The organism is Bacillus sp. V5-8f (assembly GCF_002863565.1).
In the GTDB taxonomy this organism is placed as follows: Bacteria; Bacillota; Bacilli; order Bacillales; family DSM-1321; genus Peribacillus.
The window spans coordinates 403,701-461,371 of sequence record NZ_PGUW01000005.1; the positions used below are offsets into that span (position 1 = coordinate 403,701).

Here is a 57,671-nt window from a genome sequence, read left to right on the forward strand (position 1 = left end):
ATTTACAAACGAAACAGCTTCAATATTTCTAAGTCCTGCATCAATTAATTTCTTGATCAATTCTACTTTTATCTCAGTTGAAACAATTTTCCCTTCATTTTGCAATCCATCTCGCGGGCCTACCTCACATATTTCTATCATTAGGCTTCCTCCTTTGTTAAAAACTGAAATTCTATGCTATCCAGGTGTTTAAATACATGGTCTCTCCCCTGGTAAATATGTTCCTGGAGAGCGATCCGGGCTCTTTCAGCATCCTTGCTCTTAATTGCTTCCAGCACAGCATTATGCGTTTCATGGGAGCGTCTTATTTGCGAAGGTTTATACCAATAAAAGGAACGAAATATTAGTGGCACTACAACCACTTTGGAAATGTGATAGGAAATCTGTTGATTTTTCGAAGCGGCAACAATTGATTCATGGAAATCCTGATTGACAGTAACGATTTCATCGATGCTATCGCTATTAGAATTAAGATATCTGTCAATGGTCTGGCCATAACGCTGGTTCGCTTCTTCCATCCTCTGCATATCCTCATCAGTCCGGTGGATGGCAGCCTGGCTTGCAGCATAACCCTCTAAAAGCGATCTGATATCATAAATTTGGCGAATATCTTCTTTGGTAAACTGACGCACAATGACACCTCGTTTTAAAGGTGTTATGAGGTCTTCTGCCTCCAGCTGTTTAATGGCTTCTCTAATTGGTGTCCTGCTTATTCCTAATTCCTTAGCGAGGAATTCCTCGGTTAACCTAAATCCAGGTTCAAATCTCCCATGGATAATCGATTCTTTTATGAATTTATAGGGATCCATATTTAACACCTCTACCTTGATTGTATACAATAGTATTTTGAATTGCAATAATATTAAAAATCCTATGTGATTTTAGCGAATTCCAGATAAAAAATCTTTAATTTTTGTAAAAAGAAAAGTTTTGTTTGATTTATTGTATACAAAGTGATAATTTATTACTATAAAATTCTGAAAATTCAACCTATAATATTACTCTATAATTGAAAGGAAGGATAAATATGAATAAGGAACAAAAAGGACAACTTCCTTTAGAAGGAGTACGTGCCATTGAATTAGGAACTCTTTTAGCTGGCCCTTTCTCAGGCAGGCTTCTTGCTGATTTTGGCGCTGAGGTTATAAAGGTGGAGCCGCCAAATATAGCAGACCCTATGAGAAATTGGGGAAAGGCAAAAGAAGGTGTCGGGCTTTGGTGGCCAATTCAATCCAGGAATAAGAAGTCGATTACACTAAATTTACGCCTTGAAGAAGGACAAAATATTTTAAAAGAATTGATAAAAGATGCAGATATTCTAATTGAAAACTTCCGGCCGGGAACAATGGAAAAATGGAACCTTTCTTATGAAACGTTGGCAGAAATTAATCCAAAGCTAATAATGGTGAGGACTTCAGGATTTGGCCAGACTGGACCTTACAAGCATCGTGCCGGATTTGGCAGCGTTGGTGAAGCAATGGGTGGCATCCGGTATGTTACTGGCTTCGAGGATCGCCCGCCATCAAGAATCGGAGTTTCCCTAGGTGATACCCTAGCTGCCCTCTTTGCAACGATTGGATGTTTGGTGGCACTGCATGAAAGAGAAAAGTCGGGAATAGGACAAGTGGTAGACACTGCTCTTTATGAGTCCGTTTTCTCGGTTATGGAAAGCCTGGTTCCCGATTATCTCCTCGCAGGTTATATTAGAGAAAGAATGGGAAATATCCTGCCTGGTGTAGCGCCTTCTAATATTTATTATACAAATGACGGAATATATATCGTGATTGGAGCAAATGCTGATGGTGTATTTAGAAGACTATGTGAAGCGATGGAACAGCCTGAATTAGCAGACGATCCCCGTTTTGCGACCCACCATGCCAGAGCAGCAAATATGAAGATGCTGGATGCGATGATTGAAGAATGGACTAAAACTCTTCCAGCCAAACAAGCCTTGGAGCGATTAGAAGAAAAGGGTGTACCCTCAGGCCTCATCTATTCGGCTAAAGATATTGTGGAAGATCCGCATTATAAAGAACGCGAAATGATCATTTCAGTAGAACACCCGGAGCTAGGCGAGTTTCCAATGCCTGGCGTTGTGCCAAAGCTAAGCCGAACCCCTGGAAAAGTAAAACATGTCGGGCCTGAGAAAATGGGTAAACACAATGACGAAATATACAAACAATTACTAGGATTTGATGATCAAAAAATGCATAACCTTAAGGAAAACAATGTTATATAAAAGTGGTGGTGGTTCCATCTTTGTTACTTACTGAAGGTTCCAAGCACCAAGCATAAGCCAGTTATTAGAGTCCTTAACTATTGGGTTTGCAGGAACCGCCTGTAAATTTAATGTTAAGGATTTACTATTTCTACTAAATAAGATTATTTATATAGTGGATGATTGTTTAGATTTAATGAATGCTCCGTTACCTGAGATCTATATGAGAGAATAGCAAACAGAGACGAATTCGTCCTGTCATCTCTTTTCCATTAAAAGATTACCCCATCTGTAACGATAGTCCACCATCGCTAATCATTCACCGAAATTCAGCCGATTTGTTGCAGCATTCATCCAAACGGATTGGAATCCAGCTAATACTAGAATTTACTGATATATTCGGCGTTTGGCTGATATATCTGGAATTTGCTGATATATCCCAAATTCGCCTGATATATTGGGTACTGGGCTTTCTAATGGAAGTTTAATAGAAAAAAACCTTAACGGCAAGCCGTTAAGGTTAAGCGTTCTCATTATTAGTTACTGCCAAAATCGAGGATCATAATTACTGCTTCAAAAATACTTGAGTAGGGTGTCCTAATTTACACTAGCCGTCCTGTTGACAACCTCTTTGCCTTCTGCTTGCTTTTCTTCTTCCGGCAGCTTCATAAATTTCATCAATATAGCACCGCTAAAGTAAAGGATTGAGAATACCCATGCTAGTCCTTCTGCTCCAATACTGTTGATAAACAAACCAACGAGTGCTGGTGCAATAAAGTAAGACATGCCTGCACCAAAGCTAACGATTGCCATGGCAGAACCTTTTTGTTCTGGCGCCAGAGCAGCTACAAGGGCAGAAAGCGGGACGAATCCGCAAAGCACAATTCCAAAGATAATTGCCACTAAGATCATAGCCCAGAAATTATGGCCAACAACGTGTGGTGTATAAAACAGAACGAGTGTCATGATACCGCAGCCAACACTGCCAAGCCACATGACCGTCTTGCGCCACCCGAACCATTTGTCACTGATGTATGGAATGATCAGATTAAAAACGATGTTCGCAAACCAAAAGGTTCCCCAGATGGTCAGCCATTCCCCGGTTGAATATTTATATTCAGAAGCTAAATAAATCGGGAAGAAGATCGGAAGGGCCCCTACACCGACTGAATTGATGATACGGACCAGCCCGCCAATTGCCACTTTCGGTTTTTCGATACAAATTGTAAATCCGCTTAATAGGCTTTTTAGTTTTTCCTTTGCGTCACCCTTATCCTCACTGACCTTTTCATTGCCGACCACTAAAAGTCCAACAATTCCACCAACCAGTACCCAGGCAACAGCACTCCATAAAAGTCCCATGTACCCAATCTTATCAGTCATAAAAGCCGGGAAATAACTTCCCACCACATATAGTCCGCCGCTCCATGCAGCCCAGAACAGGCCCACTGCTGTAGCCAAAATACGCTGAGGGCTGCGATATGTCACCCAGACTAAAAACGAATAACAAAAGAAAGGATAGCCAATCCCGCGCAGCGCATAGGTTGGCAGCATCGCGGCAAAATTATGCTGCTTTAATCCCAGTTCAATGAAAAGGATCTGGCCTACAAGCCAGGTGATGAGACCTATAAGCATAACCTTTCTTGGTCCCCATATTTCTGTAAGTACTCCTGAAAAATAAGCAGCGATCGCTAATACTGCTCCATATGCCGTAAAAAGAGTTGCTGCCTGTTGGACCGTCAATCCCTGTTCAATTAAATATGGAGATAGCCACGCGTGTTCGAGTCCATCACCCGCCATAAAGATGAGCATTGCAACAAAGCCCCAAATCATTTTACCGGGCAGGCCGGCCTTGCCCTGCTGCTGTTCTGTAATCGCATTCATTTTAGTCACCTCGGAATCTTATGTTTACTTCTCTTGATGCATTGTTAGTCCATGTAAGTTAAGGATGGTACCATCCAGTGATTCGATACAGGTACCTGTTTAAAGTACCTGTATCGAATCACCGAAGTGTGTTATGCCCACCACATTTCGGTTAGCTGCTCTTTAAACAGTGCTCCCTTTAACAAAGAAATAGCCTTTCCCAATCCTTCATCAATGGAAGCCAGCATATCTTCATGCTCAATAGAAATAACATAGTCATAGCCGACAGCACGAAGAGTGCTCACGATGTCTTTCCAGGTCTTTTCATCTTGGCCATAACCTACTGACCTAAACGTCCAGGAACGATTTAATACATCACTGTAATGTTTAGTGTCCAATACGCCATTCACACTAATATTCGCCTTGTCCAAATACGTATCTTTCGCATGGAAATGGAAGATTGCTTCCTCTTTTCCTAGAGCTTTAATGGCTTCCACAGGATTGATTCCTTGCCATAACAGGTGGCTCGGATCAAAATTTGCACCAATGGATGGTCCTGCATGTTCTCTCAATTTTAATAACGTTTCAGGGTTATATACGACAAAGCCTGGATGCATTTCAAAGGCAATTTGCTTAATCCCATGCTGTTCTGCATACTTTGCCTCTTCCTTCCAGTATGGAATGACGACCTCATTCCATTGCCAATCCAAAACCTCTGTATATTCAGGAGGCCAAGAGCAAGTCACCCAGTTTGGAAACTTCGCATGGGCATGATCTCCCGGGCATCCTGAAAACCCATTTATAACCGGGATTTCCAAGCGTTCCGCCAGCAATACAGTCTTCCGCCAGGTTTCATGTGCCGCTTCGGCCACCTTTTTATCCGGATGAAGCGGATTGCCATGATTGCTTAGCCCGCTTATGATCATTCCCCTGCTTTCAACGGCTTTTTTGAAGGCCTTTAATTTTTCCGGGCTTTCCAAAAGCTCGTCAGGATTACAATGGCTGTTTCCTGGATAATTACCAGTACCAAGTTCTACTGCTTCAACACCCATTCCAGCTAGTTTATCTAACATTTCTTCAAAAGGCAGATTTTGATAAAGAACCGTAAAAACCCCTAATTTCATGATTACCCCTCCTGGTGTCTCCGAACTTTGACCCATTTTTGTTGTTCGTGGCTTTCTAAGATGGCATCTGTAATGCACATGGATACATGCCCATCGGCAAAAGTAGCAAAATTCGCCTCATCATGTTCGGGATCTTTGCCATCGCGAATGAATGAGTAGAAATTTAACATGACATTTTTCAAGGCATCAGGCCATCCTTCATTGTGTCCCCCCGGATGGTGGATTGCACTTTGTGCTTCAGGCAAGAATAATGCTGGATCAGCAAGAAGGGTTTCATTTGGTTTATCACGATGTCCGATCCATAGTTGAGCTGGTTCCTCCTGATTCCAGAAAGCCGAGCTTTTGCTTCCATTGATTTCAAAGCTTAGTCTGTTTTTGCGTCCAGCACTTACCTGGGAAACCGTAAACACACCTCTTGAGCCATCTTCAAAACGGACAAGAACCGATGCATAATCTTCTGTGTTAATCTCAACATCTTCATATTTCATGGCCTCGTCTTTTTGAGCACCAAACGTCGATACATTTGATTTTGGTTTCTTTCTCACTGGAAGGACTGTCACTAAATCAGCGAAAACTTCGACAATTTTTTTGCCAGTTACATATTGGACCGTGTCACACCAGTGTGAACCGATATCCGCAATTGCGCGTGATTTTCCACCTGCTTCAGGAGCCAACCGCCAGTTAAAGTCAGTCTCATATAAAAGCCAATCCTGTAAATAACTGCCGTGCACCAGATTTACCTTCCCTAGCTGATCATGCTTGACCATAGCGGTTAACTGTTTGACAATCGGGTATTGGCGGTAATTAAAATTTACGCCATGCACAACCTTGTGTTCCTTTGCTAATGCAAGGAGCTCTGCAGATTCTTCACTGGACACAGCCAGCGGTTTTTCAGACAGCACATGCTTTCCGGCTAAAATGGCTTCTTTATTGATCTCAAAATGAAGGTTATTCGGTGTACAATTGTGCACCACTTGTATTTCATCATCCTGAAGCATCTCGCGATAATCAGCATAGGCTTTAGGAATGCCCAGTTCAGCTGCCTTTTCTTTAGCAGCCTCCAGGCTGGACGCTGCCAGCCCGACAACTTCCACAAATCCAAGCCTTCTTATGGCTTCAATATGGGTAGGCCCTATAAAACCGGTTCCAATTACACCAACTTTAATTTTTTCCATGGTCCTTGTCCTCCTTAATTAAACGACGGTTTTGTTATTTAACAAAGATGTTATTAGCCGCAGGAGCTTTTTTAATAAAGGCTGCCGCAACAGGGCAGCAGCCGTTAGAATAATAAACGTTAACGGATTATTTTTTTTCTAAATCGTTAATATTTACCCATTGGCCTTTTTCGGCTGATTCAAGAATCGCATCAGCAATAAGCTCAATACGGTATCCGTCATTAAAGTTTGGTGAAAATTGTGTTTCTTCTTCTGCGATTGCTTTAAAGAAGTCATGCGTTTCAATTATTTTTGTTTCTCCATATCCGATACCTAATGCAGGGATTGGCCATAAAGCTTCTCCGTATGGAGTAGCAGGACCTGTATAAACGGTTCTGAAGCCCTTCGCATCACTTGGATCATCCGCAAAGCTTACTTGCAGTTCATCACGGCGCTCATAGTTGAAGTATAAGGATCCTTTTTCACCATGGATTTCAAAAGTCAGGAAGTTATTGCGTCCCCAGGCATTACGTGTTGCTTCGATGGATCCGATGGCACCGTTTTCAAACTTGACCATTGTAATGAACTCATCATCTACATCGACTTTGCCTTTCGGTACATCCACTTCACTGCTTTTCACCGTACCGAGCTTATCAATGCCGCCTGTTTGTAATGGTCTTTCCGGAATCCAAGTTCTAGTCATGGCATTTACATCTGAAATTTCACCAACCAGGTAGCGTGCAAAATCTACAACGTGTGTTCCGATATCGCCTAGTGCGCCTGAACCTGCAATTTTCTTTTGAAAACGCCAAGATAACGGTGAATTTGGATCAGCAGACCAATCTTGCAGATATGTTCCACGGAAGCTGAGGATTTTTCCGATTCTTCCTTCTTCAATGTATTTTTTCGCGAGTGCAACAGCAGGAGTTCTTCTGTAGTTGAAAGCAACCGCATGTTTAACGCCTGCAGCCTTAACTGCCTCTAACATTTCTTTCGCTTCGGCAGCGCCCAGTGCCAACGGCTTTTCAGAAATGATGTGCTTGCCTGCTTTTGCCGCAGCAATCGCAATCTCGGCATGGGTATTGTTTGGAGTTACAATATCAATAACATCGATTTCAGGATTGTTTACTACCTCTCTCCAATCAGTGGAGTAATGTTCAAATCCCAATCTTGCCGCTGCATCCTTGGCTAATTCTTCTTTTACATCCACTACTGTGTGGCGGTGCGGGATAGCAGGAGCAGGCCAAAAGAACATTGGCATTGCTGCGTATGCAAGTGAGTGTGCCTTTCCCATGAATCCTCCGCCAATCATACCTACGTTTAATTTTTTCATTTTCGATATCCCCCTCAAATTGAATGGATGTTCAAAGTGTTTTTTAATCGCTTACAAAACTAGTAAGCTTTATTTCTCATATTTTAAACCGCTTCTAAATTCTTTAAATTATTTCTCAAATTTTAATAAAAACTTACGGCTAATTTCTGCACCTTTTTTAGGATCTGCATAGCTGTCAAGTTCCACAGTGATCCAATCATCATAATTGTTTTCGTTTAACAGCCTTACCATTTCATCGAATTTTTGGTGCCCTTCACCTAATGGCAAGAATTCACCATTTGCAAAGTCCTTAAAGTGGATATATTTAATCCGGTCTGCGTACTTTTTAACAACCTCTACAGGATCTCCGCCACCTGCTTCGATATGAGCCGTATCCGGGCATAAATTAATAGTTGTCAAAGCCATAAGCTTGTCCAGTTGGTCCGGAGCTTCCACATTCGTACCTAAATGCGGATGATAGCTTGGAATGAGATTATTTTTTTCTGCAATCGCTGCCACTTTATCGAGGGCGTTGGCTAAATCAGCGTAATCGCTTTCTTTAATGCCATTGGCACGTACTGCCCCTCCGCCAATAACCAGGTGTCTCGCGCCTAATTCAGAAGCTAGAGCCGCCACTTCTTCAATTTTTTGCAATTCTTCTACTAAAACGTCTGGGTAGATGAAATTCCCCCCGGTGTAAACACCGATGAACTCTAAAGAATATTGCTCAAGCAAAGATTTAAATTCTTCTTTTCTATCTTTGTATTGCATCAAGTTTCCATCGAATAGTTCAAACCCTGTGTACCCTGCTTCTGAGATATCTTTTAAGGCTTCTTCTGTTGAGCCATTCGCAAGATAATAAAGATCCTTTATTGAAGTTACCCCGGCTGGATGCCCTACAACACCGCCCCAAGTATTGGTTTGATAGCCAAATTTCATTGTTCTGCTCCTCCGTTTCCTTCCTGGTGTAAGTACAAGATGTCTTTATTTGGTGTTTTTTGGTTAAAACACCTCATGTTAGTGTAATCGATTACACAAAATTTGCAACTTTATTTGCTAATTACCCAATTTAGAAAGCTTTTAATCTTCTGTTTACTGTAATCGATTACATTGAAGAATAAAAAAACTCTTATTATTAGGTTGTTTTTATTCTCTTAACTACGATATTAGTGTAATCGATTACATTTTTAATTTCAACTATTTTTAACTATTTTATTTAATTTGTTTCATAATTTCGTTCATAGCAGTAAAGAAACTTAATCCTTTGCATTGGCATCCTACTATTGGGCGTGTTGGATCTCCGGTTCAAACGCAAGCTAGAATTCCCCTGCACTCAAAGTCCCTACCATTGCAGGTTTTTGTATCCTACACGGTGTACATATGGCAATAACTCCTCGATTCTATTAAGCTTATAGACCATGAACATGGTTTTCTGTCAAACTCCCCCATTTCGAAAAATAACCCGGGCAGTACCTTACTAAATACATGACAAAATAGGACTTTCTGTTATAAAAGGACATAAAAAGGCAAAGAAATCACTGGGAAGGTTTACTTTTTAAATGAAGGCTATTCCCTTTTTTTAAAAATTCCTAACTTGGCACAAATTATAAGTTTTATATGTAAACTTCACATAAAAACCAGTTGACATTATTTTTACCATTCTATTATGCTGAATATATAAAAAACTTCTTAAAGGAGACATCTTCATGAAACGCAAAATGAAAACAATTGAACTAACACTGGTTGCCGTGTTTGTGGCTTTAATGGCTATCGGTGCCAATACATCGTTCCTGGTAGTTGGCGGCGTTCCAATTACTTTACAAACCTTCTTTGCCATTTTGGCCGGTGCCATTCTTGGAAGCAGGCTTGGTGCCATCGCAATGGTGGTATACGCGTTGGTCGGAATGGTCGGTGCTCCTGTATTCGCCCAATTTACCGGCGGGATCTCGATTCTTGTAAAACCGACTTTCGGCTTTATCATTTCTTTCATTTTCGTAGCATACATCGTTGGAAAAATGGTTGAAAGAAACCGAAGCTTGCCTAGCTATGTAATTGCTGCTCTAGTAGGGATGGCAGTGAACTACCTATTCGGAACGAACTGGATGTACTTTGCTTATGATTTATGGGCGGGTGCGCCAGAAGGATTCTCTTATAAAATGGCCTGGTTGTGGATGGTTGCCCCGCTTCCAAAGGATATCATCCTATCTATAGCCGCAGCATTTTTTGCCCATCGCATGGAGAGAACGGTATTGTCGAGAAGTAATTTCAGGAATGTGAAAAAAGCCGCTTAAAAAAGAAGGGAGCAATTGAAATGGGAGATTGGAAACAGCTTGCAGGTAAAGTTTTGGATGGCTACGAACTGACCGATGAAGAGGCTTTATCGATTTTGGAAAGCCCTGATGAACAGCTTTTAGAGCTGCTTCAGGGTGCCTATACGATACGTCGCCATTATTATGGCAACAAGGTAAAATTAAATATGATTATTAACACAAAATCCGGCCTGTGCCCGGAAAACTGCGGTTACTGCTCCCAATCAAGTGTATCGACAGCACCGATCGAAAAATACCGCATGGTTGACAAGGATTCGATTTTAAAAGGCGCAGAACAGGCCTATAACCTTGACGTAGGTACCTATTGTATCGTCGCCAGCGGAAGAGGTCCTAGCAATAAAGACGTCGACACCGTTGTTTCAGCAGTAGAGGAAATAAAGGAGAAATACAACCTGAAGGTTTGTGCTTGCCTGGGACTTTTAAAGCCTGAACAGGCTGCCAGGCTAAAAGAGGCCGGGGTTGACCGCTATAACCATAATATCAACACTTCTGAAAGTCACCATGAATCCATTACAACCTCCCATACATACCAAGACAGGGTAAACACCGTAGAGCTTATTAAAAAAGCTGGGATCTCTCCTTGTTCGGGTGTTATTGTAGGCATGAGAGAAACCAAACAAGATGTCATTGATATGGCAAGAAGTTTGCGTGCACTCGATGCCGACTCCATCCCTGTTAACTTCTTGCACGCAATTGACGGAACTCCTCTTGAAGGAACCGATGAGCTTGAACCTAAATACTGTCTAAAGGTACTCTGCCTAATGCGCTACATCAACCCGACAAAGGAGATTCGTATTTCTGGAGGAAGAGAAGTGAACCTTAGAAGCCTGCAGCCGCTGGGACTTTATCCGGCGAACTCCATCTTTGTAGGCAACTACCTGACAACTGCCGGACAAGAGAGCACGGCTGACCATCAAATGCTTAAGGATTTAGGGTTTGAGATTGATTTCGTGAAGCATGATACAACCGCTGTTTTGAGCTAACAGATATAAGGCTGTCGAAGAAATTTCGACAGCCTTTCCTATTGCTTACATCTTAGCTTTTGCCAGCGCAGGCTGCAGCTCCTATATATTCTGAGATAACACTTGAGCGGAAAAAGAGAATTCTTCCATCGTTGCTAGGGATTCCTGGCTTGTGAAAGGATTGCAAGTAATTTATTTAGCATTCTATTAGTTGCAATCTCTAAATAACAGATTACATCCCCTGATTTATTAACTTTTGTTTCTTTACTATTTGGTCTCCTCCCGCAACCCTGTTCACGCCTTTGAAACAGTTTGGAGCGGGCAAGAAACCATTCCATTAATAAGGTAGAATCGGAAGCGGTAATTCTTGGTACCATTACCAACACAATCGAAGAGCCCATCTGCTCGGTTGTTTCCCGGGAAACTATATGCATCACTTCTTTTTACCGCCCAGCAGTGCTGGCCGCTTTTGAAGCAGGTTTATTTTAAAAAAAAATGTGCAAACACTTTTATAATGGGAACTGATACATATTTTTCCTAAAGTTTTCTAACTCTAATCGGACTCACCATTAAAAGAGCAAGGAAGATTGTAATATAGGCATTGCTGTATTGAAACGCACCCATTAATGCCATAATCAGACCAGCCAGGGTAATCGGGATACCGACAAAGTAACCAACGGTAGGATTCGCGTTAAATCTGGCTAATCTAAGTGCCCCCATTGTTGGATAAATCATGAAAGCAAATGACGTTACCCATGAATGTGGTGTTAATGTATAAAATATCAATATAGGGGCAACACCAAAGCTGATAATATCCGCTAAAGAATCCAGTCCTACCCCCAACTCGCTACTCACTTTCAGCCTTCTTGCGATACGTCCATCAAACAAATCTAAAAATGCGGCCAGGAAAATTAGTAATGCCGCTAGCCGCAAATAGCCGTTCATGTTTGCGGTGATCGAGAAAATGCCGCATAATAAATTTCCTAAGGTAAATAAGTTCGGGATTGTTTTGACGATTGGATTTGACACAATAGGCCGCCTTTCCACTATAGAAGGAAACTAATATTTTTTTAGGTTTCCTACTAATGCCCTTAATATACGCAGATTTCTATTGGACCGATGCACTATACATATTGTAATGAACGTCTCAGATCCAATACGACACTTCAAAATCTTGGATATATAACGACAGCTTGGCGAAGTCTATAAAATATGAGTCAAACCTCGGATATATGAGCCAATCCCCTAGTATATCAGCCAAATCCCAAACTATATCAACCAACATGCCCCGAAGGACATTTAACTTCCCTGATTCCGAGTTTTTGTCCTTCATGTCCGCAATGCACCTGAAATATATTAGCCAAACCTCAGATATATCAACGAAATTAAAAAGGGGCTAACTCCGTTTAAAAACAAAGCTAACCCCACAACAAAAAAATTTCTCACAATATTAATTTATTGCTGACGCCTCAAATAATTCAACCTTTATCGGTTCACTCAAGACATTCGGTACTTCCTTGGAAAACTGTTTAAAATGGGCTGTGTCTTCGTGCTCTTTAATTGCAGCGCCGTCCTTCCACTTCTCTAAAAACACAAATGAGTTTGGCTGCCGGGGATCTTCATAGAATTGATAGCTGATATTGCCCTCTTCAGCTTGCGAAAGCGCGGTCACTTCTTTAGCTATATCAAGAAATTCCTGGCGTTTGTTAGAATCTACTTTCAAAAATGCATGGATAATAATCATGGATAATACCCCCTGGAATAATTTTATCTTTTATACCTGTGCTGCTAATTCTTTCATATGTTTAATGGATTGTTCCGTAAAATCATCAAAAATATTGCTTTCTCCATGAAGCCCCGATGCTACATATGGATTTGAAACGGCTGGCAAAAATTCCATTGTGATATAACCATTATAATTTTTTTCTTTTAGGAAAGAAATGACCGGTTTAAAGTCAGTTTGGCCCAGTCCTGCTGCTTCTCTTGTATTATCTGCAATATGAACATGCCCCAAATGAGGAAGAATTTTCGTTAAAATCTCAATATTATCGCGTTCTTCTATGCTCATATGGAATAGGTCGGCCATCATCTTTACACTCTCATGGTTGATTTCCTCAACGAACCGCAACGCTAAATTTAAATTGTTCACAAGATAGGTCTCATAACGATTTAGCGCTTCAATCACAAGGGTGATGTTTTGTTCTTTTGCATATGGTGCAACTTCCTTCACACTTGAAAGTGCATGATTCCACTCTTGCTCTACACTAGTTTCCGGACTTAGTTTACCTACACAAGTTGGAACCACAATGACTGTGGAAGCATTGAGATTTTTGGCTAAATCGATACATTTTTTTACATACTGTATAGCATTCTCTCTAATTTTCTCATTTGATGAGGAAAGATCTCTTTCCGGACTATATATTCCACAGATTGAACTACATACCAAGCCATACTCGCTTAACAGTTTCTTCGTTTCAGTTAAATCTATGGAATCTGGTTCACCAGCTAATTCCACCCCCTGGTAACCATACTTTTTTAATCTAATCAAACTATCTTCTAAAGATTCATCACCGAAAATCCACTGTGTTACGCTATATTTAAACATAGAAATCACTCCTTATGGTGAACCTATTATTATATAACCTGTGTACCAAAGGGAAAAAGCGGAACGATTCATTCCGCTATCCCGCCTTTCGGTTTCTCTATTACCCTTTAATTTTCGCGATAATTTTGATTGTGCCTTTATTTTTATCGGCCTCTAAAATACCATCCTCTAACTGATCCAGCGTGATCGTTTTACTGATGATATCACTAGGGTTAAACCTTTTAGATGAAATAAGCTGAATCGCTTTTACCCATGTGCCATAAGTACCTGCATAGGAACCAACGATTGTTAATTCCTTGCTATAAATTTCAAAAGGTTTAATTTCCAATGTATGATCTGCAGGAGCAGCACCATATGCAACAAGAGTTCCGCCTCTTCTAACCATTTCGAAGGCTTGTTTGTATGTTGGCATTGCACCTACTACTTCAAATACGACATCAGCGCCTCTTCCTTCAGTCAAATTCAATACCTCTTGAACAGGATCTTTTTCTGAGGCATCAATTACAAAATCTACTCCTAAATCCTTGGCCTTTTGAAGACGTGTTTTATTCATTTCTGAAAGAATTACCCTGCTTGCGCCATTTAACTTAGCCATAATGGCATGAGCCAATCCCATTGGGCCAGCACCTATGATCGCAACAGTATCTCCCATCTTAACATTTGCACGCTCTTGGCCCCTGATTACGCAGGCGAGGGGTTCAATGTAAGCTCCTTCTTCCCAGGTCATGCCTTCTGGCAATTTATAAATATTGTTTTCTGGCGCTTTAACATACTCTGCAAAAGCTCCATTAATATGAACGCCAAGCTGGGTAATGTTCTCGCAGAAAAGCTTTTGTCCGGTACGGCAATAGTAGCAGTTGCCACAGCTTATATTAATATCAGCTGTGACACGGTCACCAACAGCTACACTAGTAACCGCAGAGCCTACCATTACTACTTCCCCTGCAAACTCATGTCCCTGAATTAATGGCATCGGAGCTGGAAAGTGTCCGTTATAAATATGTGGATCGGTTCCACAAATCCCACAAGCTTTAACCTGAATCAAAACTTCATTTTCCTTAATTTCCGGCACGGGGACATTCTCAATTCGCAGGTCCTTTGCGGCATGTGTAACCGCAGCTTTCATTTCTTTTTTATCAAAAGTTCCTAGGTTATTGTCCAATACTGCATTATTAGTGTTCTGTGTCATCATGCTTCCTCCTTAAATAAGTTCTTTAGGAAAACGATTGATTCTTCAGTGTATTGATCATAGAACTCTTCACATCTAATCCCATTGAATGGATCAGCAAATGCAGGCAATAGCTCCATTGTTAAGTATCCGCTGTAGTTAATATCTTTTAAAGCCTTAGCTATTGGCTTGAAATCAATATGTCCTCTTCCTGGAGCCGCTCTATTGCTATCTGCTATATGTAGATGGTAAAGCTTATCACCCGCCAAACGGATTGCATCAGCAATGTCTACCTCTTCTATATTCATATGATACGTATCGCCCATACACCCTACGCTTAGTAAGTCAATGCGGTTTACCAGATCAAGAGACTGTTCCATTCTATTAATTAAATAATTCTCGTAACGATTCCATGGTTCGACTGTTATTCTTACACCGTGTTCCCCTGCATATAAGCCCGCTTCTTTAATACCTTCTACCGCCCAAGCAAGCTCTGTTTCCCGGTCAGCTTCCTGGTGTATTTTCATGCAAGCAGTCGGTGTTAGCGAAATCCCGCCTGCACCAATGGATGATGCGAAATCAACACAGCTTTTAAGATAGTCAACGGCATTCCTTCTGATATTTTTATCACTAGATACGACATCTCGTTCCGTATTATAAATGGCACAAATAGTTGAGGCAGCGATATTATGCTTGCTGAGCAGTTCCTTAATCAGACCGGCATCCTGTTTTTCCGGCTCCCCGACAAATTCTACTCCGTCATAACCGAACCGTGCTAGACGTGCAATGCTTGTTTCAATATCTTCTCCTGCGTATACAAGTGTATTGTAACTATACTTAATCATGACATTCGCTCCTTTTTCGGGAATTGGACGGCAAATGACATCGTGCATCCATTTGCCGTCTTGTAATGTGTAATCGATTACAAAACTCTCTAACAAATTGATCCATTTATCATGGGCAACTAAAAAACTAACTCAGAAACTATTACTCTGCTGCTTTCTGGATGACTTCCGGCGCTTCCTGGCGATAAGCCATTTTCCAAGCGTCCAATACATTGTCCTTTGTTACACTTAAGCCTGGCACTGCAACAAATGGAGGAACTTCTTTACCTAGAAGCGAGTAACCAGCTAGTATTCCTTGTGCAATCCCTTGTTCGTATGGAAGTTGGGCGCCAAGACCCTTAACATTTCCACCTGAAGCAATTTCTAAAGCAACATTTGTACCTAAATCAACCGTAGTAATGACCAGATCCTCGTTACCAGCAGTACGCGCTGCAGATAAAACACCTTCAGCCGGCACATCCCAAATCGCAAAAATGCCATCTAAATCTTTGTGTCTGGCTAACATACCTGAAGCAACTTTTTCTGCGTCGTTTGGTGTAGTGATACCGCCGCTGGCTACAATTTCAATATCAGGATATTTTTCTTTGATTGTTTTTTCAAAAGCCTCTCTTCTTTGATTGTTTACAAAGAAGTCAACATCATGGAAGATTACACCGACTTTCCCTTTCCCGCCAAGCTCTTTCCCCATGATTTCACCGGCGGCCGTACCGTTTCCGTAATTGTCTGAAGCAACAACGCTCACATAATCCTTACCTGCCTGTAACCCAACTGGCATGCTATCCATAAATACTAGCTTTACCCCTGCTGCAGCTGCTTTTTTAAAGGCCTCTGCAGTAGAAACAGGATCGACAGGAAGGCTTACAATTACATCTGGCTTTTTCGCTAAAATGGTTTCAATATCTGAAATCTGTTTTTCCGGTTTAAACTGTCCATCGGTCACTGCAACCACTTCGATACCCATTCTTTCAAAAGATGCCTTTAACCCATTTATGATAGCTGTGGAGAAGTCATTTCCTGCATAATGCATGGCAATAGCCGCTTTATATTTTCCTTCTTTAATTTTTTCAAGATCAGCTTCCGACAGCTGGAATTCCTTTGCGTTTACTGCAGTCTCACCATGAGGACCTTTACTGATAATTTCTTTATCGCTAGGAATATCTGGATTAATAGTAAGCGGACCTGTCTTTGACACAGATACTTCCTTTATGTTGCTCTCTCCGTCTTTTTTATCGGTGCTGGATTGCTGGCCGCAGCCTGCAAGTGCTACACTTATGGCTAAAGGAACGATCATCAGCTTTGATAACAATTTTTTCATACTAAGTCCCTCCAAATTATGTATTGCCTTTCGGATTTCTAATAGCGGATTCACCCATACAATTTGTGATACGTTTTAATTTGACAATTCCCAGTGATGAGCATCACCACCTTACATTCTTTTAAAAATTCTACCGATATGTAATCGGTTACAAAAATAACAGGAAAATGCCTCCTTTTTCTAGTGATTTCTCATATATTATTGTAATCGTTTTCATAGAGATAGGCAATTATTTTTTTGAAGATTCCTAAATTAACAAAATTATAACTTATCCATTCGTAGGGAATTTTATAGAAAAATTAACAGGTAAGTGTTTAGGCTTCATATTAAACTAACCTCTCCCACTTACTGATCAGTCAATTTTTGTTCTTATACGACTAACAGATTAACCAACAGCGTTATAATGCAGTAGTTTATTGACTTCTTTAAAATCCTGTGCGACTACTACGAACCAAAAAGGCTGCTCAAATGAGCAGCCTTTTCGTTTATTGCTTTACAATGAAGGTATATCTCTCTTATTTTGCAGCACCTTTAATAGAATCTGGTGCTTCTGAATGGTATACAAGCTTCCATGCATCAAGGATATTTTCACTTGTTACCTTTAACGCAGGAACTGCTACATATGGCGGAGTTTCTTTACCGAGAAGAGCATGGCCTGCTAAAATGGCTTCTGCTATCCCTTGGTCAAATGGAAGCTGGGCCCCCAGACCTTTAATGATTCCATCCTGAGCAATTTCAACAGCAACGTTCGTTCCAAGATCGATTGTTGTTACAACAATATCTTTACCAGATGTACGCACAGCAGACAAAACACCTTCAGCTGGTACGTCCCATACTGCAAAAATTCCATCCAGATCAGGATTTTTCGTCAGCATCCCTGAAGCGACCTTTTCCCCTTGGTTAGGATCAGTAATACCTCCGCGGGCAACAATCTTCATATCTGGATACTTTTCCTTTAATGTCGCTTCAAAAGCATCTGTACGCTGCTTTGTTACAAAGAAGTCTGCGTCATGGAAAACAACACCGATTTTCCCTTTTTTGTTAAGCTTTTCAGCCATAATGTCTGCAGCCTGTATACCATTTCCATAGTTGTCTGCAGAAACAACACTTACATAATCCTTGCCAGCTACAAGCCCGCTTGGAGCATTATCCATGAATACAAGTTTCACACCCGCTGCTGCCGCTTTTTTGTATGCATCAGCCGTAGAAACTGGATCAACTGGAATACTTACGATAATATCAGGCTTTTTAGCTAAAACTGTTTCGATATCAGATACTTGTTTTTCCGCCTTGAATTGGGCATCGGTTACCGCTACAACGTTAATTCCCATTCTCTCAAATGTTGCCTTCAAACCGTTGATTTGAGCTGTTGCCCAGTCATTTCCCGCATAGTGCATCACAAGAGCAGCCGTATATTTACCTTCTTTGATCTTAGCAATCTCATCTTCAGTAAGTTGTAAAGTTTTGGCTGATACCGCTTCTTCACCATGAGGTCCCTTACTTTTGATTTCCTGGTCTCCAGGAAGATCCGGATTAATGGTGATTGGACCAGTTGCAGAAACATCATTTCCAGTTTTAACACTATCTTCTTCTTCCTTAGTGCCGGAAGAGCTTCCCTGGCTGCAACCCATTAGTGCCAGGCTGCTAATGATCAGAATCATAATAAACGCAGATAATACTTTTTTCATATATAGACCCCCTGTTCTGTTAAATCCCATGTTCTTCCCATTTAATCTTTGTTGAACCCCTATTGTTCTTCCATTATTACTGCCGAATCTGATCTATGTAGCAGGGATCACCCCCTAAAAAATTTTTGTTTTTGCAAACGATTACATTTTTGAGCAAATCAGATATATTGCTAATGACTCGCCAAATATCTTGATAAAGACCACTCTGTTGATTAGAAGCTTCGATGCTATGTATTTTGGCTCTAAGATTAATATAAGTCTTCCAATCTAGTTAAAAGTATTAAGGGTAAAAATAATACAAAACTAGGACGTACATTATCGTCCCCTAAACAGTTCCAACTGTTTACGTATTATTTAGTACTCATTACCTATTTTAATTGTAAACGATTACAATTAGTAAATCAATATATGCCCCCAAAATTTTTGAATGAAAATATTTCCTCATAGAAACACATTTTTTTTGCATATTACCAACGAAACACTTATTGAAGAAATCACAAAAATCCTATCATTACTATCGATAGGATTTTTATATGCTTTTAAGCCCACCACATTTCGGACATTTCCTCTTTAAAGAGGATATTTTTTAATAGAGCAATTGCCTTGCTTAATCCCTCATCAGTAGATGCAAGCATATCTTCATGTTCAATGGACACAACATAGTCATAGCCAACTGCACGAAGGGCACTGATCATATCCTTCCACATTTTTTCGTCATGTCCATAACCGACTGATCTAAAGGTCCAGGAACGATCTAAAATTTGGCTGTAATGCTTAGTATCTAGTACTCCATTGATACTTATATTGGCTTTATCCAGATAAGTGTCTTTCGCATGGAAATGGAAAATCGCCTTCTCACGGCCAAGCTTTTTAATTGCCTCTACTGGATCGATTCCCTGCCAGACCAAATGGCTTGGGTCAAAATTGGCACCAATGCTTTCCCCAGCCTGTTCGCGAAGTCTCAGTAATGTTTCTGGATTATAAACGACAAATCCAGGATGCATTTCAAAGGCGATTTGGTTGATTCCATGTGATTTTGCAAACTGCGCTTCTTCCTTCCAATATGGGATTACCATTTCATTCCACTGCCAATCCAGGATTTCTATATATTCAGGAGGCCAAGAGCAGGTTACCCAGTTTGGATACTTTGCGTTCTCATGGTCTCCTGGACAGCCAGAAAAACCATTGATGACTGGAACTTCCAATCTTTCAGCCAATAATACCGTCTTTCTCCATGTTTCATGAGCAAGGGCTGCAGCCTTTTTATCAGGATGCAATGGATTGCCGTGACAGCTTAAACCGCTGATGCTTATACTTCTGCTTTCTAGTGCCTTTTGAAACGATTTGATTTTTTCGGGACTTTCAAGTAGTTCATCCGGATTGCAATGGCTGTTACCCGGATAATTTCCTGTTCCTAATTCTACAGTTTCAACACCCATGCCGCTCAATTTTTCAAGCATCTCCTCAAAAGAGAGATTTTGGTAGAGCGGTGTGAATACACCCAGTTTCATAAACTACACCTCCTGATTACTGTAAACCTTTACCCATTTTTGATGGGCGTTGCTTTCAAAAATAGCATCATTAATGCACATGGACACATGTCCATCCTCGAATGTTGCAAAGTCAGGCTGATCCTTCAATGGATCTTTCCCTTCCCTTATAAACGAGTAGAAATTCAACATCATATTTTTCAGCGCATCAGGCCATCCCTCATTATGGCCTCCTGGATGATGAATCGAGCCCCTAGCTTCAGGCGTGAATAAAGCTGGATCCGCTAATAGAACTTCATTCGGCTTATCTCTATGCCCCATCCACAATTTTTCCGGTTCCTCTTGATTCCAGAAAGCAGAGCTTTTACTTCCATCCAGCTCAAAGCTGAGACGGTTTTTTCGGCCGGCACTTACCTGGGAAACAGTAAATACTCCCTTTGTACCATCGTTGAACCGAACCAGAACAGAAGCATAATCCTCAGTTTCAATTGATACATCCTCATATTCTACTTGTTCATTGCCTTGGGAAAAAGTAGCAACAGTTGTTTTAGGCTTCTTTCTAACAGGCAGCACCGTAGAAAAGTCGGCGAAAACTTCTATGATTTTCTTTCCAGTCACAAACTGGACCGTATCACACCAATGGGAGCCTATATCTGCTATTGCCCTTGTATTTCCTCCCTGCTTCGGATCCAGGCGCCAGTTAAAATCCGTTTCGTACATTAACCAATCCTGAAGATAACTACCGTGAACAAGGTTTACTCTTCCAAATTCACCATTTTGAACTAACGCTCTTAAATTCCTGATGGACGCATGCTGGCGATAATTGAAATTTACCGCATGAACAACGTTATGTTTTTTTGCCAATTCAACAAGCTCGGCCGATTCTTTGCTATCCATTGCAAGCGGCTTTTCCGATAAGACATGTTTACCGGCCAAAATGGCTTCTTTGTTGATCGTGAAATGAAGATGATTCGGTGTACAGTTATGTATTACATTGATTTCACAATCATTCAATAATTCCCGATAATCTCCGTAAGCCTTTGGAATATTTAACTCGGATGCTGCCTTTTCAGCTGACTCCCTGCTGCTGCCGGCGATGCCGACAACTTCAACAAAGCCAAGGCGCCTGATCGCTTCAATGTGAGTAGGCCCAATGAATCCTGTACCGATAATACCCACTTTAATAGTTTCCATGAATGTATCCCCACCTTCCCAGACTTTTTCATTTCTTTTAAAAAATGTGGCTCATTCGTTATATACAGTGACGAATGAGCCAGCATTATTTTCTGTTTCTAGTTTTTATTTCCCCAGATTGTTACTTTTTAAGCGTTTTTCTTCCAAACGCTACTGCGATGATAATGATAAGTCCTCGTACGATCTGCTGCTGGCTGACGTCAAGTCCCATAATGATTAGACCGTTATTAATCACACCCATCATTAAAGATCCGACTACTGTTCCAATTACAGTTCCTACTCCACCCGATAAAGCTGTTCCGCCAAGAATAACGGCAGCAATTACAGATAACTCATCGCCTTCCCCAAAGGTAAAGCGGCCTGCGTGCATACGTCCGGCATACAGGATACCTGCGAATCCCGCCATCAATCCTGTACCGATGAATACAAGCAATTTAATCTTTCCAGTTTTAATACCAGAGAATTTTGCAGCATTTTCGTTACCACCGGTTGCAAGTGTTTGGCGACCAAATGGTGTTTTGCGAAGAAGGATATGTCCGATTATTGCTACAATAATTGTCCAAATCAGCAAGATTGGAATCGGTCCGATATCCCCGGAACCAAATACGTAGTTAAACGTAGCATCAACGATTGGTACAGGAGCCGTGTCTGTAATCCACATCGCCAAACCTTTTACAATTCCCATCATACCGAGAGTTACAAGGAACGATGGAATCGATACCTTTGTAATAAGCAAACCATTGATTAATCCAATTACTAAACCTGTTCCTAAACCAACGACCAATCCGCCAATTAACCCATATCCCGCTTGCAATGCCAAAGCTGCTGTCAAAGCAGATAGCGCAGTAATGGAACCTACAGAGAGATCGATCTCACCGGTACTTATAACAAAAGTCATAGCAACAGCCATAATCGTGATCATTGCTGACTGACGAGCGATATTCAGCATGTTGTTAGTTGTTAAAAACCCATCATCAAATAACATAATTGAGAAGTAAATTAGGACGCCCACAAAAGCAAAGTATACAATGTAGTTGCGCCATTCAAACGTCTTTCCTGTTTTGTACGTTGTTGTATTTAATGAGTTATTAACCTTAATATCCTTGGATTGCATGTTGAAGCTCCTCCTCCGAATTAATCTCCCTTCTCTTCAGTTCCTTCACCACTTTCCCTTCATGGAGGACGATGACTCTGTCACTTACCGCCAATAGTTCAGGGAGTTCGGATGAAATAACTATCACTGCTTTACCGCTATCAGCAAGCTCACGCACAATATCGAGGATTTCTGTCTTTGCCCCGATATCCACCCCAATGGTAGGTTCATCTAATATAAGAACTTCAGGGTCATTGGCCAGCCATTTTGCCAGCACAATCTTTTGCTGATTACCGCCTGATAACAGCCCGGCAGTTTTGAAGATATTATCGGTTTTAATTTTTAACTTTTGTACTAGCTGATTGGACAGCTCGTTGGCCTTGCGCTCATCGACAAAGAGCCCTTTTTTCACTTTTGAGAGGATAGGTAGAATCATATTATCCTTTACGCTGTGTTCAAGGACCAATCCCTGCATCCTTCTGTCCTCAGGTATAAGAGCAAGTCCTGCCTTTACGGCATCCTCAGGGTTTTTGATGGTACGTTTTACTCCATTTATTTCGATATCACCACTGTCCATGGAGTCAATTCCAAAGATGGCTCGGGCAATCTCTGATCTTCCGCTTCCCATTAAACCGGCAAAACCAAGAATTTCACCTGGCTGAAGCGTAAAGCTGACACCATTAACCTTTGTACCGGACACTAAATTGTTCACTTTGAGAATAGGCTTTGAGTCTGCAGGATAAGAGCGCTCCACCCATTCAAATGCCTTATCCATCTCAGCGCCTACAATGTGCTGGACAACTGTATCCATGCTGATATCTTTAATATTTTCAGTAACCGCGTTTTTCCCGTCACGTAATATCGTAATTCGATCACACACTTCGAAAATTTCATCCATACGGTGTGATATATATATAATCGAAATTCCCTTGCGCTTTAACTTCTCGATGAAAGAAAAGAGAACTTCCGTTTCCTTCTTGGTCAATGAGGATGATGGTTCATCCATAATCAGAATCTTTGCTTCTTGGGAAAGCGCTTTTGCGATTTCGGTCATTTGCCAATATCCTACGCCAAGATCCTGGACAACATCATTTGGGTTGATATCCACTTCCAATTCTTCTAATAAAACCCTTGTCTTTTTAATGCCTTCTTTATCATTGAGGAGCCCTAAAGAGTTCTTTGATTCTCTTGTCAAATAGATATTTTCTGCCACCGTTAACGTTGGTATTAAACTGAATTCCTGAAAGATCATGGAGATATAATTATCTCGAGCGTCCTGCATGTTATTTATTTCTACTTTTTTTCCTTCTATGAAAATTTCTCCGCCATCAGCCTGATAAACTCCTGTTAGCGTTTTCATTAATGTGGACTTTCCAGCGCCATTTCCTCCCATTAAGGCGTGTACCTCACCTTTTTTGACGGAAAAATCAACTGAATCCAAAACAGTAATCCCATTAAATGCTTTTGATATGTTTTTCATCTCAAGAATAGGCTGTTCCAATTCATTCACCTTCTTTTTTAGAAAAGGCTACTCGGGGTGAGCAGCCTTTATAAAATTGTACAATCACTGTCCTACTTTTACTGCAGAATTATTAATGTTTACCCATTCACCTTTTTCAGCTGATTCAAGGATTGCGTCTGCAATTAGTTCGATTCGGTATCCATCGTTAAAGTTAGGAGAAACCTGTGTATTCTCAACAATCGCTTTAAAGAAGTCATGGGTTTCAATGATCTTTGTTTCCCCATAGCCGATACCCAGCGCTGGAATTGGCCATAGCGCTTCACCATAAGGTGTAGCCGGTCCTGTATAGACGGTTCTGAAACCTTTTGCATCACTTGGATCGTCCGCGAAGGAAACTTGAAGCTCATCACGGTTCTCGTAGTTAAAGAATAAGGAACCTTTCGTGCCATGAATTTCAAAAGTCAGGAAGTTATTGCGGCCCCATGCATTACGGGTTGCTTCAATGCTTCCAATAGCACCGTTTTCAAATTTAACCAATGTAATGAATTCATCATCAACATCTACTTTTCCTTTTGGTACATCCTCATCACTGCTTTTTACAGTTCCCAGCTTGTCAACGCCACCAGTTTGAATTGGTCTTTCCGGAATCCAAGTTCTTGTAACTGCGTTTACATCTGAAATTTCACCCACAAGATAACGTGCAAAGTCTACAACATGTGTACCGATATCCCCAAGAGCACCTGAACCAGCAATTTTCTTTTGGAAGCGCCAAGAAAGCGGTGAATTCGGATCTGCAGACCAGTCCTGAAGATATGTTCCACGGAAGTTAAGAATTTGTCCAATTCTTCCTTCTTCAATGTATTTTTTTGCAAGAGCTACTGCAGGTGTTCTTCTATAGTTGAAGGCAACCGCATGTTTAACGCCTGCAGCTTGAACCGCCTCAAGCATCTCTTTCGCTTCTTCTGCACCCAACGCCAATGGCTTTTCGGAAATAACGTGCTTCCCTGCTTTTGCGGCCGCAATTGCAATTTCCGCATGCGTATTGTTTGGTGTAACGATATCAATAACATCGATTTCTGGATCGTTAACAACAGCTCTCCAATCAGTAGAATAGTTGTCAAAACCCAATTTTGCAGCAGCGTCTTTTGCCAGCTCCTCTGTTACATCCACTACTGTGTGGCGGTGCGGAATCGCTGGTGCGGGCCAGAAAAACATTGGCATTGCTGCATATGCAAGAGCATGAGCTTTCCCCATAAATCCTCCGCCAATCATACCTACGTTTAGCTTTTTCATATGAAATGTCCTCCTACAATTAGATTATTAGTTTTTGAATTTACTAATTTATTGCTTTTTGAATGGTATCAGGCGCATCCTGCCTGTACACCAGCTGCCACGATTTCAGAACATTGTCCTTTGTAACACTTAACGATGGCACAGCTACATACTCTGGAGCTTGTTTGCCTACTAAAGCGTATCCAGCTAAGATGGCTTCTGAAACACCCTGATCATAAGGCAATTGTGCACCAAGGCCCTTCACGACGCCGCCAATCGCAGTCTCTAATGCCACATTTGTTCCTAAATCTATGGTTGTGATAACCAAATCTTCCCTGTCAAAAATCCTTGCTGCAGCCAACACACCCTCCGCCGGTACATCCCATACTGAGAAGATTCCGTCTAAATCCGGGTTCCTTGTAAGCATGCCGGAAGCTACCAGTTCAGTTTTGTTAGGATCGGTGATTCCACCACGGGCAACAATTTTGATATGTGGATATTTTTCTTTGATTCTTTTTTCAAACGCTTCTGTCCGCTGTTTCGTTACGAAGAAATCAGCTGCATGAAAGATAACGCCTACCTTTCCTTTTTCACCCAGCTTTTTGGCCATGATATCCGCTGCTGCGACCCCGTTCCCATAATTGTCAGCCGAGACAACGCTTATATAATCCTTGCCAGCTTTCAAACCAGAAGGCGGGTTATCCATAAATACCAGCTTGATTCCTTTCTTTGCAGCCCGTTTGTACGCATCTGCAGTCGAAACAGGGTCTACTGGAATGCTTACGATTATATCAGGGGACTTAGCCATAACAGTTTCTATATCCGAAACCTGCTTTTCAACCTTGAATTGGGCATCTGTCACAGCTATTACTTTTATCCCCATCGTTTTAAATGTTGCTTTCAAACCATTGATTTGTGCGTTGGACCAGTCATTCCCGGCATAATGCATGACAATTGCGGCTGTATATTTTCCTGCTTTGATCTTTTTAAGATCTTCCTTAGTAAGTTTCAAAGTTTTGGCAGATACAGCTTCTTCTCCATTTGGACCTTTACTTTGAATTTTTTGTCCGTCAGGAATCTCCGGGTTAATCGTAATGGAACCGGAGCTGTCCGTTTTTTGTACAGTAACTGGGCTTGTCTTGCTATTATCCGCCTCGGAGCCCTGGTCTTGTACACATCCCGAAAGCATTAAACCACTAGCGAGAAGAGCAATTGATGTCATTGATATCAGCTTTTTCATTTTAAGCCCCTCTTATTTCTGTAATAAATTCAACCTGTAATTATTCGAATTGTGACAGGTATTTGCGGCTGATCTCAGCACCCTTTTTCGGATTTTCGTAGCTGTCTAATTCTACGGTGATCCAGCCATCAAAGCCTGATTCATTTAAGATTTGGATCATTTCATCAAACTTTTGATGCCCAGCTCCCAAAGGAAGGAACTCACCGTCTTGATAGTCTTTTAGATGAACATATTTGATTCGGTCAATGTATTTTCTAATTACTTCTACTGGATCTCCGCCGCCAGCCTCAATATGTGCAGTATCAGGCACTAGATTAATAGATGTTAGTGGCATTAATTGATCCAGCTGTTCAGGTGATTCAACATTCGTCCCTAAATGAGGGTGGTAACTTGGAATTAAATTGTATTTTTCAGCGATCTTAACTACCTCGTTTAAAGCGTCGCCCAAATCCTTGTAATCGCTTTCTAATATGCCATTGGCACGGACTGCTCCTCCACCGACAACAAGATGCTGTGCCCCAAGTTCAGAGGCCAGAGCAGCTACCTCTTCTATTTTTATAAGCTCTTCTTTTAGGATATCAGGGAAAATAAAGTTTCCTCCTGTATATACTCCAATGAATTCAAGAGAGGTTTCTTCCAACAGAGCCTTAAATTCGTCTTTTTTCTCTTTATATTGCATTAAATTCCCATCAAATATTTCAAAGCCTTTGTAACCGGCTGCACTTATGTCCCGTAATGCTTCTTCCGTTGAACCGTTAGCAAGGTAGTATAGATCTTTCACCGAAGTAACGCCAGCTGGGTGTCCGACTACTCCTCCCCAAGTATTGGTTTGGTATCCTAATTTCATCTTGCATTCCCTCCATTATAAGTATCAGAGTGTTTGAAATTGGTAGATGTGTAAATTCCACTTGCGGAACTCCCTCACCTCCCTAACGATCACTTTAATTGTAATCGATTACAAAATACTTATTAAAAATAGTAAAGTCAAACACTTTTACTCGAATCTCTAACAATCAACTTATCTTCCAAAATGTATTGATTTTTATCAAGCTCATCCTTGTTGATTAATTTAATTAATAATTGGATCGCTTTTTTTCCAATTTCATAGGATGGCTGGGCGATCGTTGTTAATGAAGGCTCAAAAATGGACGCAAATTTTATGTCATCGAAGCCAACAACTGATATATCTTTTGGAACACCCAAGCCTTTTGATTTAACGGCTTTTATTGCTCCAATTGCCATTTCATCGTTAGCTGCGAAAATAGCAGTTGGCGGAACATTCAGCGCCAGGAGTTTTTGCATGACATTATAACCGCTTTCAAAAGTAAAATCGCCTTCCTGCACTAAAAGTGAATCCATTGGAATGCCATGCTGGGCCATTGCCTGTTGAAACCCTTTCAGCCGGTCCCTTCCCAATACACTGTCAAATGGGCCGGTGATCGTGGCAATCCGTTTATGCCCTAGTGAAATCAAATGTTCGGTTGCTTTTCTTGCACTGCTGACATTGTCTATCGAAACTGTGGGGATTGTTGTTCCTTCCGTATATTCACATGCAATGACAACGGGATATTGTTTCGCTACATCCTCCACAACTTCTCCATCAACTCTGGCTGTCAGCAAGATCATTCCATCTGCTTTTTTCTGGCGCAATATATTTAAGTATCCGCTTTCACGTTCAGCGTCATTAAGAGTATCTCCCAGTAAAACTTGGTAACCACTGTCGATAGCGACGGATTCTATTCCGCGAAGCACCTTGGAGAAAAAAGTATTGGTTATGTCAGGAACAACCACGAGAATCGTTTTTGTTTCCAATCTTCTAAGCTGTCTAGCCAGAATATTAGGTTGATAGTTCAATGATTCAATCGCTTTTAACACTCTTTCGGTGGTATCTTTTTTCACGTTCCCCGATTTGCTAAGGACCCTAGAAACAGTGGCGGTGGAAACGTTTGCCTTTCTAGCGACATCAACTATCCTTACCATATTATATTCCTTTCGAATTTCAGCTTGTGTTCTAAGTAATTGTGACTATCTTTGAACTTATTGTAATCGATTACATTTTTAATTGCAATAATTTTTTGGACTTTTATTTAAGTTATTTTTATACGGCAATCACTTTCATTTAGTTCATTGGTAACATTTTGATATGACCATGAAGGCTATCTATATTACCTTCACATCCTGCCGATATACTACGAAAATGCTGTATAACCGCAATTGTGAATATTTGAGGATATTACGAAAAGATATGGGCAGCCATGAAAGAGACACTTGAAGATTTGTTGACTATTGGTTTTATTGAAGCTCAAAGACTATACTTAAAAAGTAAAATTGTAAAAACAAACACGATGATGGAAGATTTGTTATGTAAAAACCGCTCAAATCATAGGAGGAGAACTGAAAAAAGGGATTTTGTATCGAACAATTGGAATAGGGACACACGGCGTTTAGAAGCTTTCCTGAAAATACACATACATGCTCCTAATCAACAATCCATTATTAAAAGTGGGGATGGCATGGCCCTCCCCTTTTTACTCCTTAGATTTCTTTCTCTCCTTTTACTCCATTAAGGGAGTAACTCACTGATACTTGAGCATTCAAGGACTGTGAAACCGAACAATATTTGTCTTTTGATAACTGAATTGCCCTGATGACTTTATCTTCAGGCAGTTCCCCTTCCAGTGCATAATGAATATGAACATCCGTAAACCTTCTTGGATGGTCTTCTGCCCTGGATCCTTCTACTTCCATTTGAAAGGAGACAGGGTTCAAACGCATTTTTTTCAAAATAAGAATAATATCAATTCCTGTACATCCAGCGACTGCATTCAATAGCAATTCGGTAGGTCTTGCGCCGCTGTTTTTACCCCCTGATTCTTCCGCTGCATCCATTGTGATCTCATGCCCTGAAGGTGTAGTACCGGAAAAAGCCATGTCACCAGTCCATTTTACTGTTGTTTTCAAACTGATCACTCCTTCTCATTCAACTTACATTAATATTAACTGGCTTTACATGTAACATTCTAGGATTTATTATCCATCTTTTCAAAACAAGCACAAAAAGAAAGGAGCAGACTCACGATGAACATCATCGAGTGCCTGCCCCTATTTCTCAAGCTTTTGTCCAATTTGTTTCCATTGGTATGCCTGCTGCCGCAAGAGTAGCATAGATTGGGCAACGGGAATCGGTGACCCTTTGCAGTTCATCAATGCGTTCCTGCGATTCATTCGTTTTCACTTTTGCTGCGATCGTTACGCTTTGAAAGTAGGGCTTAACATTAGGATCGCCCATAAAACCTCTGCGGTCCAATACAGCCTTAATATCAAATTCAATTCCTTGTAGATCAAACTGCATTTCCCTGGCCACAACGTTAGCGACGATATTCTCACACCCTGAAAGTGCACTTAGTAATGTCTGCAGGGGATTAGGGCCTGAATCCTGGCCTCCCATTACCGGCGGTTCATCTATGGTAAGTGTGTGATTACCCGCTTTTGCAATGGTTTGCAGCCCCTTTGAAGATCCCGTAACATGAAAATTTATGATATTTTCCATCCTCGTATACCTCCTGATTTGGGCAGTTTCAACATCAGTTTCATTGTGTGCCTTTTCAGCCGGAATATTCCGGTTTACGAAAAAGTCGTTTTAAACCCCAGGGAACCATCCAGGTGTATTAATGATCGCTTGCCACAGCGGATCTGGGATGACGAGCTCTTTTTGGGCATTTTTGTCGATCTTTGTTACGATTTCAGATTCTCGTCCTTGTTGTACCTTCTGTACCCAATCCGGATCCATGATAAGTACACGGCCCAATGCTAAAAGGGGCACTCCGGTTTCGAGGGCTTTTAAAGCCTCATCTGCTGTATGAATGGAGCCTACTCCTATTACAGGTACCCGCTGTCCTGCCTTTTCCATAATTAATTCGATGCGAGGGCGATTATCCTCAACACCCCGTCTTGGTTCAGACCAGAAATCTTGCAAGGAAACGTGCAGATAATCCAAGTCTTTGGCTGCCAGCGCATCAACAAACGCCAATGTATCTGCCATTGTAATTCCCGGTGTTTCAGGCTCCTCCGGTGAGAATCGGTATCCAACGATGAATGGTTCTTTTGCATACTCAGATACTGCCTTCTTCACTTCATCAATAACAGCTATTGGGAAGTTCATACGCTTTTCTAGGCTGCCGCCCCACTTGTCTTCGCGGCGATTGGAGTGCGGCGAGAAGAACTGTTGAATTAGGTAGCCGTTCGCACCATGGATCTCAACACCGTCATAGCCTGCTTCAATGGCACGGCGTGTAGCTTCACCAAAATCACGGATAATTGATTCAACTTCCGCTTCGGACAGGGCCCGGGGAACCGGCTGCCCTTCCCCTTCTGGTGCAACAGCGCTGGCACTGACAGTTTCACCATTTGGCACTAACTCTGGCGGGCACATACGTCCGCCGTGGAAGATTTGCAAGACCGCTTTTGCACCTTGCTCTTTAATAGCAGTGGCTAACTGACGTAAGCTTGGAATCAATTCGTCCCTGTCAGCACCGAATTCGCCATGGAACCCTTTACCGTTTTCAGTTACATATGTACAGGCTGTAATAACCATTCCCACTCCCTTGGAACGGCGTATATAGTAGTTTACTTCCTCATTCGTGACCGTACCATCAGGATTTGAAGAGAAATTCGTCATCGGTGCCATAACAACGCGATTCTTCAATTGAATGCCGTTACGCAAAGCAAAATTTTCAAATAAAGGTGCATACTTATTATTCATTATGTAATCCCTCCAGATTATAAAGTGCAAAATTCACCTTATCAAAAATACCAACAAAGGTTAAATTTTTTCAGTTGCCCGGTACTTTTCTACTTGTATTGGTTCAAGCAAGAATTGATCCAAATCTTTGACAAAAGATTTAAAGTGCTCTGTTTGTTCATGTTGTTCAATCGCTTGGTCATCCTTCCAGACCTCTAAAAAAACAAAGGAATTATCATGGGCAGTATCCTCAAATAATTGATAGCTAATATTCCCCGCCTCTTCCTTGGAGTGAGAAATCACTTGTTTTGAATGTTCCAGAAAAGCTTCACGCTTATTTGGTTCGACCTTCAAATGGGCATGAATGATGATCATGTTTCTTCCTCTCTCCTTTCATAAAGAATTCAATATATCTTTCCCTTTGAAATGGGATGAAAACCCTCAAATAGTATCCCAATGAGGATAGCCCTTAAAAGGATACGTTAAGGAGGATTTACATTTCATTAGTTCTTGCAACTATTGATGCTCAGCATCAAATCTTTCCACTTTTTTCTTATCAATAGCATTTACAATATTGACAGTGGCTTGTTTCTTGGGTGCGTTCCTAATTTCATTTAACTTCGCCGTCAATTGTAAAAACCACGGTTCATCCTTTGTTAACAGGGCAAGGTCAATTAAATCAAGCATCTGTTGCTCATTGACTTTTTGTGAAACGGAAAGCTTCTGAATGGATTTGCTTGCAAGGCTAATTGACTTTCCAACGATGGTTTCGTTATCGCTTTCTATCACAAATACTTTTACTAATCCCTGTAAAGAATCTACAGATACAATATATCCAGTGACCAATTCTCCTTCTCTAGATCTCCCCATGACCCAGTCACTTGTTTCAAATTGATTTTTTCCGTTCATTGCCATTCCTATTCACCATCCCTTGAAATTGTTATTAAAAAAGTTACAGTTTATATAAAAATAATAATTACTGAGTTTGTCTAAGTTTTTCTAAAACAGAGTTTAACGTAATTTGGTCCAGGTATTTCTCCAGATGATTTTCAGCATCATGGAAAATTTGGTCCATGACTGCCTGAGTCCCTGATGAAACCGGACAATCTTCCTCAGGGTTTCCTGTACACCAGTTAGGTTTCAGGGACCCGCAAGATACCGAACGAAACACTTCTCCCAGAGTAGCTGCCTCCGGATCACAGTCTAGGATGTATCCTCCTCCTATACCCTCTTTGGTCTTCACTAACCCATTTTTGCGCAGGCATCCCATTATTTTGCGGATTCTTGCCGGGTTCGTTGAAACGTTCTTTGCGATTGTTTCACTGCTTGCCATATGATCGGGTAAATAGGCTAATAATATTAAACTGTGAACAGCAATTGTAAACTCACTATTCACCAGAGCGCCCTCCTTTTTTAGAAGATTACTGTAATTTTATAATGTACAGTTTAATAAAGCAACAAAAGTGCTCAAAATAGGGGTCAGACCCCCAGCGCGGTGCCGCGTTAAAGCACTGGGGGTCTGACCCCTTAAATAAAAATATTACATGCAGTTTTTGCCGTTATCATATAAAATTATTGAAAACAAGTATTCGCGGCGGTGAAACTATGGAAATGACCAAGCAGCTGTTACTAAATCTTTCTCTCCTATTAATGTTCCTGTTCTTTTTTCAAATCCATTTAGATCGTAAAGATATTAGTGAGTTACCCCGTCGCCTTGCCATGTATTATTTTATGTTTTCCATATTACTTTGTATTTTTCTTACAAATAAGGTATTTGAAAATTTATACTTTGACTTGCGCCAGGTTCCTTTGATTGTTGGTACACTTTATCTTGGTACAGGCTGGCAGCTATTGGCCGTCATTATATTCGCTAGGGGCCTATTGGGAATTGATTTAGGCTTCTGGATTTCAGCAGCCGTTTTCACTTTATTTACCCTGTTCTCGTATTGGGGCCACCCTTTTTTCTTAAAACAGAAAACGCGTCATCGGCTGCTTATCTCAGCCTTGTACTCAATGGGGCTATCCTTAGTAATTATAGAAGCTACCAGCGTTTTCTTTGGCATCTATCATAGTATTGCGACATGGATAGGATTTCTGTTCATTCCTGCCATTTGCACACTGATTATGGCGCACACAATTGAAACCATAAACCGGAACTTATATCTTCGGCAACAAATTGAGAAATCAAAGAAAATGGAAGCCGTAACGCATATGGCAGCAGCCATTTCCCATGAAATACGCAATCCCCTGACATCTGCAAAAGGGTTTGTTCAACTTGTGTTAGAAGATGAAAAGCTTGGGCAATTCCAAAAAGAGTACCTTTCCATTGCCCTGCAGGAATTGAACCAGGCAGAAACCGTTATCCAGGATTATTTAACCTTTTCAAAGCCTTCCATCATTTCAGTAGAAGAAATTAATGTGAGCGAAGAATTAAGGAAAACATTAAAAGTATTGATGCCGCTGTCCAATCTAAATTCAGTCCACATAAAGACCAATTTGTCAGTGTCAGGAGAAATACAGGGCGATCGGCATAAGTTTCATCAATGCTTCTTCAATATCATTAAAAATTCCCTTGAGGCAATGCCTTCCGGCGGACAACTATCCGTAGAGACCATGAATAAAGGAACAAATCTAGAGATTAAAATCTCAGATACAGGGGTTGGAATGTCAAAAGAGCAATTGAATCGCCTTGGTGAGCCCTATTATTCTACGAAGGAAGGAAAAGGCACCGGCCTTGGGATGATGGTTGTCTACAGTATTATTAGGGCCATGAATGGAACTATTTCCGTCAAGAGCGAAATGAACAAGGGGACGACGTTTTTGATTTCCTTTCCCCGAAAACTATAACGTATTACGTTTGCAGCTTCGACCGTTTTTTGTTAAAAAACCACTTTAAAATGCTAGGCACAAAAAGAATGATAAATAACAGCCTGATAAATTGCAGTGAACTGACAACCGCTGGGTCTGCACCTATGACGTTTGCCGTGAGGACCATTTCGACCAGTCCCCCGGGAGCAAAGCTTAGTATGGCCGTTGATAGCGAGAGCGGGGTCAGCACTGCAAATAAATACCCCATTCCAAAAGATAGAAGGATCAGCAGGATTGTTAACCCGAAATAGATTCCACTGTATTTTCCCCCAAGTTTTAAATCATCCACCGTAATTTTGGTTCCCATGTTTGCCCCTACGGTTAACTGGGCCGCAACTACAACCCATGAGGGAAAAATCGCTAAGTCCACGCCACTAATACCAAGGATAGCGGTTGTAAATAATGGCGCCACAACAAAAGCGGCCGGAAGTTTATACCGCAGCATCCACGCCAAAACAATTCCAGGAATATAGAAGGCATACCTCCACACATCTGTACTTCCTTGCCTCCCAACCGTTTGTACCATATCGGCACTATTAGAAACAAAGAGATGTATCACAATGAATGGCACTAAAAAGACGACTGTCAATAACCGTATCGTTTGAAACACAACCACCATGGAGGTATTGGCCTTTAGCGACTCGCCGGCTGCAACCATCTCAGACAAACCGCCAGGAATAGAGCCTAAAACACTTGTCACAGGGTCCACTTTAATATATTTAGTCACAAATATACTGTTGATTACACTTAATGTTATCAATAGCAGCGTAAGCAATAAAAAAGGAATGATAAACGGAGTTACAGTAGTAAAAGTCGCTTTTGTAAACGATTGGCCAAAATAGATGCCCAGTAAGCATAACCCCGCATTCGTTAGTATACTATTTGAAACCAAACTCCTTTTTGTTGCCGTTTTCCAAAGGATCATCACTGACATAGGGCCAAGAATCCAGGGCAGCGGCCAATGAAGAAGATAAAACAAATACCCTCCAACAAAAGCAATTAAGTACGATTCTATCAGTTGTCCCATAATTTTCATGAATTAAACCTCTATCCGAACGAAAATGGAGTTGGATCTTCATCCTTTTTCTTTCTATTATAAATCACTTCCCCATCACCAACCAGCAATTAGCGGTAGGGACTTTTCTCTTACTATCCATTTTCTGATCTCAAGGTAAGATTTTCTTACAAGATCCCTTTGCAAGCTAAAAACCATGGAAGATATTCTTACAATTTTGCTGAAGTCTTTTGAAAACTGTTTTATTCTAAAAAAAATAAAACAGGGAGGGAGCAAATAAAGGTGCCATGGATTTTTCAGCTGTGTATCATTACAATTTTTCTACTGTTTGGCAAATTTTTCGGCACATTGTTTCACCTTCCAATACCAGGAAGTGTAATTGGCATGATTTTGCTGCTCGGGTCATTAATTACCGGTTTGATGAAGCTGGAATGGATTGAAAAAGCTGCAGCTTTTCAAATCAAACATCTGACTTTGCTATTTGTGCCACTGGTTATCGGTTTGTTCTTATCCCCAAACCTCCTGCCCCTTTTAGATTGGACTTTTATCATGGTATTAATCGTCAGCAGCTTATGCTGCCTGCTGGGGACTGCCTTTTCTGTAGAATGGTTTGAAAAACACAAAAAGAGGAGGAGCCAAAGATGAATTCCTTACCAGGTAGCCTTGTCTTTTGTATCGGGACGACCATAATATGCTATATGTTCAGCCTGAAACTTTTTCGCAAGTTTAAAAAAAATTGGCTGAATCCCTTATATACGTCCACTATTTTTATTCTTGCGATTCTGCTTTTTTTCCATATCCCTTTTAAGACATACCAACAGGGAAGCTTCGTTTTTGAACAGCTTTTACAATTATCCGTCGTGGCTTTTGCTGTTCCTCTATATAAGCAATGGCCTTTCATGATCAAGAATTTCAAGAAAATATTCACGGGAGTTCTTGCCGGCACGGTGTTTGGCATCATATCTGTATTCCTTATGTCCCAATTATTTCACTTTAACAATGAAGTGCTAGCTTCCTTGATCCCCCGCTCTGTCACCTTGCCAATTGCTTTATCCGTTTCAAATGGCCTTGGTGGCGTTTCAACTGTCACAGTATTCTTTGTCCTATTTTCCGGTCTCTTTTCTGTAATATGCGGACCCCATTTACTTAAGAAGGCTGGAATTACCAGTAAAGCCGCAAGAGGGCTAGCGATGGGAACCTCCGCCCAAATGCTAGGGGCCAACCGTTCACTCCTTTGGGGTGAAGAAGAAGGAGCTTTGGGATGCATCGCAATGACCACATCGGCACTATTTCTGTCCATAATGGTACCGATTCTCCTCGTTCTTATGTAAAAAAATAATCCGAAAGAAGGAATCATGATGAGGTTCGATACGAAAGAAATACAGTTAGCACAAAAAATTATCGAGCTAGACATCTTAAGGGACCAGCTGCTTGAAGAATTGATGGAAATGTCTGGCTCCCATACCCATGAACTTATTAGAATCATACAAAATAATGGAATAAAAGGAGTGTCTTGAATGTCAACTCAACTCCGTACTGCCATTACAGAACTAAAACAATACTATATTGATAAACTGGTGCATGCTGGGGTTTTTAAACAATCGGACCGGCAGATCTATAGTTTTACGTTAACGGAGCTGGAAGGTTTGTGCCGGAAAATCCAGCAGTAATACAATAAATACATGTCCATTATCTCTTCCCGCTTCCCTTATCTTGACACCATGGTAAATAATCAACGTTAAAAAAACATCCGAACAGTTGGCATTCGGATGTTTCTATTATGATTTCACCAACGGAATCGATTAAGAAACCTTCGTACTCCCAGAATCCAAATTTCCCGATCGGAAATTTCGAATAAACAACGCTGTAAGCTCAGCATCCCACTGGCTGCCTCGCCCCTCTTCTAATATTTGCAGTGCTTTTTCCACTTCCATACCTTTTCGGTAAGGTCGATCGGAAGTCATGGCGTCGAATGCATCGGCGATAGCGAGAATCCTGCCCTCAAGCGGGATGCTTTCCCCCTTCAGACCGTCAGGATAACCGCGGCCGTCAATACGTTCATGGTGCGAACGAACTCCTGGCAAGAGCGGCGCCATTGATTCAGGAGGTTGAATCTCTTTTAGTATTTTTTCCCCAAGCACGGGATGTTGTTTAATTTGATCGAATTCTTCCTCTGACAGTTTGCCATCCTTTAAAAGCACACTATCCCGCACACCAATCTTTCCGATATCATGAAGCAACGCGGTTTTTTTCAGAATATCAAGCTTATGATCAGGGAGGCCGGCTAATCGGCCAATCTCCAAAGAAAAACGGGCTACACGTTCCGAATGTCCTGCAGTATATGGATCCCGGGCATCGAGTGCAGCGGCAAGTGTTGCAAAATAGCTCTGAACTAGCTGGTCATTCATTGTTTCCCTGGCTTTTAGCCCGCTCACCATATGATTAAATCCAGCGACCAGCCTTGAGAACTCATCCGAATAGATATCATGGGTCCGGACATTAAAGTCTCCCTTTTCTACTTCACCAAGATCATTATAAATGCTTTGAATAGGATGTTGCACTTCCCTCGATAACACCCACGCCCCCAAAGAGGAAAAAACAATACCAGCCAAAAGGATGATAGCAGTCCAATTCCAGTAACTTACCGAATTGGCAAGCAAATCATCACGAATATATCCTCCCAGACTGAAAAGAAAAAGAGGAAAGGTCCCAATTAAGAACGCACTAGCCTGGAACTTCCGCTGAATGGAAACAAGAACCTGCCCGTTTAGAGACAGTTCATGTCCATACAATTCTTTGGAAATCCCTCTAATATGCATTGCGACCGGCCGGATCGCCTGAGAAGTAAGAAAGAATTCAATAAAAGCATGCATACTAGCAACAACAGGTACCCCAAAAGCCGCCAGCATAATATAAGACATAGGGAGTGAAAGCAAGCCTTGTTGGACTCCTGTTGTCATTAGAATTGCTGCCGGTATCGATAGACCGAAAAGGTGGGGTCCGAAAATACGCTTTATCGCTAAAATAGGGAACCGATGGGTGTGTACATATACCGATCGTAGCGTTTCCAATGAAGGCCTGCTTTGCTGGAACAAGTTGCGGATTGGCCGAACATGCCTGCTAAATACGAATAACTCACAGATGACCATAATAACCAGAGAAATCACCAAGATAAAGAATAATCTAACCACTTCATCTACAGAAACTTTCAAAGCAAAAAAAATAAAAATGCTGCCCACCCCTAATACAGCCGCTGCCGAACCAATTAGATAGTCTCTGATCAGTTGGTTAATGAACTTTTTATATACTGATTGCAGAATACTCCCCACATCACTTTCTATCTTATTCATAAGATTAATGTTAGATTTTTAGCAATCCAAAATTAGATGGAATGTAATTCTATTTTACTAGTATTAACAACCCATTAACAGCGAAATAATGACAATTTTATACAAAAAAAAAGAGGCCTCCCCAAATAAAAAGCGCAGGCATCTCATAAACAAATATGGAAAAAAATCAAAACATAGATTCAATACATTTTCTATGATTACGAGAGAGCCCTGCAACTTCGGGAATGCCACTTCTTTTATTAAGGTTTGGTTCATATGATACTAGATTTCGATATCTGCCCCAATACTATCCACTCTTCCAACCTCTTGAATGAATGCAGCGACAGCCTTGTGTTCCTCATTTGATACATAGGCATCTAATGCCGCTTTGTCTTCAAATCTTACCACCAAAACTACCTGGTATTCCGTACTTTTCCCTACATTCAACCCTGCCTGCAGGTCTATAATCCCTGTTAGGTGATTTTTTAGTGCTTTAAATCTGGTAACGACTTCCTGTAGCTGCTCAGTTGTTGTCGTTTCAGCAAATTTAACAAGTACCGTACGATGAATCATTTATATGCCTCTTTTCTATAATTTTTTGCTTCCGTGCTAATTTTATCCAACTATCATGAACGATGCAATCCTTATTATCCTTCTCAACTGCCTCTGACAGAACTGGTCTACTAAATTTAATATGTAACCTGTAATCAGTCCTGTTGGAGATGAGTATGGATTATTCATCGTAGTCAATCTGGGCAGACAATGGTTCATGTCTGAAAAAAGTTCCGAGTTTTATCCTATTAAAGTAATCATTTCTGGCAATGAACGAAAAGCATTGCAGCATGAGGGGTATATAATCCAAGTGAAAGAATATAGCGAATAAGAATGTACCAATCAAGGACTATTTGTAATTTTGAATGCCAATCGACAAACGTTATGGAATCGATAAAAAAACGTTGATATAATATATGAGTGAATAAGACCATGATCAATCGGAAAATTACAAAAAGATGGCAGAAAAGTTGCAAAAATAGTTATGAGGTTTAACTGTTATACCGTGGGATGCATCGATCCGTGTTTCCTGTGTTGGCGCCACCATATGTTCGACTCATTTAGTACCATTTGTTTATACGAATTTGAAATAAAATAGCCAGCATATCTACAATGCTGACTCACTTGTTGTTAGATCCTTTACCGTTTCCCGCAAAACCATCGCCCTTGGCTTCATCATATGCTTCCTGAAATAAAGTACCAGTCTTAGGAGTTGATTGCTGCTTTGAACGGCTGTTGTTCTGAGCATGATTTTTTTGTCCTAGCTGTGTCAAAATCTGTTGTATGTCTTGTTGAAGGTTGTTTATAGCTTTTGTAAGCATCTGCACATCTTCTAGAGTAGCCCCTTTTTTAAGTGGTTTAAGCGTAGTAGAATAACGCCCGCTGCTCTCCAAAATACATAATTCAACATCCTCTAGGTTCGAAATGCCATTCTGTCGCATGGCGACTTCCACTTCATCCGCGGTAAGTCTTGCTCTTTTGATTTCTGTCATCATCAATTTACCGTCTTTTACAACTACTGATGGTGGGCCAATAATGAGATTTCTTGCACGAGGGTATTTCTGCATGATCCAAGTAAATAGTAGAATGCCAAGGATGAGTAAGGCACCACCGTACAATGCTCCCCATTCTTTTTTCATGGCGAGCGGCGTGATGATCACCGTCCCCACCGAAATGCGGAGAACCGTTTCTGCTACCGTCAATTCCATAAGAGACCTTTTGCCCGCAAGACGTAGAAATGCAATTCCCGCCGAAATAATCAATAGTGCCTTAAGGGGGTAAGGTAAAGATGGTAAATTGTTTAACCATTCCGTCATACATGTCATTCCTTTATTGTAAGTTTTTTGATTATGTAAAAGATATAAGAAAAAGAACATTACGTTTAGAGACTTCAAAGAACGCTACTCAAATCTTCCATCATGCTCAGCACATTCCTTTGAATCGCCTTCAGACTGCCGTAATGCTTTTAAGAACTAAATTGGCAGAAATTTTTAATAACGATAAAAAAAAACCTGCTTGGGCATATAGGTACCCTGCCCGTGATAGGAAACATATACGAAATATTGTTGCCTAACAATATGCAAATATGTGGCTATTGAAACTTCATTTTTTTGTACAAATATTAGGAAGTTACAGGCAGAAAGAAACCCCTTACATTTTTAGTAAGGGGTTAACAATTTATCTAACTATATTAAAACTCTGACAAATTACTTTGCTGATTTTATCGGCGTTGTAGCAGGTAAAAGTAAATTTGCGCGTTTATGATTCGTTGCAATAATATATACCGCTGCTATAGCAATACCAAGAGCTACGAAAGATCCAATATTAAAGATCCCTTTTTGAGAGTACCAGACAATAGAGTATCCCACTGAGCCTGCAAGCAAGGCATAATATGTGAACGGGAATAAAGTCTTTCTGATGACCGCACCCTCTTTACCAACAAGTCCAACAACAGCAGACGCAGCTACCACGTTATGCACGCATATCATATTTCCAGCCGCACCCCCGACAGCCTGAAGAGCAACGATCCAGGTCGCATCAACACCGATTTGTGATCCTACATTGTACTGGAATAATGCAAACATCATATTACTAACCGTATTACTTCCTGCAATAAAGGCCCCCAGACCGCCAATGAAAGTAGCAAAGAATGGCCAGAAATCGCCCGCTAAAGCTGCCGCTCCGTTTGCCAATTCGATTGGCATACTCTTAAAACCGGCTTCACCGCCTCCTGTGTTTGTAAACACTTGAACCATCGGTACGGTAAAAATAAGAGCTGTTGAAGCAGATAAAGCTGTTTTCCCAGATTGTCCCCATGCACTTTTATATGCACTTCCACTCATGCCATGGATGAAGAACGTAAGTATCGAAACCAGAATAAAAATGGTTCCCGGCAGATATAACGGTTGAAAACTTGAAGTGATTGTCGAGCCAAAGATATTCTCGAATTTAACTGTCCATGATTGCAGCCAGTCTATAATTGGAAGCGATTTCAATCTTGATAATACCAAGAAAACACCCACTAAAACATATGGTATCCACGCCCGGACCATGCTTATATTCCCACTCTTATGGCCAATATCCTGTATTTCCACCTTACCAGACCATTCAGGATCCCATTTGGATTTTTCTTCAAAATCCCAAGCTTCTTCTTTCGGCATGAGGAAACCTTTTTTAGCTGCAAACACTACGATAGCTAATCCTACCAAACCACCCACCATTGAAGGGAATTCCGGACCAAGCACATTTGCAACTATTACGTATGGAATCGTCATTGAGAATGCGGCGAAAAGTGCAAATTTCCAAACCTTGATCCCTTCTGTAAATGATTTGTTTTTACCGAAGAAACGAGTCATTAAGGCTACCACAAATAAAGGTACAAGAGTCCCTGATATCATATGCAGTATCGCAACTTTTCCAGCGATGTCCGTAACTAAACCTAATAAATTATTGGTAATGCTTGCGTCAGCTGAAAGGCCAGTTTGTACTCCAACAAGCATTGGCGTTCCAACAGCTCCAAAGGAAACAGGTGTACTTTGAATAACCATACCCGCTACAACCGCTGCCATGGCAGGGAAGCCTAAACCAACTAATAGCGGTACCGCTACAGCTGCAGGTGTTCCAAAACCAGAAGCTCCTTCAATGAATGATCCAAATAACCAAGCTATGATAATGACCTGAATACGGCGGTCTGAAGAAATATCCGTAAACCCTTGGCGTATCGTTCTAATTCCGCCACTTTCTTGAAGCGTATTCAACAGTAAAATGGCACCGAAAATAATGTATAAAAGCGTACCGGCTACCACAAGCCCATTGACGGAAGCAGCAGCTACTGTTGTCCCAGGCACCTTCCATACAAATAAGGCAAGCGCGAGAGCGACCAAATAAGATATTGGCATCGCCTTACTTGCAGGCCATCGGAGCCCTACAAGAAATATTGCAACTGCAAGAATCGGTAAAAGAGATAAAATAGCTAAAAATCCTGTACTCATAAACATATTCCCCCTTCACATATCATTAACTTACAATTAATTCTATTCCTTATTAATAGTCTTTTTATGATGAGCAGGTCATATGATGAGTAAATACAATTGATAGAAAAAAGACTAATTTTGGAGAGCCTTTTCAATAAGCTAAAAGAGCTCAAATTGAAGGAACAAACACCTAAAAAAGTTGTGATCATCATCCTCCTCTTTATCAAGTACGAAAAAAGTTTATTACGGACACAGAAAATTGTTATATAACTAAACTAATAATGTTGTATAACAAACTCTGATCCTTAATACCCATTATACAAAGATTGTCTTTTAAATTACAACAATTTTTAGAAAATTAAATAAATAAAATGACAAAAAAATGCCTGGCTTCTCCTATTACAAAGAAGTCGGGCATTTTTTTTAACTGATCCTGCTTTCATATCCAAGCCTTGTTGAAATCTGCCTGCCAATATGGAGCATCCTATCTTGAAGATGATCCATTCTTTCACTGGTCATGCGCATCGTCGGTCCGGAAATACTTGCAGCTGCAATCACTTTCCCCAAGTGGTCAAAAATGGGGACGGCAATACACGTAATGCCGTATTCATTTTCTTCCAGGTCAAGGGCATAGCCTTTTTGTTTTACATGTTTCAATTCCTGCAAAAAGGCTTCTTTATCCGTAATCGTACTTTCTGTATGCCTCGGCAAGCCTTTTCGCTCAAGAATATCTGAAACAATACCCGCAGGCAAGTGGGCAAGGATTGCCTTTCCCACTGATGTACAGTGCATCGGCGCCCTTTTTCCCACTTTAGAGTGCATGCGAAGCGTTTGATTCCCTTCCAGCTTTTCAATGTAGACAACTTCGCCTTGATCATACACGACAAGATGGATGACCTCGTTCGTTTCGGTTTCCAGTTCTTGCAGATACGGCAAGGCTTCGGCACGCAGATCGATTGATTCCAGCAGCTTTGAGCTTATTTCCAAAAATTTATATCCCAGTTTATAGCGCCCAGTATCGGAATCCTGTTCAATATATCCATATTGGACGAGTGTTGACAGGATTCGATAAACGGAACTTTTGTTGATATCTATTTGCTTGGCGATTTCCGTTACGCCTAGCCCGCCTTTTTTCAGACTCACCAGTGTAATGATATCCAATGCCCGGCTCACGGATTTTACCATATTCTCTCTATCCATACTTGTTCACCTCGGAGGTATCACCATCATACATGCTATTATAGCATATCCCGTTTACCGGGCATTTGGAATGATTAGTACGCTTTAGCGCTTTCTTTTGCAGTGGCGAAAGTATTGCGGAGAGCGCCAATCTCTTTAATTTCGCAGGAAATTTCATCGCCGGCCCCCACGAATTCTGCACCAACAGGGCTTCCGGTTAAAATCACATCTCCCGGTTTAAGTGTCATCACATTTGTAAGATAAGATATCATTTTTCTGATAGGGATAATCATCAATTCAGTAGCGCTGTTTTGTTTTTCAACACCATTAAGTTTTGCTTCCACTTTTACCTGGAAAGGATCCAGTTCTGTTTCAATGACAGGACCCAGCGGCGTGAATGTATCAAAGGATTTACCAATTGTCCAATGGCCATCCTCGCGGAAAAATTGAGGAGCCGTAACATCGTTGCCAACGGTATAACCAAACACATAATCCAACACGTCTGATTCAGGGACATTTTTTGCTTCTTTACCAATGACAATGGCTAATTCAGATTCGAATTTTACTTGATCAATGCCTTGCGGGATAACGATTTCTTCTTCTGGCCCGATAACCGAGGATGTAGGCTTGAAGAAAAATACCGGGATTTCAGGCAGTTCAGATGGCAGGTCCTCTACTTTAGATACATAATTAGCGCCTATTCCAATGATTTGGTTTGGCAATAGCGGGGCAAGCTGCTTCACTTCAGATGGTGAAAATGATTTCCCTGTGTATTCCCAATCACCAAAGATATCACCAGAGATTTCCTTGATTGCCTCGCCTTCCACTACTCCGGTATGAACGGTTGTATTATACAAAAACCTTGTGAATTTCATCGCAGTACATCCTCTCAAACTATGTTTTCGTGTTCTTTGTTCTGTTTACGGGCCACACCGGATTTTATTGCAGCTTTTGCTACAGCATCTGCAACCTCCTGAGCTACCCTCTCATCAAAAGCATGCGGGATTACATAATCCTTCGACAGTTTATCATCACTGACCAAATTTGCTATGGCATATACAGCCGCAAGCTTCATTTCTTCATTGATTTCAGTTGCATGGACGCTCAACGCACCTTTGAAGATTCCTGGAAACGCCAGTACATTATTTACCTGGTTCGGAAGGTCCGAACGGCCTGTTCCAACGACTGCTGCTCCAGCAGCTAGTGCAGCATCCGGCATTATTTCCGGAACTGGATTGGCCATCGCAAAAATGACCGCATCCTTATTCATTGACTGTACCATCTCTGGTGTAACCGCATCAGCGACCGAAACGCCAATGAACACGTCCGTTTCTTTCATCACTTCTTCCAAAGCTCCGGCAATCCGATTTTTATTTGTGATTTCAGAAATGGCTTCCTTCATGGAGTTCATCCCATCCATCCGTCCTTTGTAAATAGCGCCCTTGGTATCACACATGATGATATCAGCCACGCCCATATTAAGGAGCAATTTAGTGATGGCAATACCTGCCGCACCGGCCCCGTTAACTACCACTCTGATATCTTCAAGGCGCTTGTCGACAACCTTCAGGGCGTTAATCAGTCCTGCTGCCGTCACAATCGCCGTTCCATGCTGGTCATCATGAAAAACGGGAATGTCCATTTCCTTTTTTAATGTTTCTTCAATGATGAAACAATCCGGTGCGGAAATGTCCTCCAGGTTAATTCCGCCAAAGGTCGGTTCCATTGCTTTCACAATCGAAATGATTTGGGCTGGGTCACTTGTATCCAGACAAATCGGAAAGGCATCTATACCGGCGAATGCCTTGAATAGCGCTGCTTTCCCTTCCATAACGGGCATTGACGCTGCTGCACCTATATTTCCAAGCCCCAATACAGCGGACCCATTGGAAACGACTCCAACTAGATTGCCTTTAATTGTATAATCATAGATTGTCTCCGGGTTCTGGTGTATTTCCTTGCAAGGTTCTGCTACACCTGGCGAGTATACTAAACTTAAATCATTCGAATCTTCGACTGTAACCTTAAGTTCGGTGCTCAATTTCCCTTTTGCCTGCTTGTGAAGTTCAAGCGCCATTTCACGTAGGTTAGACATAGACTCATCTCCTCCAATATTATTGTTGCCAGCGAAAAAGAATTGGGGGACGTTGAAACTGGCGTTAATGCGAGGTGAGTCTCTCCATTTCAACAGTTAACAGCCCCATCTGCTCCTTGCCAAAATGGATGAAGCAGGAAAATATTGTATAACATAGGCTGACTCTTTGATAATACTCGAGTCAGCCTACCTTCTCATTTCAACAATGTCTTTGCTTATTGTTTTACAGCGAACTTAGCTTTTGCTTCGATCCTTCTGCGATGAAGGATTGGTTCCGTGTAACCATTAGGCTGGTCATAGCCCTCGAATATTAGGTCACATGCAGCCTGGAAAGCAACGGAATCGTCATAGTTTGGAGCCATGTTTCGATAGAAAGCATCTCCGGCATTTTGCTCATCAACGACTTTTGCCATCCGCTTCAAGGAGTCCAGAACCTGTTCTTTCGTACAAATGCCATGGTGCAGCCAGTTTGCCATGATCTGGGATGAGATTCTCAACGTAGCACGGTCTTCCATTAGCCCAATATTATTAATGTCCGGTACCTTTGAGCATCCGACACCCTGTTCCACCCAACGGACAACATATCCAAGAATACTCTGAGAATTGTTATCCAGTTCGTGCTGGATTTCTTCCGGGCTCCAATTAGGATTTTTGGCCACTGGAATTTCAAGGATGTCATCCTGCAGGTCGACTTGTTCAGAAAGCTTTTCATTTTGTACCTGTCTCACATCGATTTGATGATAGTGCAAAGCATGCAGCGTAGCACCAGTTGGCGATGGTACCCAAGCCGTATTGGCGCCCGTTTGCAACTGGGCTCCCTTTTGTTCAAGCATCGCTTCCATCATATCAGGCATTGCCCACATTCCCTTACCAATTTGGGCGCGCTCCTGGAAGCCGCTTGCAAGTCCGACCTGGACGTTGTTACGCTCATAACCTTGTAGCCATTTAGATGCTTTCATTTCACCTTTCGGAATCATCGGGCCTGCTTCCATAGAAGTATGGATCTCATCGCCTGTACGGTCCAGGAATCCGGTGTTGATGAATACTACGCGGTCCTTCACCTTGCTGATGGCAGCCTTCAAGTTGAGTGTAGTCCTGCGCTCTTCGTCCATAACCCCGATTTTAAGAGTGTTTCTTTCAAGCTCCAGCAGGTCTTCCACACGATCAAATAATTGATTGGCAAACGCAACTTCCGCGGAGCCGTGCATTTTTGGTTTTACAATATAGATGGAACCTTTTGTTGAATTTTGGTACTTGCCGTTTCCTAACACAGTGTGTTTTCCGATCAAGCTGGTAAGCACTGTATCCAAGATTCCTTCTTGTACCTCTTCTCCATTGGCATCCAAAATCGCATTGATTGTCATTAAATGCCCCACATTGCGGACAAACATTACGGAGCGGCCGCGAAGTGATACTTCCTCACCAGATGGCGATGTGTAGACACGATCCGGATTAAGGGTTCTTGTCATTTGTTTGTCGCCCTTAATGAAAGTGGAAGACAGGTCTCCTTTCATCAAGCCCAGCCAGTTCCTGTATACAAGCACTTTATCTTCAGCATCAACAGCTGCAACAGAGTCTTCGCAATCCATGATTGTAGTCGTAGCGGATTCCAGCAAAATGTCCTTTACTCCAGCTTCGTCTGTTTTCCCGATTGGATGGTTCCGATCAATTTGAATCTCAAAGTGCAATCCATTGTTTTTAAGCAATACAGCAGAAGGATTTTCTTGGTCTCCCTGATATCCTGTAAACTTTTCTTCTTCCTTCAAGCCAGTTGTTTCGCCATTTTTCAGGGAAACTGACAGCTTGCCGTCTACAACCGCATAACGGGCAGCGTCTTTATGAGAGGCGCCGTTTAAAGGGGCTGTTTGATCAAGAAAATCTCTGGCAAAGGCGATGACCTTTTCTCCACGAACCTGATTGTATCCGCCACCGCGGTGTGCCCCGCCTTCTTCACTGATTGCATCGGTTCCGTATAGTGCATCATATAGGCTTCCCCAACGAGCGTTTGCTGCGTTGATAGCATAACGGCCATTATTCACTGGAACAACCAATTGAGGTCCCGCTTGGTAAGCGATTTCATCATCGACATTTTGCGTCGTAATTTTAAAATCCTCTACTTCAGGTTCTAAGTAGCCGATTTCCTCCAGGAATGATTTATATGCTGCAAAGTCAAAGCTGTCATTTTCACGATGCCATGCATTGATTTTCGCTTGGATGTCGTCGCGAATAGCCAATAATTCTTTGTTTCTTGGAGTTAAATCCGATACGAGAGCCTCAAAACCCGCCCAGAATTTATTCTGATCCAGGCCGCTTTCAGGAAGGGCTTCTGAATTAATAAAATCATAGAGTTCTTGGGCTACTTGTAAATTGCCTGCTTTCACATATTGAGTCATCGATATGTCCTCCTCTTGAATGCGTTTATTTCAGTGTTTTGTATAACAGCCGCTTTTTTGTTTGCTATTACAAAACGCTGTTTCAAATTTTTATCTAAAAAAATGATAGCACGATTTTCGGCTGGATTTCAATAATTTTCATAAAATTTATTAAATTCTTTGATTTCTTTACATTTACTTAAAACTTCTATATATAGCCAAACCGTCATTAGAAGTGTCAAGGGGAGTCCCCCTGACACTGAACCATTCTAGGATATTGCAGTTTCTTTCTCTTTCAAATCCCTCTTGATTTCCACACAGCGTCCTGGCATTGGGAACAGCTTGCCGGCATTCAAGAGATTATGAGGATTGAATACTTCTCGAATATCCGTTTGGGCGATAATTTCTTCATCGGAAAATACAAAGCGCATTTCCTCCCGCTTTTCTATCCCAACTCCGTGTTCACCAGTGATGGTGCCCCCGACATCCGCGCAAACCTGAAGGCATGCACTTCCTGCTGCCAAAGCCCTGTCACTTTCTCCCGGTATTCTCGCATCAAAAAGTACGAGCGGATGAAGATTCCCATCTCCAGCATGGAAAATATTAGCGATGCGCAGACCATAATCTTCACTAATTTTATTGATTTTATTGAGTACCTCAGGCAGCTTGCTTCGCGGAATGACACCGTCCTGTACCAGATAATCCGGCGAGATGGCGCCCATTGCACCAAATCCTGTTTTCCGGTTGGCCCACCATCTGCCTCTTTCCGCCTCATCCTTGGCTGCCCTAACCTCACGGACGTTCCTGTTTTTACATACCTCGACAATATGATTGATTTGTTCATCCAACCCTGCTGCGATTCCGTCCACTTCAATGAGCAAGAGTGCTTCAATATCGCGCGGGTGCCCTACAGGAAAAGCTGCCGCTTCCACTCCCTCTATGGCCACTTTGTCCATCATCTCAAGTGCTGCAGGGACAATTCCTGCAGAAATGATATCAGAAACAGCCTGACTTCCATCCTCAACCCGATCAAAGTAGGCCAGAACGGTTTGCTTCGACTCAGGGTTTTTCAAAATCCGCACGGTTATTTTGGTTACAATGCCCAATGTTCCTTCTGACCCTGTGAGAAGACCAAGGAGGTCGTAGCCAGGAGCATCTGGTATCCCATTTGCGCCAATTTCTACAATTTCACCGTTCGGCATGACAACCTCCAGCCCAAGAATATGGTTGGTAGTAACTCCATACTTCAAGCAATGGGCCCCGCCGGCATTTTCAGCGACATTTCCACCGATGGTGCAGCAATATTGGCTGGACGGATCCGGTGCATAATAATAACCCTTGTCAGCGATAGAGTTCGTCAGCTTTAAATTGACAAATCCTGGCTCGACGACTGCGCGCCTGTTTTCGAGGTCAACACTCAATAACCGTTTCATCCTGACTAAACTAATGACAACTTCCCCATTTAAAGGAATGGCCCCTCCGCTTAATCCTGTGCCAGCTCCTCTGGCAAGGAAAGGCAACTGGTTATCTGAACAATATTTTACGAGTTTAGCAACTTCCTCTGTATTTTTCGGAAATACAACTGCTTTTGGCAAATGCTTATGAAGCGTGAATCCATCGCAATCATAGGCAATTAAATCTTCAGTATGATATAAAATCGAACGTGCATCGCCGACTATATTAGCAAGATTGATAATATGTTTATCCTTCGATTTGATACCTTTTATTGCCATCATTGCCCCTCCTTCTTGCCGTCCTCTTTTTGGTAGGCCCAATCCAGCAGCTGCACCGTATGAACTACTTTTTGGTTTCTTCCTTGTTTTTGAACGCCCATTGCCATTTGCAGCATGCAGCCCGGGTTGCCCATGGAGATCATTTCAACATCTTCAGGGACATTTTGCATTTTGTTTTCCAGAACTTCCGACGCCATTTCCGGATTCGTAATGTTGTAGATTCCAGCACTTCCGCAGCATCGGTCCGAATTCGGCATGTGCACCATCTCCACTCCCGGAATATTAAGCAAAAGATCCCTCGGTTCCTCGCGTACACCTTGGCCATGGGCAAGGTGGCATGCATCATGATAAGTGATGCGAGTGTTCAGTTCCGCTTTCGGTTTTTCATAGCCTGTATCGTACAGGTATTTCGAAATATCCTCTACTTTCGCTGCAAACTCTTCTGCTTTTTCGTGCCATTCAGTGTCCACTTCACGGAACAGTTCACCATATTCTTTTAGCATACAACCGCATCCTGCGGCATTCACGATTATTTTATCGGCATCTTTAAATGCTTCGATGTTTTGTTTAGCAAGCTTTCTTCCTGTTTCACGGTCTCCTGCGTGTACATGCAGGGCTCCGCAGCAGGTTTGGTTTTTTGGGATGGTTACATCATTTCCATTCCGGGTTAATACATTAATCGTTGCTTCATTAATATCACTGAACATTACGTCCATTACACAGCCTGTTAAGAATGAAACTTCAGCCTTTGCTTCTCCTTTGGCTTTGATGACGTTTTCATTTTTGTATTTTTTGCGGACTGGCTCCTTCACTTCCGGCATGATCGCTTCCATATCAACCAGGTGTTGCGGCATGATATTGATTAGCTTTGTCTTGCGGACGACCTTTTGTATCCCGCTCTTTTGATAAAACCTAAGCAAGCCGCCAAGTGAATTCAACCGGTTTTGGTGCGGGAATAATTCCTTCAGGAACACTTTGCTTACTGTTCCTTTCCAGCCTGTTAATGGCATGGCCTGGCGGATTTGGCCGCGGGCTTCTTCAATAAGACCGCCCACATCAACGTCAGCTGGACAGGCGGTGGTACAGGCACGGCAGTCAAGACATGCAAATACCGGATCCATGAACTGCTCATTTACAGATAATTTCCCTTCTGCCACCGATTTAATCAGATGGACACGGCCCCGCGGAGAATGCTGCTCCTGGCCGGTTATTTCATAGGTTGGGCATGATTCTAGACACATTCCGCAGTGGACGCAATCCGCCCACTTATTTTCATCCGGATGGTCGGTCCAGAGATAATTGCTTAAGCCGGTCGTACAGGCAGGATCTTGCCTTAAATCTGTTTCTTTTACACTCATTATTAAATCCCTCCCACGAATCTTTTTGGATTAAGAATTCTGTTCGGATCAACCTTGGTTTTGATTCCTTCGAGCAGGAAGAAATGCGCTGGCGTGTCGCCCCATACGCTAACTTCCTTACGGAGAGCAAATGGCAAGTGTTTAACAACAACGTAGCCACCCAGTTTCGTGATAGTATCCCGTAGCTGGTGAATGGCTGAAACGACGTCTTCCCCCGCCCCTTTAAGCTTAACCTGGCATAACCCATGGCCAAGGCCTCCGTGGGCATCGACGAGAAGGTTGTGAGAGTCTGAAAGAATCTGGCTTTCTTTTAAAACATTCAGAACATCAAGGTTGATGACGCCAATTTTCATGACAGCCTGTGTTTCATTATTTCCTCCTTCCAATGCAGGATGAGGTGTGAGTTCATAGAATTGGTTCCAAAATTGGTGTGCGTGTTCCTGACTGAGAATTTCCACATCAGAGCTGTTCGGCTTTATGTTCCTTACAAACTCCTCCTGGTATAGGACAGAGCTTTCAACATCCTCAAAGCCAATGGCCAACGTGTATTTCTTTTTGCCTGTCAATCTTTCTGATAACGATGGATTCAGCAGTTCAAGGGAAACGGGCTCCATTATTGAATCCAAAAGCTTAATGGCAAATGAGCGGATCTGATCGAAATTCCCGTCTGCGAATGATACAAGGATAAGACTTTCGTATTTTGGTATCGGACGAAGCTTTAAGGTCACGTCCGAAACTACCCCCAACGTTCCCATAGAACCGATAAATAACTTGTTCATATCATAGCCGGCGACATTTTTTACGACTCTTCCACCTGCGCGGATGACTTTGCCATCAGGGTACACAATCCGAAGCCCAATGACGGTATCCCTTGCGGATCCATAACCAAGTCTCTTGGGACCGCTTTCATTTGAGGCGATAATACCGCCTATTGTTGATGATCCCGGTAAAAACGGATCGAGTGCAATCTTTTGGTTATACTGCGATAAGTAAGCTTGAACCTCTCCAAACGTCGTTCCCGCTTTCACTGTCAATGTCATGTCCCCGGGGACGTGTTCAACAATTCCTTTATATTCTGCTAGCGAAAGCAGGATATCTGCGGATTCGGTCAAGCCGCCAAACCCTTTTTTTGTCCCGCCGCCTTCTACATAAACTGTTTTGCCGTTGTCGTTAGCATATTTTAAAACTCTTGAAATCTCTTCCTCGGACTTAGGAAAAACTACTACCTGCCCGCTGTTGCCAAGGGAATGTTTTTCCCCCTCTTTTATTTGTTCCTGGGGTAAAAAAGCTTGTAATTCAGTTAATAACTCTGCTGTTATCAAATCCGACACCTCCGACTGTTCCGTAATAACAAACAACGTTTTCTTAAATTCTTAAAAAAAGTTTTCGTTATGGACTCTGAAGCAATTGGCTTTGTAACAATTCTTTTTCAACAAAATCCAAATGTTCAATCATCCGCTGTTTTGCCAAGTCTGGTTGTGCAAGCTTAATGGATTCATAGATGCTTTCATGTTGTTCCACGATTGTCCGAACCGTTGACTCGTTTTTTTGAATATAGTTATGGAAGTCAACCATCGCTTTCTTCATCATCGTTGAGATAAATTGAATTAACTGGATGATGATTTCGTTACCTGTGGCTTTTGCTATTGCTGTATGGAGATTGTAATCAGCCTCCCATCCATGTTCCGATTGATTAGAGAGAATTTCTCCGATTAGTTTTATATCTTCTTCTGAACGATTAAGCGCTGTCATTTCTGCAATGCCTGCCTCTAAAATCTTTCGAACCTTGAACAGTTCCCTGATGTCTCTTGAACTTGGGAGCGGAAACGGATTCGTAAATAACTTAGTTGAATCGAAGCCGCAAATATACGTGCCTTCCCCCTGCTTTACATAAACGGTACCTTTCCCCTTTAGCGTAGTGATCGCATCGCGGACGGCTGATCGGCCAACACCGAACATTTCACATAGCTCACGGACGGAAGGAAGCTTTTCACCTGCTTCAAATTTTCCAGAATCAATCATCTCTTCAATATGTTCCACAACTGCATCAGATACCTTTTTCGTAGAAATTTTCACATTCCCAATTCCTCCACTCCCCTTTCAGACATCACATATCTGATAAGTTTGCTGTTACTATAATTAAAACACTTCCTAATGAACTTTTCAAGAAATATTCTGAATTTATCTTATTTTTTGAATTGAACTTCTAAATCTGAATATATGGTTGATCCTACTAATTATACTAATCTCTTCTACCCTGCCTTCCTTCATATTTAATTTTGCCTTTGCTGTCATCATGTAAGGGTTGCCATACACTTTTAACTATTACCTTTACATGACATACTGGGTACATGGGGGAGGCGACCTGTTTTAAGTAATACTTTTTACTATACATATGCGGCACTCCGCAGGAAGTTAAGATGGCCTACTGTTACTAACTGTGGATGTACAGTTATATTGGAAACATTCTTGGTGCTAATGAAATTTTTAATTGTACTGTTTGGAACCATTCAAATATTCACCATCAAAATGGCTGTATTTGAAGCTTGGGCCTCCCTGACCTGTTATCCATATAAATCTTATTGCCATCCCTGCTGAATCCGCTGCACCCAAACATTCTGCAATACCATTCAGAAAACCAAACTTGAAATAGTTTGCTCCTTTGAAATCCCATTCCCCCTTTACATTTACAATCACTAAAATATAAAAAAGCCATCTCCACGAAAGGGAAATGGCTATACAATCAAGTTAAAGGTATGGATTGATAAAAGCCTGCAAAGCATTGTTACTCATACTCGTTCGCTGAAAGCCAAGCCGTAACTTGTTACTAATTCTTTACACGATCTATAATTTCGATAACTATGTTACATCTAAAAGTACACACCATATACTTCTGAAATAATATCTTTATAAACATATTAAACTTACAATTTTTAGTTTTAACTTTACCAAGATTTCTTCACTCCGGCTCAGAGGGTAACAATTAGAGTGCCTAACCCAGTAAAATTGAAAAATAAGTGGAAAAATCGCTTTCTTTTCCTTATCTATTCACATTGAAATACCTGGCTTCAGGATGTGAGAACACAATCGCTGACACGGATGCTTCCGGCTCCATCATGAAGCCTTCTGTAAGATTGACGCCGATATCCTCCGGTTTTAACAATCGGAACAGCTTTTCCTGGTCCTCAAGGTCAGGGCATGCAGGATAACCGAACGAATAACGCTGTCCTGTATATTTTGCAGCAAAGCGCTCCTTCATGGTCATTTCTATTGGATCTCCAATGCCCCATGCATCCCTTATCTGCTGATGAAGCCTTTCAGCGAAACCTTCTGCCGTTTCAAGTGCTAACGAGGATATCGCATGGCTCTTCAAGAAGTTTCCTTCATTTTTCCAATGCTCTGCTAAACTTCGGATCCCGTTTCCTGCGGTTACGACAAACATTCCGACATAATCCATTTCACCTGATGATACAGGCTTAATGTAGTCTGCCAAGCATAAATAAGGGCTTGTGTCCTGGCGCGGAAAATCGAATATTTCCAGTACTTCTTGCGAATTTTCCGGATTGTACACCAGGACCTTGTTCCCTTGGCTTTGGGCAGGGAAAAATCGGTAGACACCATTCAGTGAATGCTCTTTATTATCTTTAAGGAAGGCAACAAGCTCTTCTACAAGATCATTTAGGAGCGTGGTTTTTTCGTCTCCCTGCTCCAATAGCTCATGGACTTTCCCTTTCAGGCCGAGATGGTGCCCCAGCAGCATCTGTTTATTAATATATGGGAATACTACATCAAATGGATAATCCTTAAGGATATGCCGTTTTAAATCGACGGGTATCTTTACAGGCACATCTTTTAACCCGCTTGTTGCCGGCTGTTTCCTATGAGGCTTAACAATCAGGGCTGCTGCCTCGGCGTTCGCAGCCGCTACTTTTCTTTTTGCTTCTAATTGTTCTAGATGGGCAATCTTCTTTTCCTCATCATGCAAAATATTTGTCACAGCCAATCCATCCATCGCATCTTTTGCGTATATCACTGGGCCGGTATATTCAGGGGCAATCTTAAAATCGGTAAACTTTCTTGATAAAGCAGCACCGCCGACAAGAATCGGGATATCAATCCCTGTCTGTTTTAAATCCTGGGCAGTCAAGACCATCTGCTGGGCTGATTTTACCAATAATCCCGATAATCCCAGTACGGTCGGTTTGTGTTCACGAATTGCTTCAATAATTTGCTGGGAAGCAACTTTAATTCCCAAATCAACTACCTCATAGCCATTATTGGACAGGATTATCTCAACAAGGTTCTTCCCGATATCATGAACGTCGCCCTTAACAGTAGCCAAAAGCACCTTACCTTTTTTGGTGCTTGCCGATTCATTCTCCATGTAAGGCTCAAGATAGGAAACCGCTGCTTTCATTGCTTCCGCACTTTGAAGCACCTCGGCAACAATCAGCTGATTATCATTGAACAATCTCCCTACCTCTGCCATTCCGTCCATTAGGGGGCCGTTAATGATATCAAGCGGTTCATCCCCTCTTTCCAAAGTGGTTTTTAAATCTTCAACCAGGCCTTCCTTTGTCCCTTCGATGATATAATTGGCAAGCCTTTGTTCTAAGGGGAGAAAAGATGTATTTTCCTTCTTCTCAATTTTTTTGTCCCGGTAGAATTCAGTAAAAGTCTGCAATGTCTCCTGTGAAGTATCAAAAAGCAAACTTTCAGCGAGTCTAACTTCTTCTTCAGGAATCGATGCGAAACGCTCAAGCTTTTCAGTATTGACTATTGCATAATCTAGGCCTGCTTTTGTGCAGTGATACAAAAAAACCGCGTTCAATATTTCTCTTCCCCTTGCAGGCAGTCCGAAAGAAACATTGGAAATTCCCAGAATCGTCAAGCAATGCGGAAACTTCTCTTTGATTGCCTGGATTCCTCTGACCGTCTCGAGCGCTGCGCCTATATACTGCTCATCGCCCGTTCCTACCGGGAAAACCAATGGATCAAATATTAAATCCCTCGGGTTCAATCCATATTTATTTACGAGCAAGTCGACGGAACGCTCAGCGATTTCCAGCTTTCTTTCAGCATCAACCGCCATGCCGGCTTCGTCAATTGTGCCTATAACTACAGCACCGCCATATTGGTGAATAAGGGGAACAATTTTTTCAAAACGCTCCTCTCCGTCTTCCAGGTTGATCGAGTTGATGATGGCCTTTCCTTGTGAGTACTTCAACGCCACTTCAAGCACTGCTTCGTCTGTTGTATCAATGACAAGGGGCACCTTTACCTTTTTCACGACCTCCTGGACAAATTCCTTCATATTACTTAATTCATCGTCATCCGGGTCTGCTAGACAAATATCAATGACATGCGCACCTTTTTTAACCTGTGCCCTGGCAATTTCAGCGGCCGGCTCAAACTTTTTATCCCGGATCAATTCCTTAAATTTTCGGGATCCTATGACATTTGTACGTTCCCCGACAAAAAGCGGGCGCATGGAATTATCATATATCAGCGGTTCTATTCCCGAAACGGCATGCGGATGGACAGGACGGGCAAGTTCGCGGGGCCGCACTCCTTCTAAAACCTTTGATAGCTCTTCAATATGAGCCGGAGTGGTACCGCAACAGCCCCCAATAATATTAATCCAGCCTTTTTCAGCGAATTGCTTCATTTTTCCTGCGAGAGAAACCGGTGACTCATGATAATGCCCCTCTTCATCTGGCAGGCCTGCATTGGGATAACAACTTACACCATTTAGGGAGAGTTCCGCCAAACTGCGAATATGGTCTGTCATGAACTCAGGACCGGTAGCACAATTCAAACCTACCGCAATCGGGTTCATATGCTCGCATGATAAGTAAAACGCTTCGATAGACTGGCCTGCTAAGGTCGTTCCCATTGGTTCAATGGTCCCGGAAATGATGATTGGAAGTTCTTTTCCTGTTTTGGAGAAAGCATTTCTTATCCCCGTATATGCAGCTTTGACATTGAGCATATCCTGACATGTTTCAACCAGTATCAGGTCACATCCGCCATCGATGAGCCCGCGTGTCTGCTCTTCATACGAAGCTGCCAATGCTTCAAAGGTCGTTCCGCCTGTAACTGACAGCGTTTTTGTTGTCGGCCCCATCGACCCCGCGACATATCTTGGCCACTCATTTGTGGAATATCTGTTACAGGCCGCTTTGGCCAGCAGAGCCGATCTTTTGTTCAGTTCATAAGCCAATGAGCTTAAGTTATACTCGTCAAGGACAATGCTAGTAGCCCCGAATGTATTTGTTTCAATAATATCCGCCCCGGCCTTTAAATAAGCTTCATGAATCGATTGAATCACTTCCGGTTTAATTATCGATAAGTATTCATTACAGCCTTCGAACTCTTCCCCACCGAAGTCATCAGCCGTTAAATTGGCATCCTGAATCATTGTTCCCATTGCTCCGTCGAGCAGGAGAATTTTGTCCTTCATCCGCTCCTGTATCTGTCTATTGCTCATATGTTGTCACCTCAACAAAACGTTCACTGTCAACTTTTCTGATATAGATTGATAGCTCTACTGTCATTTCATAGCGCAAGAATGGGGTGATTAAATAAATCCCATTAAACTTTTCTACCGCTGCATCTACC

The 57,671-nt window shown here is 41.7% G+C and carries 52 protein-coding genes and 1 pseudogene (2 of these 53 cut by a window edge); 9 read left to right on the forward strand and 44 right to left on the reverse strand.

The features are described 5' to 3' along the window. Nucleotides 1-141: the 5' portion of a hydroxymethylglutaryl-CoA lyase gene (locus tag CUU64_RS09575; protein WP_101633380.1), read on the reverse strand. It extends 741 nt beyond the left edge of the window; 141 of the gene's 882 nt are visible here — the first part of the coding sequence; the start codon lies at nucleotides 139-141; the stop codon falls past the left edge of the window. Next, nucleotides 141-809: a GntR family transcriptional regulator gene (locus CUU64_RS09580; RefSeq protein ID WP_101633381.1), complete on the reverse strand. Its 669-nt coding sequence runs from the start codon at nucleotides 807-809 to the stop codon at nucleotides 141-143. Before CUU64_RS09580 ends, CUU64_RS09575 begins: the two co-directional genes overlap by 1 nt. Nucleotides 810-1,027: 218 nt before the next feature. Between CUU64_RS09580 and CUU64_RS09585 the strand changes: the two genes are divergently transcribed. Beyond that, entirely contained in the window at nucleotides 1,028-2,239 is a 1,212-nt protein-coding gene (locus tag CUU64_RS09585) for a CaiB/BaiF CoA transferase family protein (RefSeq protein WP_101633382.1), read from the forward strand. A 576-nt stretch (nucleotides 2,240-2,815) separates the two neighbouring features. Here CUU64_RS09585 and CUU64_RS09590 read toward each other — a convergent pair. From CUU64_RS09590 to CUU64_RS09610, 5 genes are all read right to left on the reverse strand, one after another. Further along, nucleotides 2,816-4,102, reverse strand: coding sequence for an MFS transporter (locus tag CUU64_RS09590; RefSeq protein WP_101633383.1), 1,287 nt, complete (start codon nucleotides 4,100-4,102; stop codon nucleotides 2,816-2,818). A 131-nt stretch (nucleotides 4,103-4,233) separates the two neighbouring features. After that, entirely contained in the window at nucleotides 4,234-5,205 is a 972-nt protein-coding gene (locus CUU64_RS09595; RefSeq protein ID WP_101633384.1) for a sugar phosphate isomerase/epimerase family protein, read from the reverse strand. Nucleotides 5,206-5,207: 2 nt separating this feature from the next. After that, the gene (locus CUU64_RS09600) at nucleotides 5,208-6,380 is read right to left on the reverse strand and encodes a Gfo/Idh/MocA family protein (RefSeq protein ID WP_101633385.1); all 1,173 of its coding nucleotides are present in this window, start codon (nucleotides 6,378-6,380) and stop codon (nucleotides 5,208-5,210) included. Nucleotides 6,381-6,507: 127 nt separating this feature from the next. Next, a complete protein-coding gene (locus CUU64_RS09605; RefSeq protein WP_101633386.1) occupies nucleotides 6,508-7,692 on the reverse strand; it encodes a levoglucosan dehydrogenase in 1,185 nt (394 codons plus the stop codon). A 108-nt stretch (nucleotides 7,693-7,800) separates the two neighbouring features. Beyond that, nucleotides 7,801-8,610 carry a sugar phosphate isomerase/epimerase family protein gene (locus CUU64_RS09610; protein ID WP_101633387.1) on the reverse strand — a complete coding sequence of 270 codons (810 nt, stop codon included), beginning with the start codon at nucleotides 8,608-8,610 and terminating at the stop codon, nucleotides 7,801-7,803. Nucleotides 8,611-9,377: 767 nt separating this feature from the next. Here CUU64_RS09610 and CUU64_RS09615 point away from each other — a divergent pair. Further along, on the forward strand, nucleotides 9,378-9,962 hold the full coding sequence (locus CUU64_RS09615; protein WP_101633388.1) for a biotin transporter BioY: 585 nt from the start codon (nucleotides 9,378-9,380) through the stop codon (nucleotides 9,960-9,962). Nucleotides 9,963-9,982: 20 nt separating this feature from the next. After that, a complete protein-coding gene (gene bioB, locus CUU64_RS09620; protein ID WP_101633389.1) occupies nucleotides 9,983-10,984 on the forward strand; it encodes a biotin synthase BioB in 1,002 nt (333 codons plus the stop codon). A 134-nt stretch (nucleotides 10,985-11,118) separates the two neighbouring features. Here the strand turns inward: bioB and CUU64_RS09625 are convergent, their stop codons facing one another. The 22 genes from CUU64_RS09625 to CUU64_RS09740 form a co-directional block, all read right to left on the reverse strand. Next, nucleotides 11,119-11,400, reverse strand: coding sequence for a hypothetical protein (locus CUU64_RS09625; RefSeq protein WP_101633390.1), 282 nt, complete (start codon nucleotides 11,398-11,400; stop codon nucleotides 11,119-11,121). 100 nt (nucleotides 11,401-11,500) lie between these two features. Further along, on the reverse strand, nucleotides 11,501-11,992 hold the full coding sequence (gene pssA, locus CUU64_RS09630; protein WP_101633391.1) for a CDP-diacylglycerol--serine O-phosphatidyltransferase: 492 nt from the start codon (nucleotides 11,990-11,992) through the stop codon (nucleotides 11,501-11,503). A 421-nt stretch (nucleotides 11,993-12,413) separates the two neighbouring features. Then, on the reverse strand, nucleotides 12,414-12,707 hold the full coding sequence (locus CUU64_RS09640; protein WP_101633393.1) for a putative quinol monooxygenase: 294 nt from the start codon (nucleotides 12,705-12,707) through the stop codon (nucleotides 12,414-12,416). 30 nt (nucleotides 12,708-12,737) lie between these two features. Next, on the reverse strand, nucleotides 12,738-13,568 hold the full coding sequence (locus CUU64_RS09645; protein WP_101633394.1) for a sugar phosphate isomerase/epimerase family protein: 831 nt from the start codon (nucleotides 13,566-13,568) through the stop codon (nucleotides 12,738-12,740). A gap of 100 nt (nucleotides 13,569-13,668) precedes the next feature. Then, a complete protein-coding gene (locus CUU64_RS09650; protein WP_180954528.1) occupies nucleotides 13,669-14,757 on the reverse strand; it encodes a zinc-dependent alcohol dehydrogenase family protein in 1,089 nt (362 codons plus the stop codon). Continuing rightward, the gene (locus CUU64_RS09655) at nucleotides 14,757-15,581 is read right to left on the reverse strand and encodes a sugar phosphate isomerase/epimerase family protein (protein ID WP_180954529.1); all 825 of its coding nucleotides are present in this window, start codon (nucleotides 15,579-15,581) and stop codon (nucleotides 14,757-14,759) included. The genes CUU64_RS09650 and CUU64_RS09655 overlap by 1 nt, the downstream gene beginning before the upstream one ends. Nucleotides 15,582-15,723: 142 nt before the next feature. Then, entirely contained in the window at nucleotides 15,724-16,896 is a 1,173-nt protein-coding gene (locus tag CUU64_RS09660; protein ID WP_101633397.1) for a substrate-binding domain-containing protein, read from the reverse strand. A 515-nt stretch (nucleotides 16,897-17,411) separates the two neighbouring features. After that, on the reverse strand, nucleotides 17,412-18,584 hold the full coding sequence (locus CUU64_RS09665; protein ID WP_101633398.1) for a substrate-binding domain-containing protein: 1,173 nt from the start codon (nucleotides 18,582-18,584) through the stop codon (nucleotides 17,412-17,414). A gap of 539 nt (nucleotides 18,585-19,123) precedes the next feature. Further along, nucleotides 19,124-20,095, reverse strand: a complete 972-nt coding sequence (locus CUU64_RS09670) for a sugar phosphate isomerase/epimerase family protein (protein WP_101633399.1) — start codon at nucleotides 20,093-20,095, stop codon at nucleotides 19,124-19,126. Nucleotides 20,096-20,098: 3 nt separating this feature from the next. Continuing rightward, the gene (locus CUU64_RS09675) at nucleotides 20,099-21,268 is read right to left on the reverse strand and encodes a Gfo/Idh/MocA family protein (protein ID WP_101633400.1); all 1,170 of its coding nucleotides are present in this window, start codon (nucleotides 21,266-21,268) and stop codon (nucleotides 20,099-20,101) included. Between the two features lie 121 nt (nucleotides 21,269-21,389). Then, nucleotides 21,390-22,382, reverse strand: coding sequence for an ABC transporter permease (locus CUU64_RS09680; RefSeq protein ID WP_101633401.1), 993 nt, complete (start codon nucleotides 22,380-22,382; stop codon nucleotides 21,390-21,392). Then, nucleotides 22,363-23,862 (reverse strand): sugar ABC transporter ATP-binding protein, encoded by a 1,500-nt coding sequence (locus CUU64_RS09685; RefSeq protein WP_180954530.1) that lies wholly within the window; start codon nucleotides 23,860-23,862, stop codon nucleotides 22,363-22,365. The genes CUU64_RS09680 and CUU64_RS09685 overlap by 20 nt, the downstream gene beginning before the upstream one ends. A 63-nt stretch (nucleotides 23,863-23,925) precedes the next feature. Then, entirely contained in the window at nucleotides 23,926-25,116 is a 1,191-nt protein-coding gene (locus tag CUU64_RS09690; protein WP_101633402.1) for a levoglucosan dehydrogenase, read from the reverse strand. A 43-nt stretch (nucleotides 25,117-25,159) separates the two neighbouring features. Continuing rightward, nucleotides 25,160-26,335 (reverse strand): substrate-binding domain-containing protein, encoded by a 1,176-nt coding sequence (locus CUU64_RS09695; protein ID WP_101633403.1) that lies wholly within the window; start codon nucleotides 26,333-26,335, stop codon nucleotides 25,160-25,162. 40 nt (nucleotides 26,336-26,375) lie between these two features. Next, nucleotides 26,376-27,182 (reverse strand): sugar phosphate isomerase/epimerase family protein, encoded by an 807-nt coding sequence (locus CUU64_RS09700; protein WP_101633404.1) that lies wholly within the window; start codon nucleotides 27,180-27,182, stop codon nucleotides 26,376-26,378. Between the two features lie 137 nt (nucleotides 27,183-27,319). Next, nucleotides 27,320-28,315: a LacI family DNA-binding transcriptional regulator gene (locus CUU64_RS09705; RefSeq protein WP_101633405.1), complete on the reverse strand. Its 996-nt coding sequence runs from the start codon at nucleotides 28,313-28,315 to the stop codon at nucleotides 27,320-27,322. A gap of 555 nt (nucleotides 28,316-28,870) precedes the next feature. Continuing rightward, nucleotides 28,871-29,296, reverse strand: coding sequence for an OsmC family protein (locus CUU64_RS09715; RefSeq protein ID WP_180954531.1), 426 nt, complete (start codon nucleotides 29,294-29,296; stop codon nucleotides 28,871-28,873). 148 nt (nucleotides 29,297-29,444) lie between these two features. After that, entirely contained in the window at nucleotides 29,445-29,885 is a 441-nt protein-coding gene (locus CUU64_RS09720) for an OsmC family protein (RefSeq protein ID WP_101633407.1), read from the reverse strand. 90 nt (nucleotides 29,886-29,975) lie between these two features. Continuing rightward, nucleotides 29,976-31,097, reverse strand: coding sequence for an NADH-dependent flavin oxidoreductase (locus tag CUU64_RS09725; RefSeq protein ID WP_101633408.1), 1,122 nt, complete (start codon nucleotides 31,095-31,097; stop codon nucleotides 29,976-29,978). A gap of 60 nt (nucleotides 31,098-31,157) precedes the next feature. After that, nucleotides 31,158-31,451 (reverse strand): putative quinol monooxygenase, encoded by a 294-nt coding sequence (locus CUU64_RS09730; protein ID WP_101633409.1) that lies wholly within the window; start codon nucleotides 31,449-31,451, stop codon nucleotides 31,158-31,160. 141 nt (nucleotides 31,452-31,592) lie between these two features. Next, nucleotides 31,593-31,991: an IDEAL domain-containing protein gene (locus CUU64_RS09735; RefSeq protein WP_101633410.1), complete on the reverse strand. Its 399-nt coding sequence runs from the start codon at nucleotides 31,989-31,991 to the stop codon at nucleotides 31,593-31,595. Nucleotides 31,992-32,052: 61 nt separating this feature from the next. Beyond that, a complete protein-coding gene (locus tag CUU64_RS09740; protein WP_101633411.1) occupies nucleotides 32,053-32,472 on the reverse strand; it encodes an RrF2 family transcriptional regulator in 420 nt (139 codons plus the stop codon). Nucleotides 32,473-32,681: 209 nt separating this feature from the next. Here CUU64_RS09740 and CUU64_RS09745 point away from each other — a divergent pair, with 209 nt between their 5' ends. Continuing rightward, on the forward strand, nucleotides 32,682-33,923 hold the full coding sequence (locus CUU64_RS09745) for an ATP-binding protein (protein WP_101633412.1): 1,242 nt from the start codon (nucleotides 32,682-32,684) through the stop codon (nucleotides 33,921-33,923). A 4-nt stretch (nucleotides 33,924-33,927) separates the two neighbouring features. Here the strand turns inward: CUU64_RS09745 and CUU64_RS09750 are convergent, their stop codons facing one another. Beyond that, complete coding sequence (locus CUU64_RS09750) at nucleotides 33,928-34,980, reverse strand: AbrB family transcriptional regulator (protein WP_101633413.1); 1,053 nt, start codon at nucleotides 34,978-34,980, stop codon at nucleotides 33,928-33,930. Between the two features lie 261 nt (nucleotides 34,981-35,241). On the opposite strand from CUU64_RS09750, the gene CUU64_RS09755 reads away from it, so the two are divergent. Genes CUU64_RS09755 through CUU64_RS09765 form a run of 4 tightly spaced genes read left to right on the forward strand, consistent with a single transcriptional unit; the run spans nucleotide 35,242 to nucleotide 36,629 of the window. After that, nucleotides 35,242-35,604, forward strand: a complete 363-nt coding sequence (locus tag CUU64_RS09755) for a CidA/LrgA family protein (RefSeq protein ID WP_101633414.1) — start codon at nucleotides 35,242-35,244, stop codon at nucleotides 35,602-35,604. Beyond that, nucleotides 35,601-36,290 (forward strand): LrgB family protein, encoded by a 690-nt coding sequence (locus CUU64_RS09760; protein ID WP_101633415.1) that lies wholly within the window; start codon nucleotides 35,601-35,603, stop codon nucleotides 36,288-36,290. Before CUU64_RS09755 ends, CUU64_RS09760 begins: the two co-directional genes overlap by 4 nt. A gap of 27 nt (nucleotides 36,291-36,317) precedes the next feature. Continuing rightward, the gene (locus CUU64_RS21945; protein ID WP_180954532.1) at nucleotides 36,318-36,476 is read left to right on the forward strand and encodes a hypothetical protein; all 159 of its coding nucleotides are present in this window, start codon (nucleotides 36,318-36,320) and stop codon (nucleotides 36,474-36,476) included. Continuing rightward, entirely contained in the window at nucleotides 36,477-36,629 is a 153-nt protein-coding gene (locus tag CUU64_RS09765) for a Fur-regulated basic protein FbpA (RefSeq protein WP_101633416.1), read from the forward strand. 132 nt (nucleotides 36,630-36,761) lie between these two features. On the opposite strand, the gene CUU64_RS09770 is transcribed toward CUU64_RS09765, so the two are convergent. From CUU64_RS09770 to CUU64_RS09825, 12 genes are all read right to left on the reverse strand, one after another. Next, complete coding sequence (locus tag CUU64_RS09770; protein WP_101633417.1) at nucleotides 36,762-38,309, reverse strand: HD-GYP domain-containing protein; 1,548 nt, start codon at nucleotides 38,307-38,309, stop codon at nucleotides 36,762-36,764. A gap of 261 nt (nucleotides 38,310-38,570) precedes the next feature. Next, nucleotides 38,571-38,861 carry a Dabb family protein gene (locus tag CUU64_RS09775; RefSeq protein WP_101633418.1) on the reverse strand — a complete coding sequence of 97 codons (291 nt, stop codon included), beginning with the start codon at nucleotides 38,859-38,861 and terminating at the stop codon, nucleotides 38,571-38,573. 599 nt (nucleotides 38,862-39,460) lie between these two features. Beyond that, the gene (locus CUU64_RS09780) at nucleotides 39,461-40,156 is read right to left on the reverse strand and encodes a DUF421 domain-containing protein (RefSeq protein ID WP_180954533.1); all 696 of its coding nucleotides are present in this window, start codon (nucleotides 40,154-40,156) and stop codon (nucleotides 39,461-39,463) included. 390 nt (nucleotides 40,157-40,546) lie between these two features. Further along, nucleotides 40,547-42,331: an L-lactate permease gene (locus tag CUU64_RS09785; protein ID WP_101633420.1), complete on the reverse strand. Its 1,785-nt coding sequence runs from the start codon at nucleotides 42,329-42,331 to the stop codon at nucleotides 40,547-40,549. 405 nt (nucleotides 42,332-42,736) lie between these two features. Continuing rightward, nucleotides 42,737-43,513, reverse strand: a complete 777-nt coding sequence (locus CUU64_RS09790; protein WP_101633421.1) for an IclR family transcriptional regulator — start codon at nucleotides 43,511-43,513, stop codon at nucleotides 42,737-42,739. Nucleotides 43,514-43,587: 74 nt separating this feature from the next. Continuing rightward, nucleotides 43,588-44,367 carry a fumarylacetoacetate hydrolase family protein gene (locus CUU64_RS09795; RefSeq protein ID WP_101633422.1) on the reverse strand — a complete coding sequence of 260 codons (780 nt, stop codon included), beginning with the start codon at nucleotides 44,365-44,367 and terminating at the stop codon, nucleotides 43,588-43,590. 14 nt (nucleotides 44,368-44,381) lie between these two features. After that, entirely contained in the window at nucleotides 44,382-45,587 is a 1,206-nt protein-coding gene (locus CUU64_RS09800; RefSeq protein WP_101633423.1) for an NAD(P)-dependent malic enzyme, read from the reverse strand. A 215-nt stretch (nucleotides 45,588-45,802) separates the two neighbouring features. Continuing rightward, nucleotides 45,803-47,980: a malate synthase G gene (locus CUU64_RS09805; protein WP_101633424.1), complete on the reverse strand. Its 2,178-nt coding sequence runs from the start codon at nucleotides 47,978-47,980 to the stop codon at nucleotides 45,803-45,805. A 248-nt stretch (nucleotides 47,981-48,228) separates the two neighbouring features. Next, the gene (locus CUU64_RS09810; protein ID WP_101633425.1) at nucleotides 48,229-49,692 is read right to left on the reverse strand and encodes an FAD-linked oxidase C-terminal domain-containing protein; all 1,464 of its coding nucleotides are present in this window, start codon (nucleotides 49,690-49,692) and stop codon (nucleotides 48,229-48,231) included. Next, nucleotides 49,692-51,050 carry a (Fe-S)-binding protein gene (locus CUU64_RS09815; protein ID WP_101633426.1) on the reverse strand — a complete coding sequence of 453 codons (1,359 nt, stop codon included), beginning with the start codon at nucleotides 51,048-51,050 and terminating at the stop codon, nucleotides 49,692-49,694. Before CUU64_RS09815 ends, CUU64_RS09810 begins: the two co-directional genes overlap by 1 nt. Before the next feature lie 2 nt (nucleotides 51,051-51,052). Further along, nucleotides 51,053-52,372 (reverse strand): FAD-binding oxidoreductase, encoded by a 1,320-nt coding sequence (locus CUU64_RS09820; RefSeq protein WP_101633427.1) that lies wholly within the window; start codon nucleotides 52,370-52,372, stop codon nucleotides 51,053-51,055. 67 nt (nucleotides 52,373-52,439) lie between these two features. Then, complete coding sequence (locus tag CUU64_RS09825) at nucleotides 52,440-53,126, reverse strand: FadR/GntR family transcriptional regulator (RefSeq protein WP_308302350.1); 687 nt, start codon at nucleotides 53,124-53,126, stop codon at nucleotides 52,440-52,442. 274 nt (nucleotides 53,127-53,400) lie between these two features. On the opposite strand from CUU64_RS09825, the pseudogene CUU64_RS22925 reads away from it, so the two are divergent. Next, nucleotides 53,401-53,527: pseudogene (locus tag CUU64_RS22925) on the forward strand (formate/nitrite transporter family protein); the annotation flags it as partial. A 563-nt stretch (nucleotides 53,528-54,090) separates the two neighbouring features. Here the strand turns inward: CUU64_RS22925 and metH are convergent. Beyond that, nucleotides 54,091-57,540: a methionine synthase gene (metH, locus tag CUU64_RS09835; protein ID WP_101633429.1), complete on the reverse strand. Its 3,450-nt coding sequence runs from the start codon at nucleotides 57,538-57,540 to the stop codon at nucleotides 54,091-54,093. Continuing rightward, nucleotides 57,530-57,671, reverse strand: partial view of a bifunctional homocysteine S-methyltransferase/methylenetetrahydrofolate reductase gene (locus CUU64_RS09840; RefSeq protein ID WP_101633430.1) — the 3' portion only. The gene runs 1,709 nt beyond the window's last position; only the last 142 of its 1,851 coding nucleotides appear in the window; its start codon lies beyond the right edge, outside the window; it ends in the stop codon at nucleotides 57,530-57,532. The genes metH and CUU64_RS09840 overlap by 11 nt, the downstream gene beginning before the upstream one ends.

Bases quoted from the DNA above. Each gene is read 5' to 3' on its own strand.
- CUU64_RS09580 (WP_101633381.1), bottom strand. From the start codon at position 809: ATGGATCCCTATAAATTCATAAAAGAATCGATTATCCATGGGAGATTT.
- CUU64_RS09585 (WP_101633382.1), top strand. From the start codon at position 1,028: ATGAATAAGGAACAAAAAGGACAACTTCCTTTAGAAGGAGTACGTGCC.
- CUU64_RS09590 (WP_101633383.1), bottom strand. From the start codon at position 4,102: ATGAATGCGATTACAGAACAGCAGCAGGGCAAGGCCGGCCTGCCCGGT.
- CUU64_RS09595 (WP_101633384.1), bottom strand. From the start codon at position 5,205: ATGAAATTAGGGGTTTTTACGGTTCTTTATCAAAATCTGCCTTTTGAA.
- CUU64_RS09600 (WP_101633385.1), bottom strand. From the start codon at position 6,380: ATGGAAAAAATTAAAGTTGGTGTAATTGGAACCGGTTTTATAGGGCCT.
- CUU64_RS09605 (WP_101633386.1), bottom strand. From the start codon at position 7,692: ATGAAAAAATTAAACGTAGGTATGATTGGCGGAGGATTCATGGGAAAG.
- CUU64_RS09610 (WP_101633387.1), bottom strand. From the start codon at position 8,610: ATGAAATTTGGCTATCAAACCAATACTTGGGGCGGTGTTGTAGGGCAT.
- CUU64_RS09615 (WP_101633388.1), top strand. From the start codon at position 9,378: ATGAAACGCAAAATGAAAACAATTGAACTAACACTGGTTGCCGTGTTT.
- bioB (WP_101633389.1), top strand. From the start codon at position 9,983: ATGGGAGATTGGAAACAGCTTGCAGGTAAAGTTTTGGATGGCTACGAA.
- CUU64_RS09640 (WP_101633393.1), bottom strand. From the start codon at position 12,707: ATGATTATTATCCATGCATTTTTGAAAGTAGATTCTAACAAACGCCAG.
- CUU64_RS09645 (WP_101633394.1), bottom strand. From the start codon at position 13,568: ATGTTTAAATATAGCGTAACACAGTGGATTTTCGGTGATGAATCTTTA.
- CUU64_RS09650 (WP_180954528.1), bottom strand. From the start codon at position 14,757: ATGACACAGAACACTAATAATGCAGTATTGGACAATAACCTAGGAACT.
- CUU64_RS09655 (WP_180954529.1), bottom strand. From the start codon at position 15,581: ATGATTAAGTATAGTTACAATACACTTGTATACGCAGGAGAAGATATT.
- CUU64_RS09660 (WP_101633397.1), bottom strand. From the start codon at position 16,896: ATGAAAAAATTGTTATCAAAGCTGATGATCGTTCCTTTAGCCATAAGT.
- CUU64_RS09665 (WP_101633398.1), bottom strand. From the start codon at position 18,584: ATGAAAAAAGTATTATCTGCGTTTATTATGATTCTGATCATTAGCAGC.
- CUU64_RS09670 (WP_101633399.1), bottom strand. From the start codon at position 20,095: ATGAAACTGGGTGTATTCACACCGCTCTACCAAAATCTCTCTTTTGAG.
- CUU64_RS09675 (WP_101633400.1), bottom strand. From the start codon at position 21,268: ATGGAAACTATTAAAGTGGGTATTATCGGTACAGGATTCATTGGGCCT.
- CUU64_RS09680 (WP_101633401.1), bottom strand. From the start codon at position 22,382: ATGCAATCCAAGGATATTAAGGTTAATAACTCATTAAATACAACAACG.
- CUU64_RS09690 (WP_101633402.1), bottom strand. From the start codon at position 25,116: ATGAAAAAGCTAAACGTAGGTATGATTGGCGGAGGATTTATGGGGAAA.
- CUU64_RS09695 (WP_101633403.1), bottom strand. From the start codon at position 26,335: ATGAAAAAGCTGATATCAATGACATCAATTGCTCTTCTCGCTAGTGGT.
- CUU64_RS09700 (WP_101633404.1), bottom strand. From the start codon at position 27,182: ATGAAATTAGGATACCAAACCAATACTTGGGGAGGAGTAGTCGGACAC.
- CUU64_RS09705 (WP_101633405.1), bottom strand. From the start codon at position 28,315: ATGGTAAGGATAGTTGATGTCGCTAGAAAGGCAAACGTTTCCACCGCC.
- CUU64_RS09720 (WP_101633407.1), bottom strand. From the start codon at position 29,885: ATGGAAAATATCATAAATTTTCATGTTACGGGATCTTCAAAGGGGCTG.
- CUU64_RS09725 (WP_101633408.1), bottom strand. From the start codon at position 31,097: ATGAATAATAAGTATGCACCTTTATTTGAAAATTTTGCTTTGCGTAAC.
- CUU64_RS09730 (WP_101633409.1), bottom strand. From the start codon at position 31,451: ATGATCATCATTCATGCCCATTTGAAGGTCGAACCAAATAAGCGTGAA.
- CUU64_RS09735 (WP_101633410.1), bottom strand. From the start codon at position 31,991: ATGGCAATGAACGGAAAAAATCAATTTGAAACAAGTGACTGGGTCATG.
- CUU64_RS09745 (WP_101633412.1), top strand. From the start codon at position 32,682: ATGGAAATGACCAAGCAGCTGTTACTAAATCTTTCTCTCCTATTAATG.
- CUU64_RS09750 (WP_101633413.1), bottom strand. From the start codon at position 34,980: ATGAAAATTATGGGACAACTGATAGAATCGTACTTAATTGCTTTTGTT.
- CUU64_RS09760 (WP_101633415.1), top strand. From the start codon at position 35,601: ATGAATTCCTTACCAGGTAGCCTTGTCTTTTGTATCGGGACGACCATA.
- CUU64_RS21945 (WP_180954532.1), top strand. From the start codon at position 36,318: ATGAGGTTCGATACGAAAGAAATACAGTTAGCACAAAAAATTATCGAG.
- CUU64_RS09765 (WP_101633416.1), top strand. From the start codon at position 36,477: ATGTCAACTCAACTCCGTACTGCCATTACAGAACTAAAACAATACTAT.
- CUU64_RS09770 (WP_101633417.1), bottom strand. From the start codon at position 38,309: ATGAATAAGATAGAAAGTGATGTGGGGAGTATTCTGCAATCAGTATAT.
- CUU64_RS09775 (WP_101633418.1), bottom strand. From the start codon at position 38,861: ATGATTCATCGTACGGTACTTGTTAAATTTGCTGAAACGACAACAACT.
- CUU64_RS09780 (WP_180954533.1), bottom strand. From the start codon at position 40,156: ATGACGGAATGGTTAAACAATTTACCATCTTTACCTTACCCCCTTAAG.
- CUU64_RS09785 (WP_101633420.1), bottom strand. From the start codon at position 42,331: ATGAGTACAGGATTTTTAGCTATTTTATCTCTTTTACCGATTCTTGCA.
- CUU64_RS09790 (WP_101633421.1), bottom strand. From the start codon at position 43,513: ATGGATAGAGAGAATATGGTAAAATCCGTGAGCCGGGCATTGGATATC.
- CUU64_RS09795 (WP_101633422.1), bottom strand. From the start codon at position 44,367: ATGAAATTCACAAGGTTTTTGTATAATACAACCGTTCATACCGGAGTA.
- CUU64_RS09800 (WP_101633423.1), bottom strand. From the start codon at position 45,587: ATGTCTAACCTACGTGAAATGGCGCTTGAACTTCACAAGCAGGCAAAA.
- CUU64_RS09805 (WP_101633424.1), bottom strand. From the start codon at position 47,980: ATGACTCAATATGTGAAAGCAGGCAATTTACAAGTAGCCCAAGAACTC.
- CUU64_RS09810 (WP_101633425.1), bottom strand. From the start codon at position 49,692: ATGGCAATAAAAGGTATCAAATCGAAGGATAAACATATTATCAATCTT.
- CUU64_RS09815 (WP_101633426.1), bottom strand. From the start codon at position 51,050: ATGAGTGTAAAAGAAACAGATTTAAGGCAAGATCCTGCCTGTACGACC.
- metH (WP_101633429.1), bottom strand. From the start codon at position 57,540: ATGAGCAATAGACAGATACAGGAGCGGATGAAGGACAAAATTCTCCTG.